Here is a 56,306-nt window from a genome sequence, read left to right as displayed (position 1 = left end):
TCTTCGTACAGCTTCACCTGCATCACGCCGTACTCCTCCAGCGCGTGCATGGTGCGGGTTTCGGTTTCGCGCGGCTCGATAAAGCGCAGCGGCTCCGGGATCGGCACCTGGAAGATCAGGATCTGATCGTCAGTCAGCGGCGTTTCCGGGATCCGGTGGCGGGTCTGGATCAGCGTGGCGTCTTCGGTGCGCTCGGTGGTCGCGACGCCGGTCACGCGTTTGAAAAACTGACGAATCGATACCGCGTTGGTGGTGTCATCGGCGCCCTGATCGATCACCTTCAGGACGTCATTTTCCCCGATGACGCTGGCGGTAAGCTGGATACCGCCGGTTCCCCAGCCGTAGGGCATCGGCATCTCGCGACCGCCGAAGGGCACCTGGTAGCCGGGGATGGCCACCGCTTTCAGGATGGCGCGGCGGATCATGCGTTTGGTTTGCTCGTCGAGATAAGCAAAGTTATAGCCGGTCAGTGCGTTAGCCACGTTGATTCTCCCGTTGCAGGCGTTTAAGCAGCGCCAGTTCGGCCTGGAAATCGACATAGTGGGGAAGTTTAAGGTGCGAAACGAAACCGGCGGCCTCGACGTTATCGGCATGGGCCAGCACAAACTCTTCATCCTGGGCAGGGCCCGCCACCTCTTCGCCGTACTCCGGCGCCTGGAGCGCGCGGTCAACCAGCGCCATCGCCATCGCTTTGCGCTCGCTCATGCCGAACGTCAGGCCGTAGCCGCGGGTAAAGTGCGGCGGTTCATCCTGAGGGTCGACAAAGCCGTTGACCATCTCGCATTCGGTCATCAGCAGTTCGCCGATAGTGACGGTGAAGCCCAGCTCTTCGGGAGCGATCTCCACCGCGACGTAGCCGCTGCGAATTTCACCGGCAAACGGATGGTTGCGTCCGTAGCCGCGCTGGGTGGAGTAGGCCAGCGCCAGCAGGTAGCCCTCGTCGCCGCGCGTCAGCTGCTGCAGGCGCGAAGAGCGCGAACAGGGATAAACCGGCGGATGGCGGGTGATATCGTCGGGCTGCGCGTCGGTATCCCGCTCCGCCTTCGCCAGCCCCTGTTGGACGAGCAGATTAAAGACGTGCGGCGTCGCTTCCTGCGGTGCGCTATCGGTCGCCAGCGGCGGCGTTTCGCCGTTGGCCAGCAGGGTAAAATCGAGCAGACGGTGGGTGTAATCGTAGGTCGGGCCGAGCATCTGGCCGCCGGGGATATCTTTATAGACCGCCGAGATACGGCGCTCAAGGCGCATACCGGCGGTGTCGACAGGCTCGCTGACCGCCAGCCTTTGCAGGGTGGTGCGATAAGCGCGCAGCAGAAAAATCGCTTCGACGCTGTCGCCGCTGGCCTGCTTCAGCGCCAGCGCCGCCAGCTCCCGGTCGGCGATGCCGCCTTCGGTCATGACCCGGTCCACCGCCAGATTAAGCTGTTGGCTAATCTGATCAACGCTGATTTCAGGAAGCCGTCCCTCGCCTCGGCGTTTCTGTTCCTGTAGGGCGTGAGCGGCGACGATCGCCTTCTCGCCGCCTTTGACGGCTACGTACATTAGCAGACCTCGACGTGAGTGGTGCGCGGAATCGCCAGCAGGCGTTCGCCGCAGGTGAGGATCAGATCGATTCCCAGCGGGAACGGATGCGGACGCTCGGTCAATTCTTCAATAATGCATTCCGGCAGCTGCGGGGCGATCATCCGCTCTTCGGCGATCCCCGCGCCGGTCAGCCGCAGCATCCGGCCGCCGCTCAGGCTGGCAAGCTGAACCACCAGCGTGACGCCGGTTTCCGGGGCGACGACGGTACCGGCGGAAAGCACGTTCAGCTGCTCGGCGCTGATGCTGTCGCTGGCGACGGCGAAGGTCGCCTGCTGCGGCTGCTCAACCAGCGGCGCGCCGGTATGGAAGCGCAGATTCTGGCCGACAAGATCGTTATGCAGCGCGGGAGCGAGCCAGACCGGCGTATCGTGATCCACCAGCGTCAGCAGCAGGCTGGTGGAGGCGACGTTCAGCGGCTGCCAGCCGTGCTGAAGCTGCTGCAGGGAGACAATCACTCCCGGCTCGCTCATCGCCTTCAGCAGGCGGCGGAAACTGTGCTGGGCATCCTGCACAGCCAGGGTAAAGGCGGGTTGTAATGTCATGCGTTATCTCCGCGAACCAGAGTAAAGAAGTCGACCCGGCTGGCGTTGACTTCGGCGCGTCGGGCTTCAATGCGCGCGCTGCGTTGTTCTTCCAGCGGGGTTATCAGGGTTTCCATCAGGGTGTGAAAATGGTGTGGCGACTGCATCAGGGCATCAATGGCCGCGCAGCGTTCAGCGTGCGGGCGGTCGCGGCCCAGAATCCAGCTATAGCCGAGGGTGCCGTCGGCCAGGCGAATAGCGGCGCGGGTTAAGGTGGCGTCTCCGGCGAAGAATCGGTCGCCGATGCCGCCCATACGCGCCTGCAGCTGCACCAGCCCGGTCTCCGGGGCGCGAATCAGCTCATACTGCGGCGCGAGCTGCAGCGTCTGCATCCGCGCCGCCAGTTCTTGTGGTTCACTGTGGGCCAGCACGGACATCCAGCGCTGGCGGGTTGCGGTATCAAAGTGCATTCAGTGCTCCATGGTGAATTCAATCATGTCGGCGCGGGTCAGGCTGACGGAGTACTCCGTCGCGATCTGCTCACCCTGGCGATGATTCAGGGTGCGCACGCACAGCAGCGGCGCCATGTTGGGAATGCCGAGAATATTGCTCTCTTTGGCCTGCGCGCGGCGGGCGCTGATTTTGGTGCGCACGCGGGTCAGTTCGATATCCAGCCGATCGCGCAGCAGGTCATGGAGAGAGCCGTGGGTAAAGGTTTGCAGAACCGGCCACAGCTGCAGGTCGGTAAAGTAGTGGTCGATCAGACACAGGGCGACGCCGTTCACGCGGCGCAGGGTGCGCAGGTGAATGACGTTATCGCCTTCACTGATAGCAAACGCCTCGGCAACGTGGCTGCTGGCCGGACGCACCACCGACAGCAGCTTCTCGCTGGTCGGGTGGCTGCCCTGTTCGAGAAGATTCTGGCTAAAGCGGGCCTGGGCGTTGAGCGGATAATCTATCGGGCGCATCAGCACCAGCACGCCGACGCCCTGACGGCGCTGGACCCAGCCGCGTTCGACGAGCTGATCGATGGCCCGGCGCAGGGTGTGGCGGTTAACCTCAAAGCGGGACGCCAGCTGCTGCTCGGCGGGCAGATAGTCGCCGCAGCGGTAATGATGGCGAAGCTCTTGCTCCAGTTTGGCGGCAATTTCCTGATATCGCGTTGGATAACTGGTCGGATGTCTGGATAGGTACATGTCAATCGAGCCTCACTAAGGACAAGGAAGTATTTCCCTCTGAGCGTGGGCCGATCCTGACGGTTTTTTGTTACATTTCGGTTAACTCATGATGACCGGGGGATGAAGAGTTGATGCCGGTGGAATGACAGGGTAAGGGGGAGTGAATGCACAGATGCCCTCACTCCGCCCTCTCTCCCTTTCGGGGTGAACACAGAGTGAGGGAAAAGGTCAGCGTTAAGGCTCTTTCACCACGTTGACCATCCACGGGACGCCAAAGCGGTCGATAACTTTACCGAAGCCGTGCGCCCAGAAGGTTTCCTGCCAGGCCATCTCAATCTGCCCGCCGTCGGCGAGGCCGTCAAACCAGCGTTTACCCTCAATAACATCCTGCGAGTCCAGCACGACGGTAAATCCGGCGTAGCGCTCCATGTTGCTGGAGGGGCTGTCGCTGAGCATCAGGATACTATCGGCAATGCGCAGGCTGGCGTGCGCGATACCGTCGGCAGCCAGATGCTGGCCGGAAGGGCAGCCATCTTCGGCGTCCTGCGTATTCTGCGGCATTTCACCCCAGGTGATTTTGTGGATGAGCTCCGCGCCCAGCGCCTGCTGGTAGAAAGCGATGGCGGCAGCGCAGTTGCCGCTAAAAGCGATATAGGGACTTAAGGGCATAACCATTACCTCAGGTAACGAATATTCCATTAAGCGTAGAAGGGGATTGCAGAATTAAGCCAGGCGGCAGCGAGGGATTCCGGGAGGCCACGGGAAAATATATTTCCCCCCGACAACGGGCGTCGGGGGAATAAAATCAGTTCTTTTTAACAAATTCGGATTTTAGCTTCATCGGGCCAAAACCATCTATTTTACAGTCAATATTATGATCGCCTTCAACCAGGCGGATATTCTTCACTTTAGTGCCGATTTTTAGCATCGAAGAGCTGCCTTTAACCTTCAGATCTTTTACCACGGTGACGCTGTCGCCGTCGGCGAGTAAATTACCGTTGGCGTCTTTGACCACCAGCGCGTCGTTATCGTCCGCAGGCTCGGCATTGTTCCATTCGTGGGCGCATTCCGGGCAGATAAACATGCCGCCGTCTTCATAAGTGTATTCAGAATGGCATTTTGGGCAGTGTGGCAGTTGCATGACGTTCCTCGCGATTACTGGGTAAAACAGGACGTTGGTCCTTTAAATGGCGGCTGATAGCCGAAAGTAATGCTGATTATAGCGCAATCCCGCACTTTTGTCGGGCCTTTTTTATGACTTATCGCAGCGGAGAAAGAGGATATATATCGTGAGGCCTGGCGGGCTTATTTTCATAAAAAGCGCAGGATATTTCCGGAAATGTATCGCTAAGTTCCAATATTCATTGAACTTATTGCTTTTGGATGACTCTGTTTAAGGGTAGGTAAATTTTTGTGAAGTTGATCCCAAATTTAAACGCTGTTAGGGTAAAAAGGCGAGAACGCAAATTCACTACACTTATTAGCGGTACCGCTTATTTCATTATGGCCAGAGCAGGCGTCAACAGGTTCGGTTGTACGGACTGTCAGCAGACAGTGCAGGCAAACCTGCTACGCTTGAAATGTGGAGCACAGCAATTCGCCGCTCCCAACGCATGACGCGAATGACCTTGTCATTCGGCGGAGATTCGTGCGCTCAAGGCGAGAGCAAAAGAGGATAATTATGCTTAAAAGGAAAAAAGTAAAACCCATCACGCTTCGGGATGTGACCATCATTGATGATAGCAAACTGAAGAAAGCGATTACCGCAGCGTCGCTGGGTAACGCGATGGAATGGTTCGATTTTGGGGTATATGGTTTTGTTGCATATGCGCTTGGTAAGGTCTTTTTCCCCGATGCCAACCCCAGCGTGCAGATGATTGCCGCGCTCGGTACTTTCTCGGTTCCCTTCTTAATTCGTCCATTAGGCGGCCTGTTCTTCGGGATGCTGGGCGATAAATACGGTCGACAAAAGATTCTGGCGATAACCATCGTTATCATGTCGATAAGTACATTCTGTATCGGCCTTATTCCGTCGTATGCCACGATTGGTATCTGGGCGCCGATCCTGCTGCTGCTGTGTAAAATGGCGCAGGGCTTCTCGGTGGGCGGCGAATATACCGGTGCCTCTATCTTTGTTGCAGAGTACTCGCCTGACCGTAAACGCGGCTTTATGGGCAGCTGGCTGGACTTCGGTTCGATAGCCGGTTTTGTCATGGGCGCGGGCGTAGTCGTGCTGATTTCCAGCGTGGTGGGCGAAGAGAACTTCCTCGACTGGGGCTGGCGTATTCCGTTCTTCCTGGCGCTGCCGTTAGGGATTATCGGTCTTTATCTGCGTCATGCGCTGGAAGAGACGCCGGCGTTCCAGCAGCACGTTGATAAAATGGAGCAGGGCGACCGCGAGGGCCTGCAGGATGGGCCGAAAGTCTCTTTCAAAGAGATTGCGACCAAACACTGGCGTAGCCTGCTGACCTGTATCGGTCTGGTGATTTCCACCAACGTGACCTACTACATGTTGCTGACCTACATGCCGAGCTACCTGTCGCATAACCTGCACTATTCTGAAGACCACGGGGTGCTGATCATCATCGCCATCATGGTCGGGATGCTGTTCGTTCAGCCGGTTATCGGTATGCTCAGCGACCGTTTTGGCCGTCGTCCGTTCATCCTGATTGGTAGCGTGGCGCTGTTCGGGCTGTCGATTCCGGCCTTTATCATGATTAATAGTAACGTCCTTGGCCTGATTTTCGCCGGTCTGCTGTTGCTGGCGGTGGTGCTGAACTGCTTTATCGGGGTGATGGCCTCGTCGCTGCCGGCGATGTTCCCGACCCACATCCGCTTTAGCGCCCTGGCCAGCGCCTTTAACATCTCGGTGCTGATTGCCGGTCTGACGCCGACTCTGGCGGCGTGGCTGGTGGAAAGCACGCAGAACCTGATGATGCCGGCTTACTATCTGATGGTGGTGGCGGTGATTGGTCTGATTACCGGCCTGTCGATGAAAGAGACCGCCAATCGTCCGCTGAAAGGGGCGACGCCAGCGGCTTCGGATATTCAGGAAGCGAAAGAAATTCTCGGCGAGCACTACGATAACATCGAACATAAAATCGAAGATATCGATCAGGAAATCGCCGACCTGCAGGAAAAACGTTCTCGTCTGGTGCAGCAGCATCCGCGCATCAACGACTAAATCGTTTTGCTGGTAACTCATGCCGCCGCGGGCTTCCCCCGGCGGCATTTTTTATGTCCTGAGCGGCTACGGGCTTGAGGTCATTCGCGGACCGCCCGGGCCCGGTGAGGACCGGGCGGTGCCACAGGAAGAGAGCGGGCTACGGCTTAGCTATGGGTCAGAAAGCGCGCCAGCCGCTGCTGCAGAATTTGATTTTCGCGGCTCAGGCGCGCGTTCTCGTCCAGCAGCGTTAAGGCCACAGCGATGCCCGGCCAGTCCAGCTCCAGCTCTTTTCGCAGGCGTACGGCGCGGTGAACGATGGTCACCGCGCTATCGTCAAACAGCCAGTTTTCCCGCTGCGGCTGGCGCGGCTCGATCATGCCGAGGCCGACAATCTCGTTAAGCTCCTCTTCGGAAAGGCCGGTGTGGAGACAAAACTCGGTAATCGTGAACGTCACTGTTATCTTAGCCATCAGGCTTTCCCCCATGTCTTACGCGGCTCGAAGCTGGATTGTGCATCCGCCAGCTGCTGCCAGAGCTCACGGCTCTTCTCATCTGGTTTTGGCGGCATGACGATTTTGATCACCGCATACAGGTCGCCGGTGGTGGTTTTGCTGGTCAGCCCTTTGCCCTTCACCCGCAGCCGCTGACCGGCCTGGCTGCCCGGCGGAATGGTCAGCAGGATGCTCTCTTTCAGCGTCGGGATAGTGACCCTGGTGCCTAGCGCTGCTTCCCACGGCGCCAGCGGCAGGACGATTTCAAGGTTGTGTCCGACGATATCAAACAGCGGATGCGGGGCGATATGAATCACCAGCCACAGGTCGCCGTTAGGGCCGCCATTTTCGCCAGGGGTGCCCTGGCCTTTCAGGCGGATCCGCTGGCCGTCGACGACGCCCGCGGGAATTTTCACGTTCAGGGTTTTCGGCGTTTCGCTTTCGACCATGCCAAAGACGTTATAAACCGGCAGCTTATAGCTGATGGTGCGCGTCTGCTCGGCCAGGGTCTCCTCAAGGAATACCGCGACTTCTATCTCTAAGTCATGACCGCGGACGCCGTGCTGGCGGCGGCTATGGTGCGCCTGCTGGCCAAACATGGAGGAGAAGATGTCGTCGAAGTCCTGCTGGCTATAGCTCTGCTCGTGGGAATGCTGCTGCTGACGGCCAAACTGCGGATCGTTACGGTGCTGCCAGAGCTGGTCGTATTCGGCGCGGCGCTGGTCATCTTTAAGCACTTCCCAGGCTTCGGCGAGATCTTTGAATTTGGCTTCGGCATCGTTTTCTTTGCTGACATCGGGGTGGTATTTACGTGCCAGACGGCGATAGGCGGTCTTAATGGTTTTCAGATCGTCCGTTGGCTGAACCCCTAAAATGGCATAATAATCCTTTAATTCCATGGTTTTATCTCATTTATGCGCAATATTATGGTTACAGATCCCTGGATCAGGTGTCTTTACTAAGCGTAGGGCAAATGAGGGCGGATGTGGGGGAAAAATGGCGCAAACTTGACGCCGTCGGGATTGACGGCGGCCAAGCGTGAACGCCAGCTATTCGCTGGAGCGCCTGCGGTTTCTGCGCAACCCTTCCAGCAGCACAAGGGCGGCGCCAATGGCTCCGCCCATCACGGGGAGCGCGGCGGGCGCGTTGGGGAACAGATGAACGATGGTCACATCGGTCACCATCATGGAACCGGCTATCCAGCCGATGAGCGCCCCGCCCAGCATCACCACGGACGGGAAGCGGTTGAGGATAGCCAGCACCAGCTTGCTGCCGAGGACGATAATCGGAATGCTGATCAATACGCCCAGCGCGACCAGCAGCAGATGGCCTTTTCCGGCGGCGGCCACCGCCAGCACGTTATCCAGCGACATAATGACATCGGCAACGGTAATGGTGACCGCGGTACGCCACAGGCTGCTGGAGCTGCTGACATCATTCTCTTCTTCCTGATTGGTCACCAGCTTGATGCCAATCCACAGTAGCATCAGCGCGCCGACCACTTTAAGCCACGGCAATGAGAGTAAATAGATCGCGATGGCCAGCAGCAGCACGCGCGCCGCTATTGCGCCGACGGTGCCGATGATAATCGCTTTGGTACGCTGCTGAGGCGGCAGTTTACGGCAGGCCATCGCGATCACCACCGCGTTGTCGCCACCCAATAACAGATCGATAGCAATAATTTGCAGCAGAATAACCGCCACGTCCCACTGACTGAAAAACGCATTCATACCCAACTCATCGAACCAAAAAAGAGAACCTACGGAAAAACGCAGGGGCGAAGCGTACTCTCGTTAGGGCGCTCTGGCCACCTTACCGAGAGACCGCGCGCAGCGAGTGATTGAAAAATATCGTTACCAATCATTGCATGGTCCGGCAATGATTCGCAGGCAAAGGATGATATTTTGTTCGTAGAAATACATCTGCCGTTCACCTATCGCAAGGACTAACTACATGCCCGGCCATAAGAATTTACTCACATTTGCCTTTATCGGCGCTACCCTGTTTCCGCTTATGGCGACCGCTGCTGATGCGCCGACTTTTACGCCTGAACAAGAGGCCCGTATTGGCAAAATCGCCGCGGATTACTTAGTCGCGCATCCGGAAGTGCTGCTGCAGGCCAGCCAGAAGCTACAGCAAATTCAGCAACAGCAGCAGGCCAGCGCCGCGACCCAGGCGGTACTGAAGAATGCGGCTGCGCTGACCCAGGATAAAAATACGCCAACCTACGGCCCGAAAGAGGGCAAAGTCACCGTCATTGAATTCTTTGATTATCAGTGCGTTTACTGCAGTCGTCTGGCGCCGGTAATGGAGCAGGTGATTAAAGAGCACCCGCAGACCCGCTTTGCCTTTAAAGAGTGGCCGATTTTTGGCAGCCGTTGGGAAACCTCGCTTGAAGCGGCCAAAACCGGCCTGCAGATTTATCAGCAGAAGGGCGCAGAGGCTTATCTGACCTACCATAACGGGATCTATTCCACCGGACATAACGAAGGCAAGCTGACGGCTGCCGACATCCAGCAGCAGGCGAAGAAAGTGAATTTCGACGCGAAGAAAGCGGCGGACGTTGAGCCGGTACTGGAAAGCACCAATCAGCTGGCGCAGGAAATTGGCCTGAGCGGGACGCCGGGCGTTATCGTGATGCCGACTACCGGCGCCACGGAAGCGACGATCACCGTATTCCCGGGGCTGGCGGATAAAGCCTCGCTGGATGCGGCGATCAAGAAAGCGGGCGGCTGATAATCAACGCGTCCGCCGGACGGCGGGCGCGATTTAGCGATGACAGCAGCGCTGCAGCATCGACATAATCACCTGAAAGAGCTCATCTTTAGCCTGCTGCTCCGTGATGACGCCGTTCACTACCGCGGCCGATAGCCCGTCGGCGGAGCCGAGCATGGCGAGAATGGCCGCCTCGCTGAGATTCTCACTCTCGCAAAGCGGCGAAAAATAGTCCCGACATTTTCCGGTAAAGGCGGCGATGCACTCTTGTTTGATCTTCTCCAGCTCTGGCGTCCCGGCCAGCGCGGCCATGACGCTGGGCATCTCGCGCCCCTGAAGCAGCACGCACTCGATATAGGCGTTGGCGATCGCCGAGGCCAGCTTCTCCGCATTCGGTTCGGTATTGCGCAGTATCTCATCCATTCGCGCCGTCTGGCGTTGGTCGTATTCGCGATAAAGCGTCGCGAAAAGCCCTGAACGGCTGTCAAAGTGATCGTAAACCACGGGTTTAGTCACGCCCGCCTGCGTCGCCAGATAACCCAACGTCAGAGCATCGGTCCCTTCTTGCCGAATAATATGCCAGGCGACATCAATCAGCTGCTTGCGCCGCTCTTCTCGCGTTAAACGCTGACGTACGAGTGGTTCAGACATGGAAACATTCTCCCGTTGACATATTAATATACTAAAGGTAACTTACTAATGGTAGGTTACTGTTGGTATATAAGACTACGTCCAATATCGTTATAGCGCAACTGGGGTATCCGTCATGCATGCATTAATCGTGGTTTCTCATCCTCTCAAGACGTCGCTGACTCACAGCGTAGCAACGGCGATTGCGCAAGGAATTGCCGAATCCGCCTCGCAGCATACGGCTGACATAGCGGATTTAACGCAGGAAGGCTTTAACCCGGTATTTGCCGAGCCGGATATCGCCGCATTTCTGCAAACCGGCGACACGCCGCCCGACGTGATGGCCGAGCAGGCCAGAATTGATAACGCCGACGCGCTGGTGCTGGTTTTTCCCGTTTACTGGTGGTCGATGCCTGGGCTGTTAAAGGGCTGGGTTGACCGCGTGTTTTCAAACGGCTGGGCCTATGAGGAGACCGCCGACGGCGATGTCGTGAAGAAGCTGGGCCGCCTGCGGGTGCATCTGGTGGCATTAGGCGCAGCGAGTCAACAAACGTATGACAAGCACGGATTTACCGATGCTTTTAATGCGCAGATTGTCCACGGGATTTTTGATTACTGCGGGGCGACGGTAGCCAGTTCGCAGATGCTGCTGTTGCCGGACCTGAAAACGGCGGAGGCGCATCTGGAGGCGGGTCGCCAGCTGGGAAGAAAGATGTTTGCCTGAGGCTCGCTTCGCTCCCGAGCCTGGGTTTCCGCCGGGCGGCTTTATCCGGGCCCGGCCTGAAAAAAATATATTATCAATGGGTTATATGCGTCATATCGGGACAGAACGCGCGATAATCTCACGAGGGGGCGTCATGCTGATATGCCATGTTTTCACCGCGTTATGTTGCCCTGCGCGGACGGCATCTGACGACATTTTTGGTGTTAGCCAGAGGTACCTTATTGTATAATCCTCCGGTTCCCCTTCTGGAAAACAATGATGAATAAATTACAGCGTTTCGAAAGTCTCGGTGATAATTGTGAGTTTGCTTTCTTTCTCAGAGAGTCAGGTTATGATGAAGGCAGCTTGTTTCGTTGGACTTTAATAAAAAACTATCATGCTCTTCTAAAACTAATAGAATCTGATTTTGCTGGTTTGTATGTCTATGAAAACCTGACCCCATCCTGGCAGGATATGGTGCTTGATCAGCAGTATGATATTTGTTTTCATACTGAAATGTATAGCGATAATAAAAATGATGGCTGGGTCTGGCGTTATTCTGAACAGGAAAATGATCTTATTTATAAAAAAGAAGTAGAGAAGATTAATTACCTGATAAGCAAATTTAAGAAAAGCCTTGTTGATGACAATAAAATTTTTGTCGTAAAAAGCAATGGCAATAATCTTGATGATATAGTATTCGCTTTAGCAAAAGAGTTTAAGAAGCACGGTAACAGTAAAATACTTTACGTGAAAAGTAACGTGGAAAGTTCAGCTCCAGGTGAAATCAAGAAAGTGACTGATAATCTTTTTATTGGCGCAATCGATAGATTTGCCGACTATAGCCGGGCAAATGAATACTCGCGTGAAGGCTGGCAGGCAATAATTGATAATGCCGTAAAGGTTATGTGAATTTTTTTGCAGCGTATTAATATACGCTGCATTTTTTAGCTGGTAGTAATAAAGCACGTTTTTGGGTAATGATTTAACAGCGAGTAATTATAAACGGCTTCATTCTTGTAGTATGAGTTAGGGTAGAAATTGACTTCTTTTCCCAGCAGGGAGGCTAAAATTGCCACGTGAAGTCTGTCGGTATTTACAACTTTATACTCTTCAAGAAAGTTGATCATGCAGCGGGTAGAGTTTCGTGCCAGAAATTCATTATCCCAATAGTCGCCATTCCACGTGAGCGAAATATCATGATTGTTTTCTTTATGTTCTCCTGTCAGAGACTCTGAATCTGTTCTGAAACAGTTTGCCTGTTGTTTATAGGCAGGTTTAAGAGACAGGTACTGGCTAAGGTCGAGATAAAATGCCATGTCATCAGCAATGAATACGTTCTTATTTGGTTCATAGCTGAGAGATTTTATATAATCAAAAGTGGTATTTTCACGGCAAAAGACAACTAGCTTATCTATATTATTAGTGAATAAATCGCTATACCCTCTGATTGTCGAAGGCATAATGATCGTTTTGTGAAATTTGTGAATATTACTTTGAATAAAATCGCGGCCCTCAGCGTATAGTCCTTCTATGAGGTTTCCTCCGCCACCAAAAATTAAAATATCAGTATCAGCGCTGTAGCGCTCATCGGCCCTGTAAGGAACATAGGTAAGCGCATTTCGTTCGAAAAAGTCGTACGTTGCCGATGCAATCACGCCATCACCCGCGTTACCGGGGTTTGCCTTATAGACAAATCGATGAGATGGATGATAGGATTTTAGAAATAAATCAAATTTTAACTCTGCACTGGTCATTTTTTATCCTGTTTAACAGAAGCTATTGATTGCTATCTTAATATTACTTCAACTCACTCATTATTATAGAAAAGTCTAGGTTACTAAGGAAAGATCACAATGAAAAAAGTTCTTATAATGACGCCGGACATAGAGGGGCCTGTCCGTAACGGCGGCATTGGTACTGCTTTCACTGCCCTTGCCACTACTTTGGCAAAAAAGGGTTATGATGTCGATGTATTGTATACATGTGGTGACTATTCGGAGTCTTCTGCATCAACTTTTAGCGATTGGTCACGTATTTATAGCACCTTTGGTATTAATCTGCTAAGTACCGGTCTGGTAAAAGAGATTAATATTGATGCGCCTTATTTTAGAAGAAAAAGTTACTCAATTCTGCTCTGGCTGAAAGAAAATAATGTCTACGACACTATTATTTCTTGTGAATGGCAGGCAGATCTGTATTACGCTTTATTAAGTAAAAAGAATGGCACTGATTTTGAGAATACAAAATTCATTGTCAATACTCATAGCTCAACATTATGGGCTGATGAAGGTAATTACCAGCTCCCATATGATCAGAATCATCTTGAACTCTATTATATGGAGAAAATGGTTGTTGAGATGGCTGATGAAGTCGTTAGTCCTTCTCAGTATTTAATTGACTGGATGTTGAGTAAACACTGGAATGTTCCTGAAGAACGCCACGTTATTTTAAATTGTGAGCCATTTCAAGGGTTTGAGACGAGAAGTGATGTTGTCGTAAAAACAAATGAAACACCCGCTTCAGGCGTTGAGCTTGTATTTTTCGGCCGGCTTGAAACCCGTAAAGGGCTCGATATCTTCCTGCGCGCATTAAGAAAACTCTCTGACGAAGACAAAGAGACGATCTCTGGTGTGACCTTCCTCGGGAAGAATGTCACGCTGGGTAAAATTGATTCCTTTACCTATATCATGAACCAGACCAAAAATCTGGGGCTGGCAGTCAATATCATCAGCGATTACGATCGTACTAATGCTAATGAATATATAAAAAGAAAAAATGTACTAGTCATCATCCCATCGCTCGTTGAAAACTCTCCGTATACAGTTTATGAGTGCCTGGTTAATAACGTTAACTTCCTCGCCTCAAACGTCGGAGGAATTCCAGAACTGATTCCGCAAGAGCATCATGCTGAGGTTCTGTTTACCCCAACGCCGGTTGATTTGTACGGTAAAATCCACTATCGCTTAAAAAATATAAATATCAAGCCTGGGCTGGTTGAGTCACAGGAAAATATCCAGGCAGCGTGGTTTGCCGCTATTGAGCGAAAAGATAACTGCGTTTTCAAGAAAATAGATGAATCGAATCGCCCGTTAGTTAGCGTGTGTATCACTCATTTCGATCGTCACCATTTGCTCCAGCAGGCAATTGCCTCAATTAAAACGCAGACGTATCAAAATATTGAAGTCATTTTAGTTGATGATGGAAGTACAAAAGAAGAATCTCATCGTTATTTGAACCTTATCGAGAACGATTTTAACGCTCGAGGCTGGAAAATCATCCGTAGTTCTAATAACTACCTGGGCGCAGCGCGAAATTTGGCTGCGCGACACGCCTCCGGTGAATATCTGATGTTTATGGACGATGATAATGTCGCTAAACCTTTTGAGGTTGAGACATTTGTCACGGCAGCATTAAACTCCGGGGCCGATGTGTTAACCACCCCAAGCGATCTTATTTTTGGTGAAGAGTTCCCTTCTCCGTTCCGTAAAATGACGCACTGCTGGCTGCCGTTAGGCCCGGATTTAAATATCGCCAGCTTTAGCAACTGCTTTGGCGATGCTAATGCCCTTATTCGCAAAGACGCTTTCGACAATATCGGTGGTTTTACTGAAGATTATGGTTTAGGCCATGAAGATTGGGAGTTTTTTGCGAAAGTCTCCTTACAAGGCTATAAACTGCAGCTCGTTCCTGAACCGCTATTTTGGTACAGAGTAGCAAACTCCGGAATGTTGTTAAGCGGAAATAAGAGCAAAAATAACTATCGTAGTTTCCGTCCATTTATGGATGAAAATGTGAAATATAACTATGCGATGGGGTTGATTCCTGCTTATCTCGAAAAAATTCATGAGCTTGAGAGCGAGGTGAGCCGACTGCGTAGCATCAATGGCGGCCACTCTGTCAGCAATGAACTGCAGCTTTTAAATCATAAGATTGATGGTCTTATTTCCCAGCAAAGAGATGGCTGGGCCCATGACCGCTTTAATGCCCTTTATGAAGCCATTCATGTTCAGGGCGCCAACAGAGGCAGAAGTCTGGTTCGTCGGGTGGGGGGGAAAGTTAAATCCCTGTTGAAATAGCAGCGTCCGCGGAGCTCGAAAGGGCTCCGCAAAAAAGAGTTTTAATGAAGTTTAATTGTTCGACGCACTCAGCTCACCCCGCAGGCGTTGAACAGCGCGCTTGTCGCGCTGGCCCCGAAGGGGGGTGAGCCGCTGCGCGGCGAATAATCGAACGGAGTTTGATGGAGAGTCCGATCGCAGAAAAGCAAAAACCCAGCCTTTTGGGCGGGTTCTTTAAATAGTGGTGCCCGGACTCGGACTAACGCCGCAGGCGTTGAACAGCGCGCTTGTCGCGCTGGCCCCGAAGGGGTGAGCCGCCGTGCGGCGAATAATCGAACGCAGTTCGATGGAGAGTCCGGCCGCAGAAAAGCAAAAACCCAGCCATAGGCTGGGTTCTCTGAATAGTGGTGCCCGGACTCGGAATCGAACCAAGGACACGGGGATTTTCAATCCCCTGCTCTACCGACTGAGCTATCCGGGCAACGGGGCGCATTAAACCGTAATCCGTACGCGGCGTCAATCAAATTTCTCGATTTATCTACCGGTTGCTTAAGTTTGCGGCAATTCTGCGCCTGAATACGCTTTTTTGCTGAAAATTACATCATCCCGTTGTCGCCTTCACGGATTTTCCAGCCGCTGGTCACCGAGATAGCGCGGCGTAATCCAGAAATCGCGTAGTCGCCAACAATGTCTTCGTCATCGCGCGGCGAGCTGATCGTGATTTCCGCATCGACGCCGTGACGATAGGCGCCGTGGTGGCTAAAGATGGTGCCGATAAAACATTTATCGTTCAGCCAGACCGGGATATATGCCACGGTTTCATAGATATAGTTCGACGCTACCCCGCTATAGTAGTTTTCCGCGTCGTCGGATGATGTGCCCGGAGGAATAGGGCAAATTGGCGCGTCATTGTCGCTCTGTGGCTTATCCTTGAGCAGGTTGCTCTGCATCACTTCCAGCGACTTCAGCAGGTCTGACTTTTCCCGCTCATTCAGCGCGGGCGTCAGAGGCTGGTCTTTTTCCGGCGAGCGAATGTCGTTAAGGGTGTAGCGATAGCGGATTGTCACTGCCGGCGTACTGCCTGAGGGGCCAAACGGGCGCAACAGATAGAGATTGTCTTCGCCAAACTGGCCGTTGTACCAGAGCGCGTAAACCTGGCCGTTAATGCGCACCCAGTGACTCCACTGGTTGGCGCCGCGGCCGTTGAGAGAATAGAGCGCGCCCGGAACGCCTGCGTCAAAATCATCGCCATTGCCGCTATCATCGCTGTTAACCGCAGCAAAAGCGTCGTCGCTGCGTTTTAGTATCCCGGTATAGCTAAAGAGTCCGGTGCCGCCAACGTAGCTGTCGATAATTAAATCGCGTTTACCGTCTCCGTCGAGGTCGACCAGCGTAAAGCTCACTTTACCGTTTTCGGAGTCGGCGCTGATATCGGACTGGAGAAACGCCTGCCACTCATCATCGCTGATATCGGCGGACGGCTTCGTCGTTGATACCAGAGAGTCGTCCGCGTAGGTCAGCGTAAAATGGCTGACGTTCCCGCTGAGGGGGAACTGCTCGGCGATATTATTCAGATCCAGTTCAGGATTGGCCTTCTGCTCCTTTAATACGGCGTTATACAGCGCTTTCAGCGCGTTGTTATCGGCATCTTTCTGCTGCTTCGGGATAACCTGGCTCACAAAGGTGGGCAGCATCCACGCGCCGCCGGGGGCGATCTCCCGGCAGTCGCCGGTGGAGTATTTCAGGCTCTGGACAAACGTTTTGCCATCCCAGACGCGCTCTTCACCGCTGATGCAGTCGGCGATACCGCGGCCTTTATTGAAAAAGGTGAGCACGCCGTCGGCATAGCTGGAGGCGTCGGTGGTGACCAGCTGAGGCTGGGTCATAAACGCCTTGTCGACCACCCACGTTGCATAGCCGTCGTTGTAGGCAGCGCGCCAGCACAGCGCCTGAATCAGCGTGTGGCTTTTATCCAACGGCGTTGCGGTGATCTGGCGCTCAGATGCCGGGATATCTGCGTTTTGCCAGTCGTCGCAATGGCTGTTTAGCAGAGGGACGAGCTGAGGACGGAGTTTCTGCCGCTGCTTTGCCGTCAGCGCTACGGTGGCGGCATTGTGGATGACCGGCGCGGCGATAATTTCCGGCGCGGGCGCGGCTGACAAAATATTGTCATCACCGGCGTCGCCCTGGCGTAACAGCGCATCGGCAGTGCCCAGGCGCTGCTGAAACTCATCCATTTTCAGGAATACGGCGCTGCTGCCCGCGTCGGAGAGCGTCTTACGCTCGCCGTTAAGGGCAAGCTCAATTTTGCCGTTGTGCTCCAGGGCCTGAATCAGGGCCGCCGTTTGGGTGTCATCAAAGCGAAAGTGGCTCTCGTCGGCGGCCTCAAGTGGACCGTTATCCCGATCGTCAATGAACAGATTTACCGTTGCGTCAGGGGGGATATCGCGTTCGGTTTGCGCGAAAGTCGCCACAGCGATGACGTGCTGCGCCGCGCCCGCATTGCGGGTCAGCAGAACGCTGACTTCGCCCATGGTGGCGCCATAGCCGGCGGCTCGGCAGGTCCCGGTGTTGTCGCAGGCGAGCTCCCAGTCTTTGTGCGCGAAAGAAAAGCCTTGCGGAGAAGCTGCCAGGAGCGGTGTCGAACACAGCCCCATGATGGCAACCCAAAGAAGAGAGCGCATATCAAACCCTGTCAGCATATCGATGAGGAGGGGATTATATGCGCGATGAATTGGTTAAGATATCGGAATCAGGTCAGGGCGCCGCCCATACGGCACTGGGCAAAACGCAAAATGTCTTCTGCCAGGCGACGCGCGGTATCGACATCCGTCTGGCTGCGCTTGATCAGCAGTCGGCTCAGGCAGCCTTCAACGATCAGCTCCATCTGCTTTGCGACCATTGCCGGATCGTCAACTTCGAGCTGGCTAAGCAGTTCATGGGTATAGGCCAGCGAAGCCTGCTTTTGCTGCTCGGCCAACTGATGGATCGGATGCTGAGGGTCCGGATAAAAAGTACAGGCGGCAATAAACAGGCAGCCGGGATAACGATGGTTGCTTACGCAGGTGGTCAGCGCGGCGTAGCGGGCCAGCAGCTTCTGCTCCGCGCTGAGCGACTCGTCCAGTAAAAGCTGGCGGCGCCAGGCATCGACCTGATGGCTGAGATAGCGAAGCGCGTCGTACAGCAGCGCTTCCTGGTCAGGCCAGAAACGTTTGAGGTCATTGAGCGGGTAAGCCACGCGCTCGGCGACCATTTCCAGCGTGGTGTTAGCGATACCCTCGATTTCGAGGATTTGGATGGCTTCACCCAGGACATCTTCACGTTGCACGGTCTTTTCCTCCATTATTCCTCCTACAGTGTCGCTCACGGTTGTCGATCGCGCAAATGGGCGCTGAATGCCGCGGCATCCATAAAGCCGGTGACGCGCTGCGCGGGCTGCTCCTCGCCCTGTTCATTGAAAAACAGAATGGTGGGCAAGCCGAGCACCTGGAGGTGCTTCAGCAGCGCCGCGTCCCGCGCGCTATTTTTGGTGACATCAACCTGCAGCAGAACGGTCTCTTTCAGGGCCTGTTGCACCTCAGGTGAGGTAAAGGTGTATTTCTCGAACTCTTTGCAGGCCACGCACCAGTCGGCGTACAGGTCGAGCATCACCGGTTTGCCTTTCGCCTGCGCCAGCGCCTGATTGAGCTCATCGACGCTATGGATACGGGTAAACTGGAGATGGGACTGCCGTTGCGCGACCGGCGCATCGAAAGCCCAGTCCTGCAGCGGACGGGCGCTGACCAGCGCGGCGCCGAGCATCACTATTTGCACAATACGCAGCCAGGGGCGCGTGCCGCCCAGCGAGGTAATAAACGCCCAGCTAAAAAAGGCGACGCCAAGCAGCGACCAAAGCCGCAGGCCCCACGGTTCGCCCACGACACGCTCGAGTAAAAATACCGGCAGCGCCAGGATCACAAAGCCAAAGGCGGTTTTGACGTGGGCCATCCACGGGCCGCTTTTCGGCAGCAGACGGTTACCGAATACGGTCACCAGGATCAGCGGCAGCCCCATACCGAGCGCGTAGAGGTACAGGGTACCGCCGCCCAGCCACAGATTACCGCTCTGGGCGATATAGAGCAGAATGGCGCTCAGCGGCGCGGTGGTACAGGGCGAGCAGATTAATCCGGCAATCGCCCCCATGGCGAATACGCCGCCAGGTGAACCGCCCTGGCGTTTATTGCTCATCAGCGTCAGGCGCGTTTGCAGCGACGAAGGCAGCTGGAGCGTAAACAGACCAAACATCGACAGCGCCAGCAGGATAAACAGCACCGACAGGCCGATCAGCACATAAGGGTGCTGTAGCGCCGCCTGGAACTGCAGGCCCGCAGCGGCAACGACCAGCCCCAGGGCGGTGTAGGTTAGGGCCATGCCCTGGACGTAGATAAAGGCCAGCAGCAGCGCGCGGGCGGTGGAGAGGCGTTTTTGCCCGCCCAGCACGATGCCGGAAATCAGCGGATACATCGGCAGCACGCATGGGGTAAACGCGATGCCGATACCAATCAAGAGCGCCCACAGCGCGCTAAAGGGGAGAGCGGCATCTTTATTGTCCACAGCGGGGGGCGGAAGGTCGGACGGCGACTCTACCGGCAGCGCCGGGCGCGTTTCCAGCGGCAGAGGCGGGGTCAGCCCGGGTTGCCCGACGGCGGTATCGCTGCTGGAGCGCGCGAGCGCGTTGCCGAGCGGCACGATTTTGGTTTCCGGCGGATAGCAGAAACCGGCATCCGCGCATCCCTGATAAGTCACGGTAAGAGTCGCGCCGGCGGCGGCGTGAGTCAGAGTGACCGGCACGGTCAGGCGCTGGCGGTAAATTTCGCTTTTACCGTAAAACTCGTCCTCATGCCATTCGCCTGCAGGCAGCGAGGGGTCGGTAAACGCCGCATCTGCGGACGTCAGCTTTATCTGTTTACGGTAAAGATAGTAACCATCCTTGATTTGCCAGGTCAGATTAAGATCGTGTTGATTCTGCTGAAAATCGAAGGCAAAAGCCTGGTCAGCAGGAACAAAGTTCGAGCGGCCAGGGGCGTCGAACAGGCCGGCAATGGCCGATGTGCTGCAAAGCAGCAGGATCAGCGTAATGATGCGTTGAGCCATGAGAGGTAATCGTTGTCTCCGTGAATAACGGGCAGAACCAGAAGTTCAGGGGTTTGATACGGGTGATGGGACTTCAGGCAGTCCAGCAGCGCCTGCTGATGGGCAAGGTCGGTTTTCAGCAGCATTTGCACTTCATACTCCTGCTCCAGTTTTCCTTCCCAGTAGTAGAGCGATGTCGCTCCCGGCAGGAGAGTGGCGCAGGCGGCGAGTTTTTCCGCCAGCGCTTTGGCCGCCAGGTCCTGGGCGGTCGCTTCATCCGGCGCGGTACAGAGTACAACAACAGCATCAGGCATCGTCATCGTGAACCTCGTATCAGCGAAAAGAGGCACTATAGCATGCAAGATAGGGAGGATTAACGAAACGGGCCAGGATCTGGCCCGAATTTGAAGAGATTTACAGCATGATGCCGCCGAAAATAAACCCGAGGATCACGCATAGCGTAATGGCGATGACGCCGGGGATCAGGAAGGCATGGTTAAAGACATATTTGCCGATGCGGGTGGAGCCGGTGTCATCCATTTCGACCGCCGCCAGCAGGGTGGGGTAGGTCGGCAGAACGAAAAGGGCGGAGACGGCGGCAAATGAGGCGATGGCGGTAAGCGGGCTCACGCCCAGCATCAGCGCGGCGGGCATCAGCGCCTTAGTGGTCGCGGCCTGGGAATATAGCAGGGTCGCGGCGAAGAACAGCACCACCGCCAGCAGCCACGGGTAGTTGTGCAGCAGGTCGCCCGCCACGGTCTGGATATCGCTGATGTGGGCTTTGACGAAAGTATCCCCCAGCCATGCGACGCCGAGAACGCAGACGCAGGCGCTCATGCCGGATTTAAAGGTGCTGGCGTTGAGCACTTCACCGGTGTCGATTTTGCAGGTGATGCTTATCAGCGTCGCGATGGTCAGCATAAACACCACAATCGCTTCGTTACGCGGCAGGACCGGATCCTGGATCAGCCCTACGGTATCGCTGATGGCGGTGGCGTAGAACATCACCGCGACGATACCGATCAGAAACAGTAATACCGAGCGTCTGGCGTGCGGCTTCAGTTCAAAAACCTGGCTGCCGCGCAGTTTGACTTCCCCTTTTGCCAGCCGCTCCTGATAAATCGGGTCGTCTTTCAGCTCACAGCCGAGGAAGTTACAGACGATGGCGGTAAGCATGACGGCAATCAGGGTAACCGGAATACAGATCGCCAGTAGCGTCAGGTAGCTGACGCCCAGGGGCTCGAGAATACCGGCAAAGAAGACCACCGCTGCGGAAATCGGCGAGGCGGTAATGGCAATCTGCGAAGCGACCACCGCAATGGAGAGCGGGCGTGAGGGGCGGATGCCCTGTTCTTTTGCCACTTCGGTGATAACCGGTAAGGTTGAGAACGCCGTATGCCCGGTTCCGGCAAGCACGGTCATAAACCAGGTGACCAGCGGCGCGAGAAAGGTGATGTATTTGGGATGACGCCGGAGCATACGTTCGGCAAGGCTGACCAGGTAATCCATCCCTCCGGCGACCTGCATGGCGGCGATAGCGGCGATAACCGCCATAATGATTTCGATGACGTCGAAGGGGATCGCGCCAGGTTTAATTTGAAACACGAGGGTCAGGACGAGGACGCCCAGGCCACCGGCGAAACCGATGCCGATTCCCCCGAGCCTGGCTCCCAGATAAATCGCCAGCAGGACAATAACGAGTTCTGCACCAAACATATTTGCCTTCCTTGTTTTATTAACAAGTTGATATTGGGTTGTTGTAATTTAGTAAATCAATAAGAACAAAAAGGGCATGTCATTGCTGACATGCCCGTGGTTAGTTTAATCGGAAAACCTACTGTTCGCTTTCATCGGTATAACGCTTCGCTTTATAGGCCGGATGCATCAGGTTTTGCGCAGAGAAGATATCGTCCAGCTCCGCCGCGGTCAGCAGGCCGCGTTCAAGCACCACATCCCGGACGCTTTTGCCCGTTTCAGCGCAGATTTTGCCGACGATATCGCCATTGTGGTGGCCGATATACGGGTTGAGGTAGGTGACGATGCCAATAGAGTTGTAGACGTAGCTTTCACATACCGCTTTGTTGGCGGTGATGCCGCTGACGCATTTTTCCAGCAGGTTGTAGCAGGCGTTGGTCAGAATATGGATAGATTCAAACATCGCCTGGCCAATCACCGGCTCCATCACGTTCAGCTGCAGCTGGCCCGCTTCGGAAGCCATGGTGACGGTGGTGTCGTTACCGATTACTTTGAAGCATACCTGGTTGACCACTTCCGGGACCACCGGGTTAACCTTGGCGGGCATGATGGAAGAGCCCGCCTGCAGTTCAGGCAGGTTGATTTCGTTCAGGCCAGCGCGCGGGCCGGAAGAGAGTAGGCGCAGGTCGTTACAGATTTTGGACAGTTTTACCGCCAGACGCTTCAGAGAGCTGTGGACCATCACGTAGGCGCCGCAGTCGGAGGTCGCTTCGATCAGATCTTCCGCGGGGACAACCGGCAGGTTGCTGACTTCCGCCAGTTTTTGTACCGCCAGCTGCTGATAGCCATCCGGGGTGTTCAGACGGGTGCCGATAGCGGTCGCGCCAAGGTTCACTTCCAGCAGCAGTTCCGCGGTGCGCAGAATGCATTTGGTCTCTTCGTTAAGCAGAACATTAAACGCGTGGAACTCCTGACCGAGGGTCATCGGTACCGCATCCTGTAGCTGAGTCCGGCCCATTTTCAGAATGTCCTGGAACTCTACGGCCTTCTGCTGGAAGCCTTCGCCCAGCTGATTAATCGCATCGATCAGTTTGAGGATGGAGGCGTAGACCGCGATGCGGAAACCGGTCGGGTAGGCATCGTTGGTGGACTGGCATTTGTTAACGTGGTCGTTCGGGTTGAGATACTGATATTCGCCTTTCTGGTGGCCCATCAGCTCAAGGCCGATGTTCGCCAGTACTTCGTTGGTGTTCATGTTAACGGAAGTGCCCGCGCCGCCCTGGAACACATCGACCGGGAACTGGTCCATGCATTTGCCGTTATTCAGGACCTCATCGCAGGCGGCGATAATGGCATTGGCGACGCTTTTGGGGATAGTTTGCAGCTCTTTGTTAGCCTGCGCAGCGGCCTTCTTCACCATCACCATTCCGCGGACAAATTCAGGGATATCGCTGATTTTGTTGTTGCTGATGTAGAAGTTTTCAATCGCTCTCAGAGTATGGACGCCGTAGTAAGCGTCAGCTGGAACTTCCCTGGTACCCAACAGGTCTTCTTCGATACGAATGTTGTTTAACATGTGAACCTTCTCTTTCAAGCTGCCTATGAATTCACCAAATACGCAGAATTAATGGGATCTAGCGCATTTTCTGGCCGCAGATTATTTCCTTAATCGGCCCGGTGCCCACGATCATATGCTGATGATAGCGAATATCAGCCGCCCTGATCACTTATTATGTAGTGAATCTTATAAGAATTATTAATCTGTGAAATGAGTCACCGGTTTTCTAATTTTGAAAAAAATAAGCTTTTTTTACGATTGAAAAGTGACGTTTTGGCCCAACATCTTGCTGATGCGAATAGCACATCTATGACTACGGGCGCCGATGCTGGCGTCTGTTAATGAAGGAGACGCCGGTGCGTTGGATTCCGTTAATTGCCGTTTTTTTATACGTTTACATTGAAATCTCGATCTTTATCCAGGTCGCTCATGTGCTTGGCGTTCTGCTGACGCTGATTCTGGTGATCTTCAGCTCGGTGGTGGGGATATCGCTGGTGAAAAACCAGGGCTTTAAAAACCTCATGCTGATGCAGCAGAAGATGGCGGCGGGGGAGAGCCCGGCCGCAGAGATGATCAAAAGCGTGTCGCTGATTATCGCCGGTTTGCTGTTGCTTCTGCCGGGGTTCTTTACCGATTTCCTGGGGCTGCTGCTGCTGTTACCTCCGGTACAGAAGCATCTGACCTTAAAACTGATGCCGCATCTGCGCTTTAGCCGAATGCCGGGCGGCGGGTTTAGCGCCGGAACGGGCGGCGGCGATACCTTTGAAGGCGAATACCAGCGTAAAGACGACGAACGCGACCGTCTCGATCATAAAGACGATCGCCGCGACTAACATGCATTGCCCGGGCCGGTTACTCCGGCCTGGAATACCCCTCCGCCAGCCTGCGCTTCGGTAAAAACAGCCACAGTACCGCCAGCATGATAAACGCGTAAAGGCTCTTCCAGCCCACCATCGCCAGCAGCAGCAGGCACAGCAGGCTGCCAAACGCCGCTAACGCGCGATAACGTCCCTCAAGCAAACGGCAGCCCGCCAGCATGCACAGCAGATAGATCATAATAAAAATGCCGTTGGCGTAGACGATCAGCGCATCAAGATTGATATTGAGCGCATAAATGCATAACGCGCTAATGACGCAGCAGCCGAGCACCGCGTTCAGCGCGTTGCGCGGAATCTGTCGCGGCGACAGCCGGGCCAGATAGCTCTCGGGTTTGTACTGCGCCTGCGACCAGACCAGGCGAGCAAAACTCTGAATATAGATATTGAGGCTGGCGAAGCAGGCGAGATAGCCGATAACGCAGGCAATCCACAGCGCCTGCACGCCAAACAGGTGCACCACGATATTGGGCAGCGACGCGGCGGCGGCCATCTCCTCGCCAAAGGCATGAAAATGCAGGACCAGCACGGTACAGGCCCAGTAGACGGAACCCGCCAGTAATAAGCCAATCATCAGCGCGCGGGGGAAATCGCGTTCCGGCTGCTTAAACTCAGAGGCCAGGTGTGCAAAAGCCTCCAGCCCGACAAAGCACCAGAACATCACGGAAAGCGCGGAGAAAAGCTGCGAACTATCGATTTCAGCGGGCGCGGGGAAGGGGATCTGCGCGGGATTGATCGCGCCGCGCCACCAGATGGCGACGATCAGGGCGACAATCAGCACGGCAACCAGCGTTTGTAGATTGGCGCTGGAGCTGGCTCCGCGGGAACCGACCCACCAGATAATCGCCAGCGTTCCCAGCTCGGCCAGCAGCAGCTGGCTGTCGTGCCAGCCAAAAAGCGCCTGACCAAAGCCGGTGGCGATGTGCAGGGCCGCGGGTAATCCCACCGGGATCACCGATAAAAAGAGCCAGCCGGTGACGCGCGCCAGACGCGGGCCAAAGGCCATATTCACAAAATGCGCCACGCCGCCGGCGCTGGGAAAGTGGCGGCCCAGCGTCGCAAAGACGATAGCGATGGGAAACACCAGTAAAATCAGCGCCGGCCAGGCCCAGAGGCTGTTATCGCCGGCGACCAGCGCGGCCAGTGCCGGAACGGCGAAGACCCCGGTTCCCAGTAATGACGTGGAGAGTAATCCCACGCCTTGAGCCAGCCCTAACTCCTGTTTTAAACCACTCATGATTCAACCTTGCGCCCGGCAAAAAAAGGATGGTATCACAATCGCTTTTGCTTATGACGTCGGGCGAGGACGGCAAATTTATGTGCGTCCGAGCACGAGGACAAATTTTTTTTTGCGTTTCCCCTTGAAGCGGTAAAACCCCATCCCCATCTCTCAGGGCACTAGCCGGAAAACCGTGTGCGGACCGGCGTCATCCATAACTGATAATGACTTTCTCAAAGGAGAGCTATCAAAATGAGTATTCGTCCGTTACATGATCGTGTGATCGTCAAACGTAAAGAAGTTGAAACGAAGTCTGCTGGCGGCATCGTTCTGACCGGTTCTGCGGCAGCAAAATCAACTCGTGGCGAAATCATCGCTGTCGGTAAGGGCCGCATCCTGGAAAACGGAACCGTGCAGCCTCTGGACGTTAAAGTTGGTGACATCGTCATTTTCAACGATGGCTATGGCGTGAAGTCCGAGAAGATCGACAATGAAGAAGTGTTGATCATGTCCGAAAGCGACATTCTGGCAATTGTTGAAGCGTAATCCGCGAACGACACTGAACATACGAATTTAAGGGAAAGATAAAATGGCAGCTAAAGACGTAAAATTCGGTAACGACGCTCGTGTGAAAATGCTGCGCGGCGTAAACGTACTGGCAGACGCAGTTAAAGTAACCCTGGGCCCGAAAGGCCGTAATGTGGTTCTGGACAAATCCTTCGGTGCGCCAACCATCACTAAAGACGGCGTTTCCGTAGCGCGTGAAATCGAGCTGGAAGACAAGTTCGAAAACATGGGCGCGCAGATGGTGAAAGAAGTTGCCTCTAAAGCGAACGACGCTGCAGGCGATGGTACCACCACCGCAACCGTACTGGCTCAGGCTATCATCGCTGAAGGCCTGAAAGCCGTTGCTGCGGGTATGAACCCGATGGATCTGAAACGTGGTATCGACAAAGCTGTCGTTGCCGCCGTTGAAGAACTGAAAACGCTGTCCGTACCGTGCTCTGACTCTAAAGCCATTGCTCAGGTAGGTACCATCTCCGCTAACTCCGACGAAACCGTAGGTAAACTGATCGCGGAAGCGATGGACAAAGTCGGTAAAGAAGGCGTTATCACCGTTGAGGACGGTACCGGTCTGGAAGACGAACTGGACGTGGTTGAAGGTATGCAGTTTGACCGCGGCTACCTGTCCCCGTACTTCATCAACAAGCCGGAAACCGGTGCTGTTGAGCTGGAAAGCCCGTTCATCCTGCTGGCTGACAAAAAAATCTCCAACATCCGCGAAATGCTGCCGGTTCTGGAAGCCGTGGCGAAAGCTGGCAAACCGCTGGTTATCATCGCTGAAGACGTAGAAGGCGAAGCGCTGGCGACCCTGGTGGTGAACACCATGCGCGGCATCGTTAAAGTGGCTGCGGTTAAAGCTCCGGGCTTCGGCGACCGTCGTAAAGCTATGCTGCAGGACATCGCAACCCTGACCGGCGGTACCGTTATCTCTGAAGAGATCGGTATGGAGCTGGAAAAAGCGACTCTGGAAGACCTGGGTCAGGCGAAACGCGTTGTTATCAACAAAGACACCACCACCATCATCGATGGCGTGGGTGAAGAAGCTGCGATTCAGGGCCGCGTTACTCAGATCCGTAAGCAGATCGAAGAAGCGACTTCTGACTACGACCGTGAAAAACTGCAGGAGCGCGTTGCGAAACTGGCAGGCGGCGTTGCGGTAATCAAAGTTGGCGCAGCGACCGAAGTTGAAATGAAAGAGAAGAAAGCCCGCGTTGACGATGCCCTGCACGCGACCCGTGCTGCGGTTGAAGAAGGCGTGGTTGCCGGTGGTGGCGTAGCGCTGGTTCGCGTTGCGGCTAAACTGGCTGGCCTGACCGCTCAGAACGAAGATCAGAACGTCGGTATCAAAGTTGCGCTGCGCGCAATGGAAGCTCCGCTGCGTCAGATCGTATCCAACGCCGGTGAAGAGCCGTCAGTTGTTGCTAACAACGTGAAAGCCGGTGAAGGTAACTACGGTTACAACGCCGCAACTGAAGAATACGGCAACATGATCGACTTCGGTATCCTGGACCCAACCAAAGTGACGCGTTCTGCTCTGCAGTACGCAGCATCCGTTGCTGGTCTGATGATCACCACCGAGTGCATGGTTACTGACCTGCCGAAAAGCGACGCGCCTGACTTAGGTGCTGCTGGCGGTATGGGTGGCATGGGCGGTATGGGCGGCATGATGTAATCGTGCGCTATATCCCTTAGAAATAAAGAACCCTCGGGCAGAAATGCTCGGGGGTTTTTCTTTTTGTCGTCTTTTTAGTATAAGGTTGTACATCCGGGCCAGTGCGTCCAGCTCATTGATCGTGGGGAATAACATGCAGGTAAAATATTTAGCAGGGATTGTCGGCGCAGCATTGTTGTTAGCAGGTTGCAGCTCCAGCAACGAATTGACCTCTGGTGGCCAGAACGTACGCTTTGTTGAGGATAAACCGGGTTCCGAATGCCAGCTGTTAGGCACTGCGACCGGTACGCAGAGCAACTGGCTGTCCGGGCAGAATGGTGATGAAGGCGGCTCTATGCGCGGTGCGGCAAACGCTCTGCGTAACCATGCGGCAGAAATGGGAGGCAACGTGATTTACGGCGTCAGCAGCCCGACGCAGAATCTGTTGTCCAGCTTTGTCCCGACAGATAGCCAAATGAACGGCCAGGTTTATAAGTGCCCGAATTGATTTAACAGGTGCCTCTTTTGAGCCAATAGAGGCACCTGGCATATTTTTTAGCGCGCGTTGATTTTGGCCTGTGTCGCCATGTAGAACGCATGTAAAGGCCGCAGGCACTCCTCCAGCGACAGCATTCTTCCCAGCTGAGAAGGAATAATTTGGCTAAAAATCTGGCAGGGCTGATGCTTTGCGTGCACTTCTTTCAGTTTTGGGCTCTTCTCAATTAAGCGCATCACTACGCTATTCTCCTGCTCTGACGGATGGGCGGCGTTGGTTTTAATCACCGCGCCGGAGATGATTTTTCGTCCTGCCTCCGTATCACAGCAGTACAGCACGCCCAGATAATGGGAAAACAGATTGAGCTTCCACTCATCCTGGATGTACTGTTGATAATCAACATTCTTGTTATTCGTTAAATCCAGGGCATATAGCATCAGGCTTTCCAGTGATGACGTTAAATTTTTAATCAGTTCGTTATCACCGGCGTTTTTAAGAGATTGCTGAACTCCAACCAGCAGCGCTTCAACCTGCATATCATCAATGCGCAGCGTAGCAATTTGCTCGTTTTGCAGCACCAGAATGAGCGTTGACCAGGTATCTCCTGGTTTTAACGTAATCGATATGACTCGCCTTTCCGAATTGGGCTGCTGGACTTCCGGCATATCTATAACCGGGGTGTTTTCTATGAGCTGCTCATTAAAAGCGACCAGTTCGCTCTTATAACTTTCACCTTCAGCGTTTAAGCGCTGTAATACGATGGCCATCCTGTGTTGTAAAACTAACAGGAGGTCGGTAAGCGCCTGGGCCTGAAGATAGTAAGACTGGCAAAGTTGATTACTCAGCTTTACTTTGAGCATTAAAGCTAAAAATTTGTCTTCATATTTAATTGATGCGGTATTAAAACCAATAAACGTGCCTTGCATTCGGATCTCCTTTTCCTGAGGGTTACGCTGGTGCCAGCGTGCGTAGCTGTGATAAATCAATGATGCGATCGGCCGAGGCAATGGTGGATGGCCGATGGGCGACGATGATTCGGGTAATGCTTAGCCCAGAGATAGACTGGTTAATCACCGACTCATTTTTAAGATCGAGATGACTGGTGGCTTCATCCATAAACAGAATGCTGGGTTTTCGATAGAGGGCGCGAGCGATTAAGAGCCGCTGTTTTTGCCCGCCAGAGATGCCTAAACCGAGCTCGCCGACAATGGTTTCGTACCCCATCGGCATTTTCATGATTTCATCATGGATATTACATCTGCGTGCGCATTCAACGATAAAGTCCATATCGGCGTTATCTTCAAAGCCGCTGATATTATCGATCAGGGAACCCGAAAAGAGTCTGTCTTCCTGCAGAACGCAGGCCGTTCCATGACGGAAGTTGTTAATGCCGATTTTCTGAATATCGAGGTTATCCGCTATCACATCGCCGCTGGTTGGGGACAGCAGGCCGCACATGACTTTCAGTAGCGTGGTTTTACCGACGCCGGAAGGGCCGACCAGCGCGATGGATTCGCCCGGTTCAACGGTAATATTTAAATTAGAAAAAATAGGCTGCGAGAACGGATCGTACTGGTAGCTGAGATTCTTCACTTCCAGTTTAACGCCCGTGTTTTCTGCAAAAACGCGTCGTGAAGGCAGTTCTTTTTCCGGCTCGCTAAAGACGATCTCTGAAAGACGCTCATTATGTAACGACAGCATACGCAGCTGCATAATCAGATCGATCAAACTTGAGGCGCGCTGCGAGAACTGACCGCGATAGGCATTAAAGGCCATAAACATGCCAAGGGTCATATTGTTATCAATAACCATAATTGCCCCCAGCCAGAGAACCGCAACCTGGTCGATAGAAGTAATAAAGGTATTAATACCGCCAAACATCATATCGAACCGAGTCTGTTTGATGCCGGCATTACAGGCGTCGATGTTGATATTTAACCAGTGCTGCGAACGGCGTTCTTTTAAGTTCAACGCCTTAATGGTTGAAATACCGTAGAGCGACTCCATAAAGTGCGAGCTGGAACGGGCGCCCTTGATAACCTGCTCTTCGGCAACGCGGCGGTAGAAGCTGTAGGTCGCAAAACGCATGATGACGTAGCATAAAGTAAAGCCCACCACGACCCAAACCAGCCAGCCGCCATAAAGCGTTAGCATAATCAGCAGGCCAACGGTCATAATCGAATCGATAATGCCGGTAACAATACTATTGGTGAAGGTTGAGCGGATAGTATCCAGCGAGGAGAAACGAGACTGAATATCGCCCAGATGGCGCTTCTCAAAAAAGGATAACGGCAGGCTCGCCAGATGATCGAACAGCGTTGTCTTCCACTGAATATTGGTCAGCGTATTTAACGTTAATGAGATCCAGGCCCGCAGCATACTAATAAATGTACGGAAGAGCGTGAAGAAAACCAGGCCAATACAGATAACCGAAAGCAGGCTCTGATCGTGCGCCATGATGACGTGGTCGGTAACCAGCTGCGTGCCGATGGGTAACAACAGACCGATAGCCTCAACCACTACCGAAAAGGCAAAGATCTTGAGCAGGACGGATTTCAGCCCAACAATATTACGCATCAGGTCCAGCAGGCGTAGACGAGATTTCGCCTGTTCCTGCTGAAAGTTTTGGTCCGGCCATAGCTCCAGCGCAACGCCGGTAAAGTTATTGGACATTTCCTGGATGCCAATAACCCGTTTACCCAGCGCCGGGTCGTGAACAATAAAGCTGCTTTTACGCACTTTAGTGAGCACCACGTAATGATTCAAACCCCAGTGGATGACGCAGGGCAGCTTTAGCTGCTTGATTTCATCCAGGTCGAGGGATAGCGCGCGGCTTTTCAACCCGGCATGTTCCGCCGTTTTGCTCAACGACATGAGCGTAACGCCCTGAGAAGGACTGCCGTAGCGATGGCGGAAGTTGAACAGGTCGATATTGAGCCCGTAGAAGCCGCAAACCATCGCCAGACAGGCGATACCGCATTCGGCAGCCTCCGACTGTAATATCACCGGCGTTTTATGGCGGAGCGAAAAATTTAGCTTATCGGTAATCGTTTTAAACAGTTCTTTATGCATCGATCGGGCCACTCACGCTTTGCGTCATCTTATAGAAAGGGGTAAACATCCACATATAAAGCGGACGCTCTTCAAGAAAAACTACCGCCTGAGCCTTCAGGCCGTTAGAGAGCGTGAGCGTTTTTCCGTTGTAGTTAAAAGTCTTGTCTTTAATTTTTATAATGGCTTTATAGAGCGCCAACTCCTGCTGGCTAGTGCCGTTATTAACGTTGGTATATTCAGCCATCTCCTGGCGTGATGCTGGAACCGAGGAGATAGAAATAACCTTTCCTGGAAATTGCCCAAATTTATCCGCAGGAAAAGCATCATAGCGAATATTAATCGTGTCGCCTGGCTTCACATAAGGGATAGTATTATTGGGTAACCATAGGATGAGATAATACTCAATATCCCCTGTGGGTTTGATCTGTGCGAGGCTGCTGCCGTTCTCAACCATCTGCCCCTTGGTCACTGCCAGCGACTCAATCTTGCCATTGGTCGTTGCTTTAATAATGAGATTACCGTTCGCGTTGGATTCTACCAGCTGATTTTTGTAATCATTGATTTGATTGTGCTGGCTGGAGATCTGATTATCAAAGTCTGCTGCTTTGGTTATTTTATCGCTATTGGTTTGCGTGAGCTGAGATTCCAGCTGCATTTTTTGGGTAACCAGGGATTGATAGGCGCTTTGCTGTTGAAAATATAAAGAATGCTGATAGTTATACTGGTCTTTAGTGATCAGACCATCCTTGAGGTATTTATCATAGCTGGATAAGTTGGTATGCATTTTGTTTAAGCCTACCTGAGTCGTCGCCAGCATGCGATTAGTTTCAGCCAGTGAGGCGCTGGTAGTTTTAATCTGTTTATCAAGGGCGGTTAATGTTTCAGCTTTATTGCGCGTCAGTTTGCTTATAATATCTTCCGCATTAGCAATTTTTTCATTAATCACTTCAATTTGGGCTGCGCTCACATTCCCATTAATGGTATTACGCGAAACGTCAAGCTCATAAAGCGGTTGGCCTTTGTTTACGATATCACCCACTTTTACGTGCTGATTAACAACAAAACCTTGCTGTGGTGCGAAGACGTTCACGGAGTGGGGGAGCGTAATGACTTCGCCACGCACATCAATGCGCTGAGTGAAGGTACAAAATATGAGAGATAATACAAGAGCAATAAGAAAAAGTGATGCTAACAAGGTAACCAACCATGCCGGGATGCCTGCTAACAATAATGCTTTCCCTTTCCAGTGAATTTTTTTGTACTCAATCGCTTCCTTGCGATAGATATTTTTTAACATTGTTATCAGCTTTGAGATAGAGAATTAAGATAAAAGAAGGCTCGTCAGAGCCTTCATAAAGTTATGGTCTGAACACTTTCTTACCAGTAGGCTAGCGTACCATCAACAAATCCATCAAACATCTCGATACATTTATCGAGAGTGATATCCCAGCCAACCATGGCACCAGCAATAGCGCCACCAACGCCGCCAACGCACAGACCGTAAATCATCCCCACCGCCTGGCCAATTGACCCGATACCTAAAATGCCGCCACCGTTACCGCCGAAGATGCCGCCCATAGCAGAACCGGCAAGTGCGCCTGCAGTGGCACCTAAAATGGATGCCCCGATAGCTTCTGCGCTATTAAAAACAATACTGGTTAAGGCGCCAGTTATCGATGAGAAGTCCCAGGAGTAGCCACCAGAAATCTCTTCCATTTCAAATACAGTGAGTTGTTTCATTATATATTCCTTTAATATATGAGTGCTTTAAGAAAACAACAACAAGTCAAAATCTATTTTGACATTTTTAGAAAATGAAATACACGAAGGTGCAAGGTGGTATTTCGAGGCTGATTCTAATATGTGACTGTTATTTTTCAATGTCCGTGTTGATGATTGATTAGTGAATTTTTAGCGGTTCATGTATCAGCTTTAGTGAATTAATATTGATGGCGTGATTGTGTGTGAGGGAACGGATTGATAACGACAGGCATTTTAACCGCCACACTTCAGGCTGCCTGAGCGTTGGCTGAGCGCGCTCAGCCCAGCCACTTAATGCAGTAAACTGCCAGGTATTCTCTCGCTCACCACTCGAATAATTTTGGATTTATAACGTTTTTGCTTTTATTCATCATTAAGTCTATGTAAAACTTGCTGGTATATGCTTATATCCTTGCTCACAGGGGAATTATTCCTCCTGCAGGATGACCTCTAAATCTGTTTTTATCTCCCCAGTGATGCCTGCAGAGACATTTTTAGCGATTTTAAAATAGTCAGCAGTGAGCGTTAAATCCTGACTCTTAGTACTGACGAAGGGGTAGGCACTCAGATCGTTAAATTTTATCGCAGAACCATTTTTTTTAAGAATGATACCTATGTTTTGAGCGCCGTCTGGTAATGAATTTAGTAATAGTCCATTTACGCTTGTTGATGCTACAGATATAGGGCTAAACCAGTAAACATATTTTTTATTGATTTCTGAATCCGGGCAGTTAATATCGAGGGTGATATTTTTGGACTTGCCTGCGGCACTACCGACAGCTACGGAATTTAAATCTGAAATATCAATGGTTGATAGTTTTACGATACCTCCATTGCGCGGCGAGATTTCGCAGGTAGTTTCCTTAAAAGTAATGTTAGTCAAATCCACATTGATTCTGAATAATTCAGCGGTATTCGATGCACCCGTGTTGGTCTGATTTGGCGGGCCAGCCATAAAATAAACCGCCGTTTTGTTTCCCTTTTGTTTCGTTATGGGGCCGGTTTTCACTAACCAGACCATGACCTGTCCAGACGCTTTAGAAAAATAATGATTGCTGGCTATTTCTGGCTGATCTATTTCTGCAGGGGAAAAATAGTTAACTGATGGTAAGGTAATATCAGAAATCTGAAACCCAATACCGGGGATACCTGTCTCATAAACTATTTTTCCACCAATTTTAGTAATATTAGATGGGCTTACGACAGGTACGGTTCTGACGACATAAACATCGCTGGAACTACACGATGAAAATGTTTTGGGATTTACACTTCCACGTCTTGCCGACGCTAATATGCTACCGTTAGGTAATGTGGAATCCGCGATGACAGAACCGTTAAAACTAACGGTAATCGCACCGCCACCCGTTTTACTATATGAGCAGGTAGCCACCGCCTGTAAGCTTATGCTGAGTAAACTAATAATAAAAAAAAGACATTTCATAGTATTACTTTCCCTGTTGGTGGCAAACCGCAGTCGTCTGCGCGATGCCTTCGATTTCCCTGGCCAGACTATAAGCCGCTTTACACTGCTGGCCAGTCTTTGAACCCCACTGGGCATAGACTTCACCGTTATCTTTTAGACCGGACATGTAGACCATCCCACCATCAGACACGATACTGGCCTGGGCATTTTTATCGGTAGTTGACGTTACCGTTGCGCCATACGGCACGTTTTCGCCTGATGCTCTCTTAAGGATAAGGAATGCGCGGCGGCCAATATTACCCGCGAAGTTCGCCCGTACCACGGCTGCACGGGTAGGCACGACTTTTTGCGTCGTATTTGGCAATTCCATATTATTCCCCAGAGTCGTGCTATCTAAGGTTACGTTGGTCCGATGGTATGGCGTAACGTACGGAATAATCGCGTAGCCGCGGGAGTCCGTTTCGATAGTCGCGTCGTTTTCCAGGCGTACATTTTTCAGCCCGGGTGCTTTAACCAATACGGCGGTTTCAGACATTTCCTGACCCAGGGTAATACCGTCGGCATGCATTAATACGCCGCCGCTCAGACCATAGTTAATCAACTGGCTATGTTTGGCATAACTGTAGCCGGCGTTAACTGAACCCGTTGAACCACGATAGTTGCCGTAGACGCCGCCGCTGGCATCCTCCCGATTGCTGTAGCCCTGCTGTACGTTCCAGTCGAGGTTATGATTTTCCAGCGCCACCCCGCTCAGAGAAACATACTGATCGGTCGAGCCCGGGCTGCTGTTGGTGACGTTGTAGGTCGCATAAGCATTAGGCAACCACTCGCTTAAAGGAATAGAGATATTAAATGAAACGACATGGTCATCCTCTACATAACGGCCGGAGCCACTATTTCCCCAGCTGTAGCGGCTATAGCTATAGCCGGCATAATAGTTAAAGCGACGGAACCCGCCGTTGTAACCAATATTCAGCGAGTTATTGTGGCGCTTGCTGTCCCAGTAATCCTCGAATATACCGGATACAGAAAGGCTACCTAACCCGGCCCCCAGGCTTTGGCTGACGGTAATATTGGTTCTGTTACGCAGAGAGCGTGGAGTATAGCCGCCGTATCTGTTGCTATAGGTGTTCATCACATCGCTTAGCGTATTGTACCCGGAGGTCGAATAGCGGTAGCCGGCTACGGTAATATTGGTGCCGGTCTCAAGAATATTTTTACCATAGCGGATACGCCAGGATTGGCCGGACGTTTTATCTTCATCTTTCTTGTGGGACCAGGCTGTCGTGACGTCTGCGGAAACCGCGCCAATATCGCCAAGGTTTTGCCCGGCCCCGAAAGCGAGCGCCTGATAGTTGGATGCCGCCTGCAAACCGGTATAGAAAGTGGTGTTGCTTAAGACACCGTAGCCGATCGTAGCCTGCGTAAACGGTTTTTCATCTATATTGCCGTCATATGGGCGATATTTACCGCTCGTGATCTCATACTCCATCTGGCCTTCTCTGAGCATTAATGGCAGAGAGGCGTAAGGCACGACGAAGTTCTGTTGGGAACCATCGGACTCCTCGACGGTGACGTAAAGGTCACCGTTGCCGCCGGTCGAGTAGAGATCGGTGATTTCGAAAGCGCCCGGAGCGACAAAGGCCTGGTAGATTTGATAGCCATTCTGTTTAATGACGATGCGAGCGTTGGTCCTGGCAATACCACGAACAACAGGCGCGAAGCCGCGCAGGCTTTCAGGAATCATGTCCGTATCGGTTGCCAGCTGAATCCCCGTGAAGGGCACGCTGTCAAAAATGCTGGAGAGAGAGGTGCTTTCACCCATGACTAAGGTGCTTTTCAACGACACAATGCTTCGCTGCGCATAGAGATAGACGGAATCCCAGTCACTCTTCGTGCCTGCTGATTTATTCCAGGTACTAAGGTTGCGCAGGCGCCACGGCCCAATGTTCAGGCCGGATTGTAGGTTAAGATTGTAATACTCATTGTCCGCTTCATAGTCTTTGCCCGAACTAAACTGATAGTTGGTCAGCAAGGCGTTAATACCGTCATCAAACTCATCGGGAGAAACAAATCCCTGAGCTATCGTCGACAGGGCTGCCTGCGGTATGGATATCAGCAGCTGTTGAGTATTAAAGTTAAAATCAGTGGTGAAATCCGGGATGATGCTCGTATCAGCACAGCCGTTAGCATCCTCTTTTAATGTTGGAAATGCATCTGAACGTAAACCATAGGTGGTTAATTTAGCAATGCTTAAACATGGCGCGAGTTTTAAGGCATCAGTCGCCGGATCTTTTTTGTCAACAAAGCGAATATCGGCCGTTTCTTGCAGACTATTATTTAAAATAACGTCAATGCGGTACACCCCTGGCGCCTGTGCATCCCTGGTTGAATACAGGGAAAGGTCCGGTATTGAGGATGGATCGCCCTGATTTACTGATTTTATAAAAGCGGGATCAAAAAAATCACGTGCCAGGGCATTAGCGCTTAAACCGAGAGCGAGCGCCGGAACGAGAACGAAAAATGTGTGGTAGGTTCCGGATAGCGCCCCTCCCATCTTTTTTATTGAAATAGACATACTTTTCACCCTGGCCAATGAAAAAGAATTTAAATCGATGAGGTGTTAGCTGGGCCCGAGCCCCCATTATCCGTAGCTACCTTCCATACGATCTCTGAACCATTTATACCTGCAGGCAAAGTAAATTCTTTGCTGGAAAAAGCATCAATGTTATTAACTGAACTAGTAATATCCCTGCCGTTTATTGTTATTGTTTTAAAATAAATAAAGAATGGGGTCGGGTTTTTTAACGTTATTTTATTACCGGACTTACGCCACTGCAGATTTTTGGCCTCAGTAGTAATATTCATATCCTGAATAGCGCGTGGACGATAGATGAGGCGCATTCTGTGGCGAACGGCGAGCTGCAGCTTGTTTTTATCGGCTTCACTATCGCTGGTTGGCGGGATAGACATAACGTTAAAGAAGTAGACGGTTTCACGATCCTTTGGTGCTTTGGATATATACGCATTAGGAAAAACACGCACCGTATTCGTTTGCTTTCCCTCCAGACGGAAAAGCGGAGGCGTCACCATAAAAAAGCTGTCTTTCGTTCCTTCAGGTGCTTCTACCCAGGATTTAATAAGATATGGCGTATCATCTTTATTTTCAATGTTTGCGCTGATTTCTCGCGCGCCTTCTTTATAAAGATGACGGGTTGAATCCACCACGACTCCGCTGTGGGCTACGAAGCTGATGGTAATAAAAGAAAGTGTAGTTAGCCTTAATAATGACTTCAGCATAATTCATTCCCTGAATATAAGAATGGGGTTTACCTCAGGTAAACCCCGGCATGCTTATTAGTAGCTAATAGTAAAGGTTGCTACACCCTTAACTGCACCATCGGTAACGCCATTTGCGGTTTTAACGTATGCGGCTTTATAACGCAGATAAGAAGGCGTACCCGCAGTATATGCAATAACCTTAGGCGTAGTGCCGGTGAAGCTTACGCGGGTTCCATCGGTATTAACCACGGTAACCGCAGCGTTAGTCGCCGGGCTGGCCGCGGAGTTGGTCAGCACGTCATCCTGGCCGCTGATATAGTCGCCTGTTACGGTGACGTTGATATTGCCACTAAAGTCTTTAGCGCCTTTCTGGCAGTCTTCGATTTTGTACTCAATATCTTTTGCTGTAGACATATACGGTGCGTTGACAGCCAGGGCCTCCAGCACGGATGCTTTTACATCATCCAGCGTTAAAGATCCGCCTGAAATCATCGCGGACGGCGTTACGTTACAGGATTCGCCGGTGTCGGTTACGTTGCCCAGAATAGTCAGGTTAGAACTGTTCCCTGCCGCAAAAGCCTGGGCACTCAGAACTGCTGAAGCAGCGACCATTACAGCTACAATTGTTTTTTTCATTTATTTAATCCATATAGAGATACTAAAGTCCTGAATAGCGTCATGGCGTGGATGTTAATTAGTATGAATAGTAATAACTAGCATTCCGCTATGCTGCCTGAGCGCTATCGTTATCTTTCTCCTGCCGCCACTATTGTACAAATCAGCGCGTATTGTGCCGGAGCGGTAACAAATCTAAGTGCAGGGTAGATAAAATGCATGTGAATTCTGCTTGAATTTAAAGCTTGTTTATTGAAGGTTGCAAATTCACAAGTAGACTTCGTAGATAATAACGAGCGTATCTGGAACGTATAGTTGTAAATCAGTCTTCCATTTGGTTCAAATATCATGATAATATTATCTTTGCTCTGGGAGGAGCGGGAATTTATCCTTGAAATTATCTAATCTGGCAGGCTAAAAGGGATGTGTTGTGTTTGCTAAAGGTGAATTTGAATTTAATTCATCTTTGTTTCATATGGAATGGTGAGAGAGGATTGGGATTATGATATTCAATGAATATATCATTAATAATGAAGTTATTTTTAATGTAAATATGAATGAGCTACAGCCTGTAGGAGAGAATGGGGACAGCGTGACCCTCAATGTGCCAACGGCACGCTGCCTGCAACTTTTGCTCGAAAGCAACGGGAAGATTATATCCAGGGAGGAGTTTCTGGATATAGTGTGGAAAAATAGAGGGATTGTTGTTTCTCAGAATACGTTCTATCAGAACATTTCCTTGCTAAGAAAATCATTACTGAAAGCAGGATTATCGCAAGATATTATTGTCACAGTAAGGCAGCGGGGATTTGTTCTCGCCGCAGGATCAAATATCGCGTCATTCTTCCGAACGGACGAAAAAGAGCCAGAAAACCCTGAAAATGTGCAGATCACCGCGAGCACATCTTCGCCTCCGGTTGAGAACAATGTGACTCATAATTTAGCCATTCAGGAAGATGCGCAAAAAAGTTTCAATGACAATAAAGCAACAGAGTTCAAATTACCCAAGTGGATTTTACCCCTGCTATTGGTTATGACCGCAGCAAACATTCTTTCTCTTTTCTTGTAGCTTTAATGAATGGGTTTACAGCTTGCTTTTATATTTGCTTTTACTTTCTTTCAGAAAGGATAACGACTGGTTTTACGAAAATGATTAAGCAGTAGTAGTTATATACCAGTGAGTAATAGCAAATAGGCAGTCTGCCTGGCCATGCCCGGCAGACGGATTGACTATTGCTGCTTTAACCCCAAGTCGAGGGGCGTCTTGCTGGGTTCCCCGCCGATTTCCCGCGCAAGTTTTGGTACTAAATAGCCGGACACCAGCGTCAGCAATTCGCGCACGATCGCTCTGGCCTCTTCGTCACTGACCATAAAATGCGCCGCTCCCTGCACTTTGTCTAACACGTGCAGATAATAAGGCATGACGCCGGCGTCGAATAGCGCGTTGCTCAGGTCGGCAAGCGTGTTGGCGTTATCATTTACGCCGCGCAGCAGCACGCTTTGATTCAATAAGGTCACGCCAGCCATACGCAGTTTTTTCATGGACGCACGAAACGCCGCATCAATCTCGTTGGCGTGGTTAACGTGGTTTACCAGCAGTACCTGTAACGATGATGCAGCAATACGTGCAACCAGCGTATCAGTAATACGCGCAGGAATCACAATGGGCAGCCGGCTGTGAATACGCAGGCGCTTGATGTGCGGAATAGATTCCAGCTGCGTCAATAGCCAGTCGAGTTCATGATCCTTGGCCATAAGCGGATCGCCGCCGGAAAAAATGATCTCATCCAGCTGGGGATGTGCCGAAATGTACTCCAGGGCCTGCTGCCAGTTACGCTTATTGCCCTGGTTTTCAGCATAGGGGAAGTGACGACGGAAGCAATAACGACAATTTACCGCGCAGCCGCCTTTCACCAGCAGTAGCGCACGGTTGCTGTATTTATGCAGCAGACCGGGTACAACGCTATGCTGTTCTTCCAGCGGATCGGTAGAGAATCCCGGGGCATTAATAAACTCTTCCTGGGAGGTAAGTACCTGACGTAGAAGAGGATCGTTGGGATTGCCTGGCTCCATACGGGCAATAAACGCCCGCGGAACACGCAGTGCGAACAGGCGCTTAGCGTCACGTCCTGCCAATAGATTCGCATCTGCGTCTACATTTAAAAGATGCAGCAGTTCATCAGGACTGGTCACAACATCGGCAAGTTGCGTTAACCAATCTTCTCTGGATGGGGTATTTAGGGTTACAATATGCGCCATTTTGTGGCTTAGCTACCAATTAACAAAATTTCAGAGGGCCTTATGGCGACTTACTATAGCAACGATTTTCGTGCCGGTCTTAAAATCATGATGGACGGCGAACCTTATGCCGTTGAAGCCAGTGAATTCGTTAAACCCGGCAAAGGCCAGGCTTTCGCGCGCGTTAAGCTGCGCCGCCTGTTGACCGGTACTCGCGTTGAGAAAACCTTCAAGTCTACCGATTCTGCTGAAGGTGCGGACGTTGTCGATATGAACCTGACTTACCTGTATAACGACGGTGAGTTCTGGCACTTTATGAACAACTCTACCTTCGAACAGCTGGCCGCTGACGCTAAAGCCGTTGGCGATAACGCTAAATGGCTGCTGGATCAGGCTGAATGCATCGTGACCCTGTGGAACGGTCAGCCTATTTCCGTCACCCCGCCAAACTTTGTTGAGCTGGAAATCGTTGAAACCGATCCAGGCCTGAAAGGCGATACCGCGGGTACCGGCGGCAAGCCTGCAACGCTGTCCACTGGCGCAGTGGTTAAAGTTCCTCTGTTCGTACAGATTGGCGAAGTCATCAAAGTCGATACTCGCTCTGGCGAATACGTCTCCCGCGTGAAGTAATTCAGGCGGCGAAAGAGTTGGCGCAGCGCCATGCTGCGCCTCTACAGGTTGAAACCGCAGGCAAGGAAGATGACTCCTACACTGAAACTGTTGTTACTGTTATTGCTGAGCGGTTCTCTGCTTGCCGGGTGCAATACGGCTCGCGGCGTGGGCGAGGATATCCAGAGCCTGGGTCATGCTATTTCTCACGCGGTCAGCTAATCTTATTTCATCAGGCAATTCTTATTCATATACTCACCCTCTATCTGATTCACTTTCTTCACTTCTTTTTCTCTTAAAAATCGTCTCGCTTCCCTCATCCTGGACCAGTTTGTCTATGCTTATAGAGCACGATAACTAAAACTGGTTAATAAGGATGACATTATGGTAAAAAAAGCGATTGCAGCGTTCTTTACGGTTTTGGCACTTTCCTCTGTACTGACCGCATGTAACACCACGCGCGGTGTAGGTCAGGATATTTCAGAAGGCGGTAGCGCGATTTCGGGCGCCGCGACCAAAGCTCAGCAATAGACCATGGCGGTACGGCCGTTGGTCGTACCGTTCTTCCTCACCGTTGCCACGTCGTGTATAATTCCTGCGGAATATCATCTACCTTACGGGACGGCCTGTAAGCGTTTCACATCTGGGGACGGCCCCATCAAAGGAGCCATATGTCCTGGTTGATTCTGTTTATCGCGGGTCTGCTGGAAGTCGTCTGGGCTGTCGGCCTGAAATATACCCATGGGTTTAGCCGCCTGGTGCCAAGCGTGATAACGATTGCCGCCATGGTCATCAGCATGGCGCTGTTGTCGTGGGCGATGAAAACGCTACCCGTGGGGACGGCTTACGCCGTTTGGACCGGAATTGGCGCGGTCGGCGCAGCCGTGACGGGGATTATCCTGCTAGGCGAATCCGCCAGCCCGATGCGCATTGCCAGCCTGGCGTGTATTGTGGTTGGTATCATTGGCCTGAAAATGAGCGCGCATTAATACTGCTGATTGACCCACAGCAGTTTGCTGACGTCGAATCCCTGCCGGGTAGCGATATCCAGCATCTGCTGCTTCACTTCTGGCGGGATTTTCGGCGCGCGCGCCAGTAGCCAGAGATAATCCCGGTCAGGTCCGCAAACCAGCGCGTAGCGATAATCCTTGTCCAGCGCAATCACGTTATAGCCGCCATAGAAGGGGCCGAAAAACGACACTTTCAGCGCGGCTCGCGTGGGCTCCCCGGTAAAGTAAGCCACGCCGTCGGTTTTCTGCCACATCCCCCGGTCGGGGTTGTATCCCTTATTGACCACGTCCAGCCCACCATCGTCGCGCAGGCTATAGGTTGCGGTAACTTTTTCTAAACCGCTCTCAAAATGGTGATCGAAGCGGGCAATCTCATACCAGGTGCCAAGATAGCGTTGAGGGTTGAACGGACTGACCACGGTTACGCCAGAAGGTGGCGTCGGCGCGCTGCAGGCTACAAGCAGAAATGAAGCGGCAACAACCGCAATAACGGGTAGCAGACGCATAATGTTTTCCTTGCCAGTTTTAAGCTAAGTGTAGATTCAGGCAGGAAAAATGCGGCGGAATTTTCTTGAGAAGCGAGCCCGGTAACATAATGCTACCGGGCTTATCGCCGAGGAGGTAAAAGCGGCCTCCGGCGAGCGCTTTAGATGAACAATATGCCGACCAGAGTGACGACGGTCAGAATCGCCGCTAGGCCGTAGAAGACCCACTTACCGTTGGGTACGTGAATTTTCAAATCATGCATCGCATGGTGAATACGGTGAAGTCCACACCATAGCGGCAGCACAATCATCAGGAAAATGAATGCGCGGCCAATAAAGCTATGGGCGAAAGCCAGCACGCGTTCGTAGCTGAAGGCGTCCGCGGGCGCCAGTCCGAGCGGCAGCATAATACCCACCAGCAGCACGATAACGGGGGCGACAATCGCTCCCCACATGCCGCCAGCGCCAAACAGCCCCCAGAATACCGGTTCATCAGAACGTTTTGGTTTGGGATTAATCATTCCAGCCTCCTTACCAGAACAGCGCGACAAACAGGATCACCACGGTGACGACCGCAGTGACGACCCAAAGCCCCTTAATAACCGGCTCTGGCCCCATTTTCTCGCCTTTAAGGATAATATTGGCAGCTTTCGGTGCCAGCTCAAACCAGGTTTTGGTATGCAGCAGTGCGGCTGCAAGCGTGATCAGGTTCAGGATCACGACAATCGGATTTTGCAGAAAACCGATATACCCGGCCCAGCTCTCCGCGCCGTGCTTCAGTGCGAACAATCCGTAAATCAGCACGATGCTGAACCAGACCGTGGGTACCGCTGTTCCCTCACGCAGCATATAGAAGCGATAAAACGGCAGCTTTTTCCACCAGGTGGACGGCATCGGCCGCACGTAGGGTTTGCGTTTAGTCGTCATACTGCACTCCTTAGCGTGGTTTCAGGGTGGCGATAAGAAAGTCTTTCGAGCTTTCTACCTTGCCTTGCTGGATCGCGGCCGCCGGGTCGACGTGTTTCGGGCAGACTTCGGAGCAGTAGCCCACGAAAGTACATGTCCAGACGCCATTCTGGCCGTTAAGCTGCGCCATACGTTCCTTTTTACCGTGGTCGCGGCTGTCTTCGTTGTAGCGATGGGCGAGGGTGATCGCCGCCGGGCCGATAAACTCCGGATTAAGACCAAACTGCGGGCAGGCCGCGTAGCACAGGCCGCAGTTAATGCAGCCGGAGAACTGGTGGTACTTGGCCATTTGCGCCGGGGTCTGGGTGTTAGGCCCCTGATCGGGCGTGCGCGGGTTGCCAATGATGTACGGCTTAATCGCTTCCAGGCTTTCAATAAAGTGGGTCATATCGACCACCAGATCGCGCTCAATCGGGAAGTTAGCCAGCGCCTCGACTTTAATGCCTTTGGTGTATTCGCGCAGGAAGGTTTTGCAGGCCAGTTTTGGCACCTTGTTCACCATCATGCCGCAGGAACCGCAAATCGCCATGCGGCAGGACCAGCGGTAGCTGAGGTCCGGCGCGAGGTTGTCTTTGATATAGCCCAGCGCATCAAGCAGCGAGGTTTGCTCATCATAGGGAACTTCATAGAAAGCGCTGTGCGGTGCGATGTCTACTTCCGGGTTGTAGCGCACCACTTCGACTTTCATGTTTTTCATCTCAGCCATTCGTCGTCTCCTTCTTCTCGGCTGCTTCCGCTTCCGCACCGTACACGCGTTTTGCCGGCGGCAGAGTGGTGATTTTCACATCACTGTACTCCAGACTGGTGTGGCCATCGGCATCGCGGAAGGCGAGGGTATGCTTGAGGAAGTTGACGTCGTCGCGCTCGGTGCAGCCTTCATCCAGGCGCTGATGCGCGCCGCGGGACTCTTTACGCGCGAGGGCGGAATGCGCCATACATTCGGCGACGTTCAGACCATGGCCCAGTTCGATGGTGTACAGCAGGTCGGTATTGAACACGCTGGACGTGTCGGTGATCCGCACGCGCTTGAAGCGCTCCTGCAGCTCGGCGAGCTTATCGACCGTTTTCTGCATGAGCTCCGGCGTACGGTAGATGCCGCAGCCTTCTTCCATCGACAGACCCATTTCGTCGCGAATCTTCGCCCAGTTCTCGTTACCTTCCTGATTAACCAGATCTTTCAGGCGCTTCTCGATATCGACGACCTGCGCGTCCAGCGCGGCGCTATTGGCTTCGCCCGCTTCGGTTGCGCGCTGCATGGCCTGCTCACCGGCCAGACGACCAAAGACCACCAGCTCCGCCAGGGAGTTGGAGCCAAGACGGTTGGCGCCGTGCAGACCCACAGAAGAACACTCGCCAACGGCAAACAGCCCTTTGATACGGGTTTCACACTGCTGGTCGGTTTCGATCCCGCCCATGGTGTAGTGTGCGGTTGGACGCACCGGAATCGGCTCTTTTACCGGATCGACGCCAACGTAGGCTTTCGAGAGTTCACAGATAAACGGCAGACGTTCAAGCAGCTTTTTCTCACCCAAATGGCGCAGATCGAGATAGACCACATCGCCTCGCGGCGTAGGGATCGTGTTGCCCTTGCGCCATTCGTGCCAGAAAGCCTGGGAGACTTTATCGCGCGGACCCAGCTCCATATATTTATTTTTCGGTTCGCCCAGCGGGGTTTCCGGACCCATGCCGTAATCCTGCAGGTAGCGGTAGCCGTTCTTGTTGACCAGAATACCGCCTTCGCCGCGGCAGCCTTCCGTCATCAGAATACCGGAGCCCGGCAGGCCGGTGGGGTGATACTGCACGAACTCCATATCGCGCAGCGGTACGCCGTGGCTGAGCGCCATACCCATCCCGTCGCCGGTGACGATACCGCCGTTGGTATTGTAGCGATACACGCGTCCAGCGCCGCCGGTAGCCAGAACTACCGCGTTGGCGCGGATCTGCACCAGCGTACCTTCCATCATATTCATCGCGACCAGACCGCGAGCCTGCCCATCATCGACCAGAATATCCAGAACAAAATGTTCGTCGAAGCGTTGGATTTGCGGGAATTGAAGCGAGGTCTGGAACAGGGTGTGCAGCATATGAAAGCCGGTTTTATCGGCAGCGAACCAGGTTCGTTCGATCTTCATACCGCCGAATCGCCGGACGTTGACGCTGCCGTCCGGGCGGCGGCTCCACGGGCATCCCCACTGTTCGAGCTGGGTCATTTCCGTCGGGCAGTGATGAACGAAGTAGTCAACGACGTCCTGCTCACATAGCCAGTCGCCGCCGGCAACGGTGTCGTGAAAATGGTACTCGAAGCTATCATGATCCTGCGCGACGGCAGCGGAACCCCCTTCAGCAGCAACGGTATGGCTGCGCATAGGATAGACTTTTGAAATTAGAGCGATTTTTGCATTTGGATTAGCTTGCGCGGCGGCTATTGCGGCGCGAAGACCTGCTCCGCCTGCGCCTATTACGGCAAGATCGGCTTGAAAAGTTTGCACGACATTCCTCCAGTTTTTGTTTATTTCGCCGCCGGGCTGGCGAAAACGTATCACTGCTCCTTTATAGGTAAGGAGTATAGCCGTAGGGTTATGAGGGAAAATTGACGTGTTCGATTTTTTTATCGTTCTGTGCGGTCGTTTATCTCATTGCTTTATGTTTTTGGGTTATCAATAAATTAAGTGTATGTAACGCGTTTACGTATTCGCACAAAATTTGTTTCATCCGCCAGTTACGAGTAGACTTCGTGCCCTTGTTTCAAATCGGAGAACGTACCATGAGCGAAACGGCAACCTGGCAGCCGAGCGCATCCATTCCAAATCTATTAAAACGTGCAGCGGTCATGGCGGAAATTCGCCGTTTCTTTACCGACCGCGGCGTGCTGGAGGTGGAGACGCCCTGCATGAGTCAGGCGACGGTGACGGATATTCATATGGTCCCGTTTGAGACGCGTTTCGTCGGTCCTGGTCATTCTCAGGGGCTGAACCTGTACCTGATGACCAGCCCGGAGTATCACATGAAGCGCCTGCTGGCGGCCGGCTGCGGCCCGGTCTTTCAGCTGTGCCGTAGCTTCCGCAATGAAGAGATGGGGCGCCACCATAACCCGGAATTCACCATGCTGGAGTGGTATCGTCCGTGCTATGACATGTACCGGCTGATCAATGAAGTGGACGATCTGCTCCAGCAGGTCCTCGACTGCCAGCCAGCCGAAAGCCTCTCCTATCAGCAAGCCTTCCAGCGTCATCTGGAAATCGATCCGCTGTCGGCGGATAAAACGCAGCTGCGCGAAGCGGCGGCGAAGCTGGATCTGAGCAATATCGCCGATACGGAAGAGGACCGGGATACGCTGCTTCAGCTACTTTTTACCATGGGCGTCGAGCCGCACATCGGTAAAGATCGTCCGACGTTTATTTATCACTTCCCGGCAAGCCAGGCGTCGCTGGCGCAAATCAGCACCGAAGATCACCGCGTGGCGGAACGTTTTGAGGTCTATTACAAAGGCATTGAGCTGGCGAACGGTTTTCATGAGCTGGCCGACGCGCGCGAACAGCAGCAGCGTTTTGAACAGGATAACCGCAAGCGCGCCGCTCGCGGCCTGCCGCAGCAGCCAATCGATCGTCATCTGCTGGCCGCTCTCGAAGCCGGGCTGCCGGATTGTTCCGGCGTGGCGCTGGGCGTTGACCGCGTCGTGATGCTGGCCCTGGGGGCAGAAAGCATCGGTGAGGTTCTCTCTTTCACCGTCGACCGCGCCTGATCCTCTCTCAGCTTCCCTTTCGATGATGGAAGGGAAGCCCGCCTTTCAGCCCTAATACCCACAAGAACCGTTTGGGTTTTTGCTACTATCCGCGCTCATTTTTTTTGGTTATCCGGCATCCTCTGCCGCGATACCGCGTTTGGATAGATTTATGCACCAGCAAATAAAGAAGATGAGCCTGATTGGGCTGATATTAATGATCTTCACCTCGGTATTTGGTTTTGCAAACAGCCCCTCAGCGTTCTACCTGATGGGCTACAGCGCGATGCCGTTTTATCTCTTCTCCGCTCTGTTTTTCTTTATCCCTTTTGCGCTAATGATGGCGGAGATGGGAGCGGCCTATCGTAAGGAGGAGGGCGGGATCTATTCATGGATGAATCATAGCGTCGGCCCGCGCTTTGCGTTTATGGGGGCCTTTATGTGGTTTTCATCCTATGTGGTCTGGATGGTCAGCACGGCGGCTAAAATTTGGGTGCCGTTTTCCACATTCTTATTCGGCGCGGATAAAACGCAATCCTGGGCGCTGGCCGGACTGACCTCCACGCAAACGGTCGGTATTCTTGCCGCGTGCTGGATGCTGCTGGTGACCTTTGTCGCGGTAAAAGGCATGCACAAAATCGCCAAAATTACCGCCGTCGGCGGGATCGCGGTCATGGGCCTTAATCTGGTCCTGCTGCTGGTGAGCCTGGTGATTTTACTGCTCAACGGCGGCCATTTTGCCCAACCATTGGATTTCACGGCCTCGCCTAATCCAGACTATCAGTCCGGTCTGGCGATGCTATCGTTCGTGGTTTTTGCCATCTTTGCCTACGGCGGAATCGAAGCGGTTGGCGGTCTGGTGGATAAAACCGAGCAGCCGGAAAAGAATTTTGCCAAAGGCATTGTTATCGCGGCGGTCGTCATTTCTGTTGGCTATTCGCTGGCGATTGTTCTGTGGGGCGTGAGCGCCAACTGGCAGCAGGTATTGAGCAACCCTTCCACGAACCTCGGTAATATCACCTACGTGCTGATGACCCGCCTTGGCGCCACCCTGGCTAATGCGATGCATCTGCCGCCCGCCGTCGCCGCCCTGAGCGGATTATGGTTTGCCAGAATCACCGGACTCGCCATGTTCCTCGCTTATACCGGCGCTTTCTTTACCCTGAGCTACTCGCCGTTAAAGGCGATTATTCAGGGCACGCCAAAAGCGCTCTGGCCTTCAGCAATGACGCGAATTAACGCTAACGGTATGCCGGCGAACGCCATGTGGTGGCAGTGCCTGCTGGTGAGCGTGTTTATTCTGCTGGTTTCCTTTGGGGGCGATACCGCGTCGGCGTTTTATAACAAACTGACGCTGATGGCGAATGTCTCTATGACGCTGCCGTATCTGTTTTTAACGCTGGCATTTCCTTTTTTTAAGGCGAAGCAGGATCTCGATCGCCCCTTTGTGATTTTTAAACACCGGGGCTCGACGCTGCTGGCGACCGCCGTTGTGGTACTGGTGGTGGCATTTGCCAATATCTTTACCGTGATTGAGCCGGTGATGGAAGCGGGTGACTGGAGCAGCGCGCTGTGGATGGTCGGCGGACCGGCTTTCTTTTCGCTGCTGGCGCTGGGGATCTATGAGAATTACCGCCGGCGTACGGCGGTGCAGCTGATGGTCGAGGAGAGCTAAAACGCTGGCCTTGCCTGCGTTCAGGCAAGGCCGTTCTTACAGGCTGCCGGGCGTGCGGCTGGTTTTCCCTGCCGAGGTCAGCGCCCTGCTGCTTTTTCTGCCATCGATGCTCTCCAGGCGCATCTGGAACGGCGGGAACGGCATATCGATACCGTGCTCGCGGAATCCGGCCAGAATCAGCTGGTGCATCTCGTGGCGCAGCGGCATCCGGTGACCCATTTCGGCGGCGTAGATACGCAGCTCGAAAATCTGGATCCCCTGCTGCAGATCAACGAGGAACGCTTCCGGCGCCGGGGTATCGATAACCAATGAACAGCGGTGCGCGGCATTTAACAGGATCTGCGCCACCTCTTCGGTATCGGCATCTACCGGAGCAGGCACCGTTAGCACCACGCGGGTCACGGAATCCGACAGCGACCAGTTGATGAACTGTTCGGTGATGAACGCCTTGTTCGGTACGATAATCTCTTTACGGTCCCAGTCGCTGATGGTGGTGGCGCGGGTATTAATACGCGTCACGCTGCCGGTGAGATCGCGAATGGTGACCGTATCGCCAATGCGGATCGGTTTCTCAAACAGGATAATCAGGCCCGAGATAAAGTTGGCGAAGATCTCCTGCAGGCCAAAACCGAGACCCACACCGAGCGCGGCAATAAGCCACTGCAGCTTGGACCACTCAATCCCAATCATCGAGAAGCCGACCAGACCGCCGATCAGCATCAGCAGGTACTTAGTGATGGTGGTGATGGCGTAGCCGGTGCCCGGCGTCAGTTCCAGATGCTGGAGGATAGCCAGCTCCAGCAGCGCGGGCAGGTTGCGCACCAGCTGGGTAGTAATAATCAGCACCAGGATGGCTATCAGCACCGCGCCGAGGGTAATCGGCTCCAGGCTCTCAACGCCCTGTACCGTGGAGGTGACGTCCCACAGCGAGATATTCTCCAGGAAGCCAAACGCGGAGTGGATTTCTGACCACAGCACGATAACCGACACCAGCGCGATCAGCATCAGCAGGGAGCGCACCAGACGCAACGACTGGGTACTGATGGCATCAAGATCGACCTCGCTGACCTCAGCTTCCATCGAACCTTCCGGGCTGCTGGTATGCTGGACTTCCTCTTCGCCGCGGGCGCGCTGGGCGAGGATCTCCGCCCGGCGGTGCTTCGCGCGATCGAACGCCAGGCGGCGCCGCTGGATCAGCATCCAGCGGCGTATGATGTGATAAACCACCAGCAGCAGGAACCAGATGGCGACCGAGGTTTCAAGCCTGGCGAGCAGCGCCTGCGACGTGGCGAGATAACCGATCGCCGCCGCCAGCATCGCTATCAGCGGCGCGCCGAGCAGCATATTCCACAGCAGCCGGTTCAGCATATTGTCGCCGCTGCCTTCTTTGTCGAGATACAGCGGAATGCCGGCGCGTTTCAGGCTCAGGGTCACCATCGCCAGCGCGCCGCAAATCAGCATAAAGCAGAGGCGGCCCAGCGAGGCGGAGAACTCGCGATCGTTGAGGTTATCGAAAGTAATCAGCGCCATAATCAGCGGCACGATCAGCCCGATGCTCATCAGGTAGTAGCGCATCGCTTTGCTGACGCGGCTGCGCGGCCAGCCAAAGTGGGCGATAAACAGGCCGTTAGGGCGGGCGAACGTGGCGCAAATCATCACGACCCACAGCAGCGGTACCGTGGCGGTGACGCTATCGCCAATCGCCACGGCCAGCGGGAAAGGCCAGGCGGCCTGCAGGCCATAGCCCAGCGTCATCCACAGCACCGGCAGCGGCGAGGCCACCAGTATGGACCAGAACACCGTGCGCAGGGTGAGCCAGAAGTGATCCTGCGTAACCTTACCGACGCGCGCGCTGGAGCGCTCAAGGAAGCTGGTGAAATGGCGGCGTGAGCTAATACTGAACCCCACCAGAATGAGCGCGACGAAGAGCGGCAGCAGGGTCTCTTTGCTGGTCAGCATCATCATGCTGGCCTTACCGAGCTGGCTCATGGTATCGAGCGAGATCAGGCGGCGGAGATCCTGAACGATCTCCAGCGGCCACGAGAAGCCGATTGGGCTGACGTCCGAGGTCCAGAACAGATAGCGGTGGGTCGCTTCGTTGATCTCTTTAAGCGCATCCTCTAGCTGACCGTTGGCGACCTTCAGCTTGGTCAGTTCGAGCATAAGCGTATCGCCGCCGCGCAGCAGGGAGTTGAGCAGCTCGGTCTGCGTGCGCATCTGGGCCTGCAGAATACGGGTCTGTTCCGCGGTGAGCGGTTCACCGCTGGCCTGACGAATTTGTCTTAGCTGCGGCTGTTTGCCGAGCTGATCTTCATAGCGTAAACGCTGCACGCGCAGCTGCGCCATTTCGGTATCCAGCTGCTGCGGCCGCGGGATTTCCGGCAGCCGCGCCACCTGCGCGCGCAGGGCTTCGCCAAGCAGATTGGAAGAGCCCAGCCACTGGGACTGCTCGCGCAGGGTGTTTAACGCCTGACGCACCTGGAGGGTCTGATTGGTCGCCTGGCGCTGCTGCGAGGCGATCAAATCCATCCGCTGCGCCTGCTGGTTAAGCGCCTGCGACAGCTCGCGGTTAACTTTAAACTGCGCCACGATATCCGGCGGCAGATTTTCGCTGTTTTCCGCCAGCAGTTCGGTGCTTTCCAGCGCTTTCTCCGCCTCGCGCTGCCGTTGGTTATTGAGCTGATTTCGCAGCGCCTGTAGCCAGGCGTCGAGCTGCTCGCTCTCTTTCTGCGCCAGCTCGGATCGCAACCGTGAGAGCTCCTGGCGGTTATTGGCGGAAAGCTGCGCCAGATCCAGCTCATCGACCAGCGCTTTCAGCCGCGCGGACTCCGCCTGCAGACCAAGATTTTGCGCCTGTGCCAGCGGGGTATTGCTGCTTTGCGCGCCGACCCGGCGTTCAACCTCATTCAGCTGGCGGCGGGCATCGCTCTGCTGCTGCGGCAGCTGGTTGAGGGAGTCGGCGATGTCGCGGGCGCGATCCTGCTCCTGCTGAGCTTTACGACTGGCTTCCAGCAGCTGGCTGCTGACCTGGAGAATCTCCTGGTTCAGGGCATCGGAGGAGAGGGTAGTGGAGACCTGGCGCGGCTCATCGCTGAGATTGTTGAGCTGCGCGCGCAGGTTTTGCGACAGTTTGGGGAAGTTATCGATAACGTCCTGGTACTGGCGGGCGCGCTCAAGGGAAGCATTACGCTCCTCAAGGGCGTTCAGGGCAGATTGCAGGACTTCAACGGTTTCAGGCTGGGCGGGCTTTGCCGCCTTCGCCTGTTCCAGCTCCTGGGCTATCTGTTTAGCATCCGGGGCTGTCGCTGCGTACGCCCCAAAACTGAGGCACCAGGCCAACAGGAAAGTGTATATCAGGCGCACGGCGTAACCTTTTTTCAGGAATTAACCTTCGTCTTGTTTATCGTCAACCAGCGGGCTGGCTGCGTGTTCAGCGCGGACTTCTTCTTCCGCCAGCGGCGCGGGCTCTACCGGCGCCGCGGCTTCAGGCGCGAGCGCCAGCGGCTGGCCTATTTTGGTCACCGACAGGCTTTGTAACTGCTCAACCAGCTTCACCTGGCCCGGAGCAAACAGGTTAATCACCGTGGAGCCCAGCTTAAAGCGGCCCATCTCCTGGCCTTTCAGCAGGGCGACGGAGCCTTCGCTATCGCCAGCAGGCCAGGTCCAGCGCTTAATGATGCCTTCGCGCGGCGGCGTGACGGTACCGGACCACACGGTTTCGATGCTGCCGACGATGGTGGCGCCGACGAGGATTTGCACCATAGGGCCAAACTCAGTATCGAACAGGCAGATGACGCGCTCGTTGCGGGCAAAAAGATTCGGCACGTTTTGCGCGGTCAGATGGTTTACGGAAAACAGATCCCCCGGCACGTAGATCATTTCGCGCAGAATACCGTTGCACGGCATATGCACGCGGTGGTAATCGCGCGGCGAAAGATAGGTGGTAACGAAGCTACCGTTACGGAACAGGTCAGCCATCTGGTAGTTACCGGCCAGCAGCGCTTCCAGGCTGTAGTTATGGCCTTTAGCCTGCAAAATTTTGTCGTCTTCAATGGCGCCCAGTTGGCTGATGACGCCGTCGGCGGGCATTACCAGCACGCTCGGGTCTGTGTTTAGCGGACGGACGTCGTCGCGCAGCGGGCGAACGAAGAAGTCGTTAAAGGTACGGTAGCTGGCGGTGTCAGGCTTTTGCGCCTCTTTCATATCGACCTTGTAATATTTCACGAACAGATCGATGACCAGTTTTGTCAGCCAGCCTGCTCGTTTGCGTGCACCCCAGCCTGCGAGGCGGGTGAGCCACAGTTTAGGCAGAATGTATTGCAGTGAAAGTTTAAGATCGTTTAACAAGGTAGCCTCCAGGCCATTATTTGTCGTTCCTGGCCCCGCGGAGCAGCGGAGCCTGAAAAAAGGGGGACGATTCTAACGATGCTCAGCTTAAATGTCAGTCATCGGTTGATGAAAAGCTTTTACGCGTTTTTACCTGTACCTGCGCCATGCTTTCCAGAATGCGATGGTAGTTTTCAAACCGGCTTTCGGCGATTTCGCCTTTCTCCACCGCTTCGCGAATGGCGCAGCCCGGGTCATTGTCGTGTTTGCAGTCGCGGTATTTGCACCGGCCTAAATAATCATGGAATTCGACAAAGCCGTGGGTGATTTGTTCCGCGTCGAGATGCCACAGGCCGAACTCGCGTACGCCCGGCGAGTCAATCACATCGCCGCCGTGCGGGAAGTGGTACAGGCGCGCGGCCGTGGTGGTGTGCTGCCCCAGTCCGGAGACATCCGAAACGTCATTGGTGAGGATTTGGTCATCATGCAGGCCCAGCAGCGCGTTCAGCAGGCTGGATTTGCCTACCCCTGACTGCCCGGCAAAGATACTGATACGATCGGTGAGCGCCTCTTCAAGCGGCTTCAGGCCATCCTGCGTGCGGCTGGAGACCATCAGTACGCGGTAACCAATATGGCGATAGATGTCCATTTGCTCGTTGACGAAGTCCATGCTCGCCTGATCCAGCAGGTCGATCTTATTGAGCACGATCAGCGGCTCAACGTTCAGCGTTTCGCAGGCCACGAGGTAGCGGTCGATAATATTCGGAGAAAGCTCAGGCAAGATCGCGGAAACAATGACAATCTGATTGATATTGGCGGCGATGGGTTTGACGCCGTCGTAGAAATCCGGACGCGTCAATACGGAGGTCCGTTCATGGACGGCCTCGACGATGCCCTTGACGTTGACGCCGTCAGCTTCGCTTTTGCCAGGCCGCCAGACCACGCGATCGCCGGTGACCAGCGAACGGATAGTGCGGCGTATGTTGCAACGGTGGACGCTACCGTCGGCGGATTCGACATCGGCATGCATGCCAAAGCGGCTAATGACGGTCCCTTCGGATTTCTCACCGAACAGGTTGTCATCAAAATCGGCCTTCTCCGAAGTCGTTTTCAGGCGGCGCTGGTGGTTGGCCTTCACGCGGCGCTGTTGGCCTTTGGAGAGTTTATTTTTACTCAATCGAACTGGCTCCTGGTCGCCCTGTACGGGCAAAACCTCTATGATACACGCTATTTTAGATGAATATAGTGACGTAAGAAGGGTGGAAAATAACATGAGTGCAGATGAAAACAACCTGATTTGGATCGATCTTGAAATGACGGGGCTGGATCCGGAGCGCGATCGCATCATCGAAATCGCCACCCTGGTGACCGACGCGAATCTGAACATTCTGGCGGAAGGGCCGACCATTGCGGTGCACCAGTCAGACGCGCAGCTGGCGCTGATGGACGAGTGGAACGTGCGTACCCATACCGGCAGCGGGCTGGTGGAACGGGTGAAGGCGAGTACCCAGGGCGATCGTGAAGCCGAACTGGCGACTATCGAATTCCTCAAAAAGTGGGTACCGGCGGGTAAGTCGCCGATCTGCGGCAATAGCATCGGCCAGGATCGCCGCTTCTTGTTTAAATATATGCCTGAGCTGGAAGCGTATTTCCACTACCGCTATCTGGACGTCAGCACGCTGAAAGAGCTGGCTCGTCGCTGGAAGCCGGAAATTCTCGACGGCTTTAAGAAACAAGGAACCCATCAGGCGATGGACGATATTCGCGAATCGGTCGCGGAACTGGCCTACTATCGCGAACACTTTATTAAGCTTTAACGCCCGTGCCGGGGCCAACACGCCCCGGTCATCCCCCCGACTATTTAAACCACTTCTGTTCCATGGCCTGGAACTCCGGCGAGGCTTTTACGACATCCAGAGCGGCATTGATGTTATTCAGCAGCTCAGGATCGTCTTTACGTACCGCAATGGCGTACTGCTTACCGTAGTAGCCGGGATCCGTGGCGCGTTCGTCCATCATGGCGTAGTCGGGGTTATCCTGGAGCCATTTCGTTAACGTCTCCTGATCGCCCATCACGCCGCTAATCACGCCTTCTTTCAGCGCGCTCAGGGCGCTTTCGTCGCTGTCGTAAGGCACCGCATGCACGGCTTTTTGTTTGTCCCGCAGATAGTGCTGATGAAGGGTGCCTTTCACGACGCCGATTTTTTTATCCTTCAGATCGGCAAAGGTATGGGCGGCGTCTTTCGCTGTGACAACTACGCCGGACAGCGCCTGACGATAGGGATGGCTGAACGCAACCTGCTTTTCTCGCATCGGAATCACTTCGATACCGGCAATCACGGCGTCGAATTTCTTAAAGCGCAGCGCCGGGATGAGGGTATCGAACCCCTGGGGAGTGAATTTGCATTCGACCTGCATCTGCCTGCACAGCGCGTTGGCCAGGTCGATATCAAAACCCGTGGGCTGATTTTTACCATTGACGGTTTCATACGGCGGATTGGCCGTCGTTGTCCCAAAATGTAGCGTTGTTGCCGATGCTGTTCCTGTGGCAAGCGTGGCCAGCAGCAGGACGGTACGCGCTTTTTTCATTTTATTTCCCTGGTTGTCATCGTTGTTGACCGTCAGCGGGCGATATCCGCCTATAAACTTGAGCGATTTTGCGCCTTTAGCGGGCCTGGAAAAAGTGATTTTGCCGCATTTGCTGGTTATTTAGACAATTCAGGCCGGTGTGTGGTGATAAAGTGGTCACTTAAACCAAAAACGAAAAAAATTGCGCTCAGGGGGGTTGCAGGTAAATCGAATTCTCGTATAATGCGCCTCCCGTGACGAAGCAGAAATGCAAATCACGACGCCATAGAAATATGGCCAGAAGTATGCGGGAATAGCTCAGTTGGTAGAGCACGACCTTGCCAAGGTCGGGGTCGCGAG

Annotated in this window: 54 protein-coding genes and 1 tRNA gene (1 of these 55 running past the window's edge); 17 read left to right on the top strand and 38 right to left on the bottom strand. The window is 53.3% G+C overall.

Annotated elements, in window-relative coordinates:
- The 7 genes from ABLU67_RS04455 to ABLU67_RS04425 form a co-directional block, all read right to left on the bottom strand.
- On the bottom strand, positions 1–482 hold the 5' portion of the coding sequence (locus ABLU67_RS04455; RefSeq protein ID WP_004097861.1) for an alpha-D-ribose 1-methylphosphonate 5-phosphate C-P-lyase PhnJ. Its footprint begins 367 nt before the window's first position; the window shows 482 of its 849 coding nt (coding positions 1–482); the start codon lies at positions 480–482; its stop codon lies off the left edge, out of view.
- Positions 475–1,539 carry a carbon-phosphorus lyase complex subunit PhnI gene (locus ABLU67_RS04450; RefSeq protein WP_064375655.1) on the bottom strand — a complete coding sequence of 355 codons (1,065 nt, stop codon included), beginning with the start codon at positions 1,537–1,539 and terminating at the stop codon, positions 475–477. The genes ABLU67_RS04455 and ABLU67_RS04450 overlap by 8 nt, the downstream gene beginning before the upstream one ends.
- A complete protein-coding gene (gene phnH / locus ABLU67_RS04445; protein ID WP_004097865.1) occupies positions 1,539–2,123 on the bottom strand; it encodes a phosphonate C-P lyase system protein PhnH in 585 nt (194 codons plus the stop codon). Before phnH ends, ABLU67_RS04450 begins: the two co-directional genes overlap by 1 nt.
- Positions 2,120–2,572 carry a phosphonate C-P lyase system protein PhnG gene (gene phnG, locus ABLU67_RS04440; RefSeq protein ID WP_004097867.1) on the bottom strand — a complete coding sequence of 151 codons (453 nt, stop codon included), beginning with the start codon at positions 2,570–2,572 and terminating at the stop codon, positions 2,120–2,122. The genes phnH and phnG overlap by 4 nt, the downstream gene beginning before the upstream one ends.
- Positions 2,573–3,298, bottom strand: coding sequence for a phosphonate metabolism transcriptional regulator PhnF (gene phnF / locus ABLU67_RS04435; RefSeq protein ID WP_048262040.1), 726 nt, complete (start codon positions 3,296–3,298; stop codon positions 2,573–2,575). It lies immediately after the preceding gene.
- Positions 3,299–3,514: 216 nt separating this feature from the next.
- Positions 3,515–3,949 carry a VOC family metalloprotein YjdN gene (yjdN, locus tag ABLU67_RS04430; protein WP_004097869.1) on the bottom strand — a complete coding sequence of 145 codons (435 nt, stop codon included), beginning with the start codon at positions 3,947–3,949 and terminating at the stop codon, positions 3,515–3,517.
- A 136-nt stretch (positions 3,950–4,085) separates the two neighbouring features.
- Positions 4,086–4,421: a zinc ribbon domain-containing protein YjdM gene (locus ABLU67_RS04425; protein ID WP_004097870.1), complete on the bottom strand. Its 336-nt coding sequence runs from the start codon at positions 4,419–4,421 to the stop codon at positions 4,086–4,088.
- 540 nt (positions 4,422–4,961) lie between these two features.
- Between ABLU67_RS04425 and proP the strand changes: the two genes are divergently transcribed.
- On the top strand, positions 4,962–6,464 hold the full coding sequence (proP, locus tag ABLU67_RS04420; protein ID WP_148849496.1) for a glycine betaine/L-proline transporter ProP: 1,503 nt from the start codon (positions 4,962–4,964) through the stop codon (positions 6,462–6,464).
- Positions 6,465–6,610: 146 nt separating this feature from the next.
- On the opposite strand, the gene cbpM is transcribed toward proP, so the two are convergent.
- The 3 genes from cbpM to ABLU67_RS04405 form a co-directional block, all read right to left on the bottom strand.
- A complete protein-coding gene (gene cbpM, locus ABLU67_RS04415; protein WP_004097873.1) occupies positions 6,611–6,916 on the bottom strand; it encodes a chaperone modulator CbpM in 306 nt (101 codons plus the stop codon).
- Positions 6,916–7,836 carry a curved DNA-binding protein gene (cbpA, locus tag ABLU67_RS04410; RefSeq protein WP_014227587.1) on the bottom strand — a complete coding sequence of 307 codons (921 nt, stop codon included), beginning with the start codon at positions 7,834–7,836 and terminating at the stop codon, positions 6,916–6,918. The genes cbpM and cbpA overlap by 1 nt, the downstream gene beginning before the upstream one ends.
- A 150-nt stretch (positions 7,837–7,986) precedes the next feature.
- On the bottom strand, positions 7,987–8,667 hold the full coding sequence (locus ABLU67_RS04405; protein WP_004097877.1) for a TerC family protein: 681 nt from the start codon (positions 8,665–8,667) through the stop codon (positions 7,987–7,989).
- A 223-nt stretch (positions 8,668–8,890) separates the two neighbouring features.
- Between ABLU67_RS04405 and ABLU67_RS04400 the strand changes: the two genes are divergently transcribed.
- Positions 8,891–9,673, top strand: coding sequence for a DsbA family protein (locus tag ABLU67_RS04400; protein WP_025107666.1), 783 nt, complete (start codon positions 8,891–8,893; stop codon positions 9,671–9,673).
- Positions 9,674–9,706: 33 nt separating this feature from the next.
- On the opposite strand, the gene ABLU67_RS04395 is transcribed toward ABLU67_RS04400, so the two are convergent.
- The gene (locus ABLU67_RS04395; protein WP_025107665.1) at positions 9,707–10,303 is read right to left on the bottom strand and encodes a TetR/AcrR family transcriptional regulator; all 597 of its coding nucleotides are present in this window, start codon (positions 10,301–10,303) and stop codon (positions 9,707–9,709) included.
- A 115-nt stretch (positions 10,304–10,418) separates the two neighbouring features.
- On the opposite strand from ABLU67_RS04395, the gene ABLU67_RS04390 reads away from it, so the two are divergent.
- Positions 10,419–11,006 (top strand): NAD(P)H-dependent oxidoreductase, encoded by a 588-nt coding sequence (locus ABLU67_RS04390; RefSeq protein ID WP_048262036.1) that lies wholly within the window; start codon positions 10,419–10,421, stop codon positions 11,004–11,006.
- Between the two features lie 255 nt (positions 11,007–11,261).
- Positions 11,262–11,897 carry a hypothetical protein gene (locus tag ABLU67_RS04385; RefSeq protein WP_223852518.1) on the top strand — a complete coding sequence of 212 codons (636 nt, stop codon included), beginning with the start codon at positions 11,262–11,264 and terminating at the stop codon, positions 11,895–11,897.
- Between the two features lie 35 nt (positions 11,898–11,932).
- Here the strand turns inward: ABLU67_RS04385 and ABLU67_RS04380 are convergent, their stop codons facing one another.
- Positions 11,933–12,742 carry a polysaccharide pyruvyl transferase family protein gene (locus tag ABLU67_RS04380; RefSeq protein ID WP_004097886.1) on the bottom strand — a complete coding sequence of 270 codons (810 nt, stop codon included), beginning with the start codon at positions 12,740–12,742 and terminating at the stop codon, positions 11,933–11,935.
- Positions 12,743–12,841: 99 nt separating this feature from the next.
- Here ABLU67_RS04380 and ABLU67_RS04375 point away from each other — a divergent pair, with 99 nt between their 5' ends.
- Positions 12,842–15,064, top strand: a complete 2,223-nt coding sequence (locus ABLU67_RS04375; RefSeq protein WP_148849494.1) for a glycosyltransferase — start codon at positions 12,842–12,844, stop codon at positions 15,062–15,064.
- A 384-nt stretch (positions 15,065–15,448) separates the two neighbouring features.
- Here the strand turns inward: ABLU67_RS04375 and ABLU67_RS04370 are convergent.
- From ABLU67_RS04370 to aspA, 7 genes are all read right to left on the bottom strand, one after another.
- A tRNA-Phe gene (locus ABLU67_RS04370) sits at positions 15,449–15,524 on the bottom strand.
- 115 nt (positions 15,525–15,639) lie between these two features.
- Entirely contained in the window at positions 15,640–17,727 is a 2,088-nt protein-coding gene (locus ABLU67_RS04365) for a DUF1176 domain-containing protein (protein ID WP_032747584.1), read from the bottom strand.
- Positions 17,728–17,795: 68 nt separating this feature from the next.
- The gene (locus ABLU67_RS04360; RefSeq protein WP_004097892.1) at positions 17,796–18,386 is read right to left on the bottom strand and encodes a transcriptional regulator; all 591 of its coding nucleotides are present in this window, start codon (positions 18,384–18,386) and stop codon (positions 17,796–17,798) included.
- A 20-nt stretch (positions 18,387–18,406) separates the two neighbouring features.
- Positions 18,407–20,176: a protein-disulfide reductase DsbD gene (locus tag ABLU67_RS04355; protein ID WP_025107654.1), complete on the bottom strand. Its 1,770-nt coding sequence runs from the start codon at positions 20,174–20,176 to the stop codon at positions 18,407–18,409.
- Positions 20,152–20,475: a divalent cation tolerance protein CutA gene (cutA, locus tag ABLU67_RS04350; RefSeq protein ID WP_004097896.1), complete on the bottom strand. Its 324-nt coding sequence runs from the start codon at positions 20,473–20,475 to the stop codon at positions 20,152–20,154. The genes ABLU67_RS04355 and cutA overlap by 25 nt, the downstream gene beginning before the upstream one ends.
- Before the next feature lie 94 nt (positions 20,476–20,569).
- A complete protein-coding gene (locus ABLU67_RS04345) occupies positions 20,570–21,871 on the bottom strand; it encodes an anaerobic C4-dicarboxylate transporter (RefSeq protein WP_014227594.1) in 1,302 nt (433 codons plus the stop codon).
- A gap of 118 nt (positions 21,872–21,989) precedes the next feature.
- The gene (aspA, locus tag ABLU67_RS04340; protein WP_004097898.1) at positions 21,990–23,426 is read right to left on the bottom strand and encodes an aspartate ammonia-lyase; all 1,437 of its coding nucleotides are present in this window, start codon (positions 23,424–23,426) and stop codon (positions 21,990–21,992) included.
- 338 nt (positions 23,427–23,764) lie between these two features.
- Between aspA and ABLU67_RS04335 the strand changes: the two genes are divergently transcribed.
- Complete coding sequence (locus tag ABLU67_RS04335; RefSeq protein ID WP_004097899.1) at positions 23,765–24,241, top strand: FxsA family protein; 477 nt, start codon at positions 23,765–23,767, stop codon at positions 24,239–24,241.
- A 19-nt stretch (positions 24,242–24,260) separates the two neighbouring features.
- On the opposite strand, the gene yjeH is transcribed toward ABLU67_RS04335, so the two are convergent.
- Complete coding sequence (yjeH, locus tag ABLU67_RS04330) at positions 24,261–25,520, bottom strand: L-methionine/branched-chain amino acid transporter (protein WP_025107653.1); 1,260 nt, start codon at positions 25,518–25,520, stop codon at positions 24,261–24,263.
- A gap of 234 nt (positions 25,521–25,754) precedes the next feature.
- Between yjeH and ABLU67_RS04325 the strand changes: the two genes are divergently transcribed.
- The 3 genes from ABLU67_RS04325 (at position 25,755) to ABLU67_RS04315 (ending at position 28,225) form a co-directional block, all read left to right on the top strand.
- Positions 25,755–26,048 (top strand): co-chaperone GroES, encoded by a 294-nt coding sequence (locus tag ABLU67_RS04325; protein WP_003855929.1) that lies wholly within the window; start codon positions 25,755–25,757, stop codon positions 26,046–26,048.
- A 43-nt stretch (positions 26,049–26,091) separates the two neighbouring features.
- Positions 26,092–27,738 (top strand): chaperonin GroEL, encoded by a 1,647-nt coding sequence (gene groL / locus ABLU67_RS04320; RefSeq protein WP_032747587.1) that lies wholly within the window; start codon positions 26,092–26,094, stop codon positions 27,736–27,738.
- Between the two features lie 133 nt (positions 27,739–27,871).
- Positions 27,872–28,225: a DUF4156 domain-containing protein gene (locus ABLU67_RS04315; protein ID WP_004097909.1), complete on the top strand. Its 354-nt coding sequence runs from the start codon at positions 27,872–27,874 to the stop codon at positions 28,223–28,225.
- A 47-nt stretch (positions 28,226–28,272) separates the two neighbouring features.
- On the opposite strand, the gene yjeJ is transcribed toward ABLU67_RS04315, so the two are convergent.
- The 8 genes from yjeJ to ABLU67_RS04275 all read right to left on the bottom strand — a co-directional run bounded on the left by yjeJ (position 28,273) and on the right by ABLU67_RS04275 (position 38,369).
- Positions 28,273–29,139, bottom strand: a complete 867-nt coding sequence (gene yjeJ / locus ABLU67_RS04310; protein WP_316547933.1) for a YjeJ family protein — start codon at positions 29,137–29,139, stop codon at positions 28,273–28,275.
- A gap of 22 nt (positions 29,140–29,161) precedes the next feature.
- Positions 29,162–31,285 carry a peptidase domain-containing ABC transporter gene (locus ABLU67_RS04305; protein WP_004097913.1) on the bottom strand — a complete coding sequence of 708 codons (2,124 nt, stop codon included), beginning with the start codon at positions 31,283–31,285 and terminating at the stop codon, positions 29,162–29,164.
- On the bottom strand, positions 31,278–32,564 hold the full coding sequence (locus ABLU67_RS04300) for an HlyD family secretion protein (protein WP_025107649.1): 1,287 nt from the start codon (positions 32,562–32,564) through the stop codon (positions 31,278–31,280). Before ABLU67_RS04300 ends, ABLU67_RS04305 begins: the two co-directional genes overlap by 8 nt.
- 80 nt (positions 32,565–32,644) lie before the next feature.
- Positions 32,645–33,007 (bottom strand): hypothetical protein, encoded by a 363-nt coding sequence (locus ABLU67_RS04295; protein WP_004097919.1) that lies wholly within the window; start codon positions 33,005–33,007, stop codon positions 32,645–32,647.
- Between the two features lie 448 nt (positions 33,008–33,455).
- On the bottom strand, positions 33,456–34,469 hold the full coding sequence (locus ABLU67_RS04290) for a fimbrial protein (RefSeq protein WP_064405837.1): 1,014 nt from the start codon (positions 34,467–34,469) through the stop codon (positions 33,456–33,458).
- Between the two features lie 4 nt (positions 34,470–34,473).
- Entirely contained in the window at positions 34,474–37,008 is a 2,535-nt protein-coding gene (locus ABLU67_RS04285; protein ID WP_265810637.1) for a fimbria/pilus outer membrane usher protein, read from the bottom strand.
- A gap of 50 nt (positions 37,009–37,058) precedes the next feature.
- The gene (locus ABLU67_RS04280; protein ID WP_148849489.1) at positions 37,059–37,751 is read right to left on the bottom strand and encodes a molecular chaperone; all 693 of its coding nucleotides are present in this window, start codon (positions 37,749–37,751) and stop codon (positions 37,059–37,061) included.
- 57 nt (positions 37,752–37,808) lie between these two features.
- Positions 37,809–38,369, bottom strand: coding sequence for a type 1 fimbrial protein (locus ABLU67_RS04275; protein WP_025107645.1), 561 nt, complete (start codon positions 38,367–38,369; stop codon positions 37,809–37,811).
- 481 nt (positions 38,370–38,850) lie between these two features.
- On the opposite strand from ABLU67_RS04275, the gene ABLU67_RS04270 reads away from it, so the two are divergent.
- Positions 38,851–39,417, top strand: a complete 567-nt coding sequence (locus tag ABLU67_RS04270; RefSeq protein ID WP_004097927.1) for a winged helix-turn-helix domain-containing protein — start codon at positions 38,851–38,853, stop codon at positions 39,415–39,417.
- A 161-nt stretch (positions 39,418–39,578) separates the two neighbouring features.
- Here the strand turns inward: ABLU67_RS04270 and epmB are convergent, their stop codons facing one another.
- Positions 39,579–40,607, bottom strand: coding sequence for an EF-P beta-lysylation protein EpmB (gene epmB / locus ABLU67_RS04265; protein ID WP_032695144.1), 1,029 nt, complete (start codon positions 40,605–40,607; stop codon positions 39,579–39,581).
- Between the two features lie 42 nt (positions 40,608–40,649).
- On the opposite strand from epmB, the gene efp reads away from it, so the two are divergent.
- The 4 genes from efp to sugE all read left to right on the top strand — a co-directional run bounded on the left by efp (position 40,650) and on the right by sugE (position 42,184).
- On the top strand, positions 40,650–41,216 hold the full coding sequence (efp, locus tag ABLU67_RS04260) for an elongation factor P (protein ID WP_004097931.1): 567 nt from the start codon (positions 40,650–40,652) through the stop codon (positions 41,214–41,216).
- A 69-nt stretch (positions 41,217–41,285) separates the two neighbouring features.
- A complete protein-coding gene (locus tag ABLU67_RS04255) occupies positions 41,286–41,417 on the top strand; it encodes an entericidin A/B family lipoprotein (protein ID WP_064375709.1) in 132 nt (43 codons plus the stop codon).
- 162 nt (positions 41,418–41,579) lie between these two features.
- A complete protein-coding gene (ecnB, locus tag ABLU67_RS04250) occupies positions 41,580–41,726 on the top strand; it encodes a lipoprotein toxin entericidin B (protein ID WP_004097935.1) in 147 nt (48 codons plus the stop codon).
- Between the two features lie 140 nt (positions 41,727–41,866).
- Positions 41,867–42,184, top strand: coding sequence for a quaternary ammonium compound efflux SMR transporter SugE (sugE, locus tag ABLU67_RS04245; protein WP_103814238.1), 318 nt, complete (start codon positions 41,867–41,869; stop codon positions 42,182–42,184).
- Here the strand turns inward: sugE and ABLU67_RS04240 are convergent.
- The 5 genes from ABLU67_RS04240 to frdA all read right to left on the bottom strand — a co-directional run bounded on the left by ABLU67_RS04240 (position 42,181) and on the right by frdA (position 46,145).
- On the bottom strand, positions 42,181–42,711 hold the full coding sequence (locus ABLU67_RS04240; protein WP_025107642.1) for a lipocalin family protein: 531 nt from the start codon (positions 42,709–42,711) through the stop codon (positions 42,181–42,183). The two genes, sugE and ABLU67_RS04240, sit on opposite strands and share 4 nt — an antisense overlap.
- Before the next feature lie 140 nt (positions 42,712–42,851).
- Positions 42,852–43,211, bottom strand: coding sequence for a fumarate reductase subunit FrdD (gene frdD, locus ABLU67_RS04235; RefSeq protein WP_004097938.1), 360 nt, complete (start codon positions 43,209–43,211; stop codon positions 42,852–42,854).
- A 10-nt stretch (positions 43,212–43,221) separates the two neighbouring features.
- A complete protein-coding gene (frdC, locus tag ABLU67_RS04230; RefSeq protein WP_004097939.1) occupies positions 43,222–43,617 on the bottom strand; it encodes a fumarate reductase subunit FrdC in 396 nt (131 codons plus the stop codon).
- Positions 43,618–43,627: 10 nt separating this feature from the next.
- On the bottom strand, positions 43,628–44,362 hold the full coding sequence (locus ABLU67_RS04225) for a succinate dehydrogenase/fumarate reductase iron-sulfur subunit (protein WP_004097940.1): 735 nt from the start codon (positions 44,360–44,362) through the stop codon (positions 43,628–43,630).
- A complete protein-coding gene (gene frdA / locus ABLU67_RS04220) occupies positions 44,355–46,145 on the bottom strand; it encodes a fumarate reductase (quinol) flavoprotein subunit (RefSeq protein ID WP_025107641.1) in 1,791 nt (596 codons plus the stop codon). The genes ABLU67_RS04225 and frdA overlap by 8 nt, the downstream gene beginning before the upstream one ends.
- A 275-nt stretch (positions 46,146–46,420) precedes the next feature.
- Between frdA and epmA the strand changes: the two genes are divergently transcribed.
- A complete protein-coding gene (gene epmA / locus ABLU67_RS04215) occupies positions 46,421–47,398 on the top strand; it encodes an elongation factor P--(R)-beta-lysine ligase (RefSeq protein WP_219677748.1) in 978 nt (325 codons plus the stop codon).
- A 151-nt stretch (positions 47,399–47,549) separates the two neighbouring features.
- The gene (gene yjeM, locus ABLU67_RS04210; protein WP_219677747.1) at positions 47,550–49,052 is read left to right on the top strand and encodes a glutamate/gamma-aminobutyrate family transporter YjeM; all 1,503 of its coding nucleotides are present in this window, start codon (positions 47,550–47,552) and stop codon (positions 49,050–49,052) included.
- Between the two features lie 36 nt (positions 49,053–49,088).
- On the opposite strand, the gene mscM is transcribed toward yjeM, so the two are convergent.
- The 3 genes from mscM to rsgA all read right to left on the bottom strand — a co-directional run bounded on the left by mscM (position 49,089) and on the right by rsgA (position 54,555).
- Positions 49,089–52,415, bottom strand: coding sequence for a miniconductance mechanosensitive channel MscM (gene mscM / locus ABLU67_RS04205; RefSeq protein WP_048262028.1), 3,327 nt, complete (start codon positions 52,413–52,415; stop codon positions 49,089–49,091).
- Between the two features lie 21 nt (positions 52,416–52,436).
- Positions 52,437–53,399, bottom strand: coding sequence for an archaetidylserine decarboxylase (gene asd / locus ABLU67_RS04200; RefSeq protein WP_048262026.1), 963 nt, complete (start codon positions 53,397–53,399; stop codon positions 52,437–52,439).
- A gap of 94 nt (positions 53,400–53,493) precedes the next feature.
- Positions 53,494–54,555 (bottom strand): small ribosomal subunit biogenesis GTPase RsgA, encoded by a 1,062-nt coding sequence (rsgA, locus tag ABLU67_RS04195; RefSeq protein ID WP_004097952.1) that lies wholly within the window; start codon positions 54,553–54,555, stop codon positions 53,494–53,496.
- Positions 54,556–54,649: 94 nt separating this feature from the next.
- Between rsgA and orn the strand changes: the two genes are divergently transcribed.
- The gene (gene orn, locus ABLU67_RS04190) at positions 54,650–55,195 is read left to right on the top strand and encodes an oligoribonuclease (RefSeq protein ID WP_004097954.1); all 546 of its coding nucleotides are present in this window, start codon (positions 54,650–54,652) and stop codon (positions 55,193–55,195) included.
- Between the two features lie 40 nt (positions 55,196–55,235).
- On the opposite strand, the gene ABLU67_RS04185 is transcribed toward orn, so the two are convergent.
- Positions 55,236–55,967 (bottom strand): arginine ABC transporter substrate-binding protein, encoded by a 732-nt coding sequence (locus tag ABLU67_RS04185; protein WP_348852176.1) that lies wholly within the window; start codon positions 55,965–55,967, stop codon positions 55,236–55,238.
- Positions 55,968–56,306: the final 339 nt, after the last annotated feature.

This window comes from Klebsiella sp. GN_Kp190 (assembly GCF_040061795.1).
In the GTDB taxonomy this organism is placed as follows: domain Bacteria; phylum Pseudomonadota; class Gammaproteobacteria; order Enterobacterales; family Enterobacteriaceae; genus Klebsiella; species Klebsiella michiganensis.
The sequence above is the reverse complement of the archived record's forward strand: the minus strand, read 5'-3'. Positions and strand labels throughout refer to the sequence as shown.

What these genes read in the sequence shown, in the direction of transcription:
- frdD (WP_004097938.1), bottom strand. Translation starts at nt 43,211, where the DNA reads ATGATTAATCCCAAACCAAAACGTTCTGATGAACCGGTATTCTGGGGG.
- ABLU67_RS04395 (WP_025107665.1), bottom strand. Translation starts at nt 10,303, where the DNA reads ATGTCTGAACCACTCGTACGTCAGCGTTTAACGCGAGAAGAGCGGCGC.
- yjeM (WP_219677747.1), top strand. Translation starts at nt 47,550, where the DNA reads ATGCACCAGCAAATAAAGAAGATGAGCCTGATTGGGCTGATATTAATG.
- cbpM (WP_004097873.1), bottom strand. Translation starts at nt 6,916, where the DNA reads ATGGCTAAGATAACAGTGACGTTCACGATTACCGAGTTTTGTCTCCAC.
- ABLU67_RS04385 (WP_223852518.1), top strand. Translation starts at nt 11,262, where the DNA reads ATGATGAATAAATTACAGCGTTTCGAAAGTCTCGGTGATAATTGTGAG.
- phnH (WP_004097865.1), bottom strand. Translation starts at nt 2,123, where the DNA reads ATGACATTACAACCCGCCTTTACCCTGGCTGTGCAGGATGCCCAGCAC.
- ABLU67_RS04405 (WP_004097877.1), bottom strand. Translation starts at nt 8,667, where the DNA reads ATGAATGCGTTTTTCAGTCAGTGGGACGTGGCGGTTATTCTGCTGCAA.
- epmA (WP_219677748.1), top strand. Translation starts at nt 46,421, where the DNA reads ATGAGCGAAACGGCAACCTGGCAGCCGAGCGCATCCATTCCAAATCTA.
- ABLU67_RS04275 (WP_025107645.1), bottom strand. Translation starts at nt 38,369, where the DNA reads ATGAAAAAAACAATTGTAGCTGTAATGGTCGCTGCTTCAGCAGTTCTG.
- ABLU67_RS04425 (WP_004097870.1), bottom strand. Translation starts at nt 4,421, where the DNA reads ATGCAACTGCCACACTGCCCAAAATGCCATTCTGAATACACTTATGAA.
- ABLU67_RS04225 (WP_004097940.1), bottom strand. Translation starts at nt 44,362, where the DNA reads ATGGCTGAGATGAAAAACATGAAAGTCGAAGTGGTGCGCTACAACCCG.
- ABLU67_RS04255 (WP_064375709.1), top strand. Translation starts at nt 41,286, where the DNA reads ATGACTCCTACACTGAAACTGTTGTTACTGTTATTGCTGAGCGGTTCT.
- ABLU67_RS04280 (WP_148849489.1), bottom strand. Translation starts at nt 37,751, where the DNA reads ATGCTGAAGTCATTATTAAGGCTAACTACACTTTCTTTTATTACCATC.
- ABLU67_RS04390 (WP_048262036.1), top strand. Translation starts at nt 10,419, where the DNA reads ATGCATGCATTAATCGTGGTTTCTCATCCTCTCAAGACGTCGCTGACT.
- phnG (WP_004097867.1), bottom strand. Translation starts at nt 2,572, where the DNA reads ATGCACTTTGATACCGCAACCCGCCAGCGCTGGATGTCCGTGCTGGCC.
- ABLU67_RS04185 (WP_348852176.1), bottom strand. Translation starts at nt 55,967, where the DNA reads ATGAAAAAAGCGCGTACCGTCCTGCTGCTGGCCACGCTTGCCACAGGA.
- cbpA (WP_014227587.1), bottom strand. Translation starts at nt 7,836, where the DNA reads ATGGAATTAAAGGATTATTATGCCATTTTAGGGGTTCAGCCAACGGAC.
- ABLU67_RS04345 (WP_014227594.1), bottom strand. Translation starts at nt 21,871, where the DNA reads ATGTTTGGTGCAGAACTCGTTATTGTCCTGCTGGCGATTTATCTGGGA.
- ABLU67_RS04285 (WP_265810637.1), bottom strand. Translation starts at nt 37,008, where the DNA reads ATGGGAGGGGCGCTATCCGGAACCTACCACACATTTTTCGTTCTCGTT.
- ABLU67_RS04325 (WP_003855929.1), top strand. Translation starts at nt 25,755, where the DNA reads ATGAGTATTCGTCCGTTACATGATCGTGTGATCGTCAAACGTAAAGAA.
- epmB (WP_032695144.1), bottom strand. Translation starts at nt 40,607, where the DNA reads ATGGCGCATATTGTAACCCTAAATACCCCATCCAGAGAAGATTGGTTA.
- ABLU67_RS04240 (WP_025107642.1), bottom strand. Translation starts at nt 42,711, where the DNA reads ATGCGTCTGCTACCCGTTATTGCGGTTGTTGCCGCTTCATTTCTGCTT.
- sugE (WP_103814238.1), top strand. Translation starts at nt 41,867, where the DNA reads ATGTCCTGGTTGATTCTGTTTATCGCGGGTCTGCTGGAAGTCGTCTGG.
- yjdN (WP_004097869.1), bottom strand. Translation starts at nt 3,949, where the DNA reads ATGCCCTTAAGTCCCTATATCGCTTTTAGCGGCAACTGCGCTGCCGCC.
- ABLU67_RS04450 (WP_064375655.1), bottom strand. Translation starts at nt 1,539, where the DNA reads ATGTACGTAGCCGTCAAAGGCGGCGAGAAGGCGATCGTCGCCGCTCAC.
- groL (WP_032747587.1), top strand. Translation starts at nt 26,092, where the DNA reads ATGGCAGCTAAAGACGTAAAATTCGGTAACGACGCTCGTGTGAAAATG.
- ABLU67_RS04380 (WP_004097886.1), bottom strand. Translation starts at nt 12,742, where the DNA reads ATGACCAGTGCAGAGTTAAAATTTGATTTATTTCTAAAATCCTATCAT.
- ABLU67_RS04360 (WP_004097892.1), bottom strand. Translation starts at nt 18,386, where the DNA reads ATGGAGGAAAAGACCGTGCAACGTGAAGATGTCCTGGGTGAAGCCATC.
- ABLU67_RS04300 (WP_025107649.1), bottom strand. Translation starts at nt 32,564, where the DNA reads ATGTTAAAAAATATCTATCGCAAGGAAGCGATTGAGTACAAAAAAATT.
- ABLU67_RS04365 (WP_032747584.1), bottom strand. Translation starts at nt 17,727, where the DNA reads ATGCGCTCTCTTCTTTGGGTTGCCATCATGGGGCTGTGTTCGACACCG.
- ABLU67_RS04290 (WP_064405837.1), bottom strand. Translation starts at nt 34,469, where the DNA reads ATGAAATGTCTTTTTTTTATTATTAGTTTACTCAGCATAAGCTTACAG.
- cutA (WP_004097896.1), bottom strand. Translation starts at nt 20,475, where the DNA reads ATGACGATGCCTGATGCTGTTGTTGTACTCTGTACCGCGCCGGATGAA.
- yjeH (WP_025107653.1), bottom strand. Translation starts at nt 25,520, where the DNA reads ATGAGTGGTTTAAAACAGGAGTTAGGGCTGGCTCAAGGCGTGGGATTA.
- frdC (WP_004097939.1), bottom strand. Translation starts at nt 43,617, where the DNA reads ATGACGACTAAACGCAAACCCTACGTGCGGCCGATGCCGTCCACCTGG.
- ABLU67_RS04295 (WP_004097919.1), bottom strand. Translation starts at nt 33,007, where the DNA reads ATGAAACAACTCACTGTATTTGAAATGGAAGAGATTTCTGGTGGCTAC.
- ABLU67_RS04305 (WP_004097913.1), bottom strand. Translation starts at nt 31,285, where the DNA reads ATGCATAAAGAACTGTTTAAAACGATTACCGATAAGCTAAATTTTTCG.
- ABLU67_RS04400 (WP_025107666.1), top strand. Translation starts at nt 8,891, where the DNA reads ATGCCCGGCCATAAGAATTTACTCACATTTGCCTTTATCGGCGCTACC.
- ABLU67_RS04315 (WP_004097909.1), top strand. Translation starts at nt 27,872, where the DNA reads ATGCAGGTAAAATATTTAGCAGGGATTGTCGGCGCAGCATTGTTGTTA.
- orn (WP_004097954.1), top strand. Translation starts at nt 54,650, where the DNA reads ATGAGTGCAGATGAAAACAACCTGATTTGGATCGATCTTGAAATGACG.
- ABLU67_RS04355 (WP_025107654.1), bottom strand. Translation starts at nt 20,176, where the DNA reads ATGGCTCAACGCATCATTACGCTGATCCTGCTGCTTTGCAGCACATCG.
- yjeJ (WP_316547933.1), bottom strand. Translation starts at nt 29,139, where the DNA reads ATGCAAGGCACGTTTATTGGTTTTAATACCGCATCAATTAAATATGAA.
- proP (WP_148849496.1), top strand. Translation starts at nt 4,962, where the DNA reads ATGCTTAAAAGGAAAAAAGTAAAACCCATCACGCTTCGGGATGTGACC.
- phnF (WP_048262040.1), bottom strand. Translation starts at nt 3,298, where the DNA reads ATGTACCTATCCAGACATCCGACCAGTTATCCAACGCGATATCAGGAA.
- aspA (WP_004097898.1), bottom strand. Translation starts at nt 23,426, where the DNA reads ATGTTAAACAACATTCGTATCGAAGAAGACCTGTTGGGTACCAGGGAA.
- efp (WP_004097931.1), top strand. Translation starts at nt 40,650, where the DNA reads ATGGCGACTTACTATAGCAACGATTTTCGTGCCGGTCTTAAAATCATG.
- ABLU67_RS04375 (WP_148849494.1), top strand. Translation starts at nt 12,842, where the DNA reads ATGAAAAAAGTTCTTATAATGACGCCGGACATAGAGGGGCCTGTCCGT.
- ABLU67_RS04270 (WP_004097927.1), top strand. Translation starts at nt 38,851, where the DNA reads ATGATATTCAATGAATATATCATTAATAATGAAGTTATTTTTAATGTA.
- ecnB (WP_004097935.1), top strand. Translation starts at nt 41,580, where the DNA reads ATGGTAAAAAAAGCGATTGCAGCGTTCTTTACGGTTTTGGCACTTTCC.